The 55,059-nt window shown below is 70.7% G+C and carries 49 protein-coding genes, 1 tRNA gene and 9 pseudogenes (2 of these 59 running past the window's edge); 32 read left to right on the plus strand and 27 right to left on the minus strand.

Annotated elements, in window-relative coordinates; all coding sequences use genetic code 11:
• Both mshA and WBG99_RS19400 read left to right on the plus strand, forming a co-directional pair.
• Nucleotides 1–394 carry the end of a D-inositol-3-phosphate glycosyltransferase gene (gene mshA, locus WBG99_RS19395; RefSeq protein ID WP_338897505.1) on the plus strand. It extends 947 nt beyond the left edge of the window, so only the last 394 of its 1,341 coding nucleotides appear in the window; its start codon lies beyond the left edge, outside the window; its stop codon occupies nucleotides 392–394.
• 205 nt (nucleotides 395–599) lie between these two features.
• On the plus strand, nucleotides 600–1,133 hold the full coding sequence (locus WBG99_RS19400; RefSeq protein WP_338897506.1) for a YbjN domain-containing protein: 534 nt from the start codon (nucleotides 600–602) through the stop codon (nucleotides 1,131–1,133).
• On the opposite strand, the pseudogene WBG99_RS19405 reads toward WBG99_RS19400, so the two are convergent.
• Nucleotides 1,060–1,272 (minus strand): annotated as a pseudogene (locus WBG99_RS19405) (hypothetical protein); the annotation flags it as partial. The gene WBG99_RS19400 and the pseudogene WBG99_RS19405 sit on opposite strands and share 74 nt — an antisense overlap.
• A 129-nt stretch (nucleotides 1,273–1,401) precedes the next feature.
• On the minus strand, nucleotides 1,402–2,733 hold the full coding sequence (locus WBG99_RS19410; RefSeq protein WP_338897507.1) for an MFS transporter: 1,332 nt from the start codon (nucleotides 2,731–2,733) through the stop codon (nucleotides 1,402–1,404).
• 208 nt (nucleotides 2,734–2,941) lie between these two features.
• Between WBG99_RS19410 and WBG99_RS19415 the strand changes: the two genes are divergently transcribed.
• Nucleotides 2,942–3,703: a phosphoglyceromutase gene (locus WBG99_RS19415; protein ID WP_338897508.1), complete on the plus strand. Its 762-nt coding sequence runs from the start codon at nucleotides 2,942–2,944 to the stop codon at nucleotides 3,701–3,703.
• A 79-nt stretch (nucleotides 3,704–3,782) separates the two neighbouring features.
• On the opposite strand, the gene WBG99_RS19420 is transcribed toward WBG99_RS19415, so the two are convergent.
• Nucleotides 3,783–3,989 carry a hypothetical protein gene (locus WBG99_RS19420; RefSeq protein WP_338897509.1) on the minus strand — a complete coding sequence of 69 codons (207 nt, stop codon included), beginning with the start codon at nucleotides 3,987–3,989 and terminating at the stop codon, nucleotides 3,783–3,785.
• Between the two features lie 617 nt (nucleotides 3,990–4,606).
• On the opposite strand from WBG99_RS19420, the gene WBG99_RS19425 reads away from it, so the two are divergent.
• A complete protein-coding gene (locus tag WBG99_RS19425; protein WP_338900403.1) occupies nucleotides 4,607–5,170 on the plus strand; it encodes a transposase in 564 nt (187 codons plus the stop codon).
• On the opposite strand, the gene WBG99_RS19430 is transcribed toward WBG99_RS19425, so the two are convergent.
• Nucleotides 5,167–6,114 (minus strand): CU044_5270 family protein, encoded by a 948-nt coding sequence (locus tag WBG99_RS19430; protein ID WP_338897510.1) that lies wholly within the window; start codon nucleotides 6,112–6,114, stop codon nucleotides 5,167–5,169. The genes WBG99_RS19425 and WBG99_RS19430 overlap by 4 nt on opposite strands.
• Nucleotide 6,115: 1 nt before the next feature.
• Entirely contained in the window at nucleotides 6,116–6,748 is a 633-nt protein-coding gene (locus WBG99_RS19435) for an RNA polymerase sigma factor (RefSeq protein WP_338897511.1), read from the minus strand.
• A 414-nt stretch (nucleotides 6,749–7,162) separates the two neighbouring features.
• On the opposite strand from WBG99_RS19435, the gene WBG99_RS19440 reads away from it, so the two are divergent.
• The 4 genes and pseudogenes from WBG99_RS19440 to WBG99_RS19455 form a co-directional block, all read left to right on the plus strand.
• The gene (locus WBG99_RS19440) at nucleotides 7,163–7,960 is read left to right on the plus strand and encodes an IS5 family transposase (RefSeq protein ID WP_338897512.1); all 798 of its coding nucleotides are present in this window, start codon (nucleotides 7,163–7,165) and stop codon (nucleotides 7,958–7,960) included.
• Between the two features lie 158 nt (nucleotides 7,961–8,118).
• Nucleotides 8,119–9,741 (plus strand): serine protease, encoded by a 1,623-nt coding sequence (locus tag WBG99_RS19445; RefSeq protein WP_338897513.1) that lies wholly within the window; start codon nucleotides 8,119–8,121, stop codon nucleotides 9,739–9,741.
• Nucleotides 9,742–9,860: 119 nt separating this feature from the next.
• Nucleotides 9,861–9,971, plus strand: a pseudogene (locus tag WBG99_RS19450) (DNA-binding response regulator); the annotation flags it as partial.
• Nucleotides 9,972–9,980: 9 nt separating this feature from the next.
• Nucleotides 9,981–10,385: pseudogene (locus tag WBG99_RS19455) on the plus strand (ATP-binding protein); the annotation flags it as partial.
• 788 nt (nucleotides 10,386–11,173) lie between these two features.
• Here WBG99_RS19455 and WBG99_RS19460 read toward each other — a convergent pair.
• Both WBG99_RS19460 and WBG99_RS19465 read right to left on the minus strand, forming a co-directional pair.
• Nucleotides 11,174–12,268, minus strand: coding sequence for an NAD-dependent epimerase/dehydratase family protein (locus WBG99_RS19460; RefSeq protein WP_338897514.1), 1,095 nt, complete (start codon nucleotides 12,266–12,268; stop codon nucleotides 11,174–11,176).
• A 504-nt stretch (nucleotides 12,269–12,772) separates the two neighbouring features.
• A complete protein-coding gene (locus tag WBG99_RS19465; protein ID WP_338897515.1) occupies nucleotides 12,773–13,633 on the minus strand; it encodes a helix-turn-helix transcriptional regulator in 861 nt (286 codons plus the stop codon).
• Between the two features lie 337 nt (nucleotides 13,634–13,970).
• On the opposite strand from WBG99_RS19465, the gene WBG99_RS19470 reads away from it, so the two are divergent.
• The 4 genes and pseudogenes from WBG99_RS19470 (at nucleotide 13,971) to WBG99_RS19485 (ending at nucleotide 16,316) form a co-directional block, all read left to right on the plus strand.
• Nucleotides 13,971–14,915: an NADP-dependent oxidoreductase gene (locus WBG99_RS19470; protein WP_338897516.1), complete on the plus strand. Its 945-nt coding sequence runs from the start codon at nucleotides 13,971–13,973 to the stop codon at nucleotides 14,913–14,915.
• Nucleotides 14,916–14,950: 35 nt separating this feature from the next.
• Nucleotides 14,951–15,451, plus strand: a complete 501-nt coding sequence (locus WBG99_RS19475; protein WP_338897517.1) for a cupin domain-containing protein — start codon at nucleotides 14,951–14,953, stop codon at nucleotides 15,449–15,451.
• A gap of 52 nt (nucleotides 15,452–15,503) precedes the next feature.
• Nucleotides 15,504–15,593 (plus strand): annotated as a pseudogene (locus WBG99_RS19480) (IS5/IS1182 family transposase); the annotation flags it as partial.
• Between the two features lie 279 nt (nucleotides 15,594–15,872).
• On the plus strand, nucleotides 15,873–16,316 hold the full coding sequence (locus WBG99_RS19485) for a hypothetical protein (RefSeq protein ID WP_338897518.1): 444 nt from the start codon (nucleotides 15,873–15,875) through the stop codon (nucleotides 16,314–16,316).
• Nucleotides 16,317–16,411: 95 nt separating this feature from the next.
• On the opposite strand, the gene WBG99_RS19490 is transcribed toward WBG99_RS19485, so the two are convergent.
• Together WBG99_RS19490 and phoU are read right to left on the minus strand one after the other, a co-directional pair.
• Complete coding sequence (locus tag WBG99_RS19490; RefSeq protein WP_338897519.1) at nucleotides 16,412–16,573, minus strand: hypothetical protein; 162 nt, start codon at nucleotides 16,571–16,573, stop codon at nucleotides 16,412–16,414.
• A gap of 263 nt (nucleotides 16,574–16,836) precedes the next feature.
• Nucleotides 16,837–17,526: a phosphate signaling complex protein PhoU gene (gene phoU, locus WBG99_RS19495; protein ID WP_338897520.1), complete on the minus strand. Its 690-nt coding sequence runs from the start codon at nucleotides 17,524–17,526 to the stop codon at nucleotides 16,837–16,839.
• A 264-nt stretch (nucleotides 17,527–17,790) separates the two neighbouring features.
• On the opposite strand from phoU, the gene WBG99_RS19500 reads away from it, so the two are divergent.
• On the plus strand, nucleotides 17,791–19,047 hold the full coding sequence (locus WBG99_RS19500; RefSeq protein WP_338897521.1) for an ATP-binding protein: 1,257 nt from the start codon (nucleotides 17,791–17,793) through the stop codon (nucleotides 19,045–19,047).
• Nucleotides 19,044–19,724 carry a response regulator transcription factor gene (locus WBG99_RS19505; protein WP_086575133.1) on the plus strand — a complete coding sequence of 227 codons (681 nt, stop codon included), beginning with the start codon at nucleotides 19,044–19,046 and terminating at the stop codon, nucleotides 19,722–19,724. The genes WBG99_RS19500 and WBG99_RS19505 overlap by 4 nt, the downstream gene beginning before the upstream one ends.
• Nucleotides 19,725–19,875: 151 nt before the next feature.
• On the opposite strand, the gene WBG99_RS19510 is transcribed toward WBG99_RS19505, so the two are convergent.
• On the minus strand, nucleotides 19,876–20,553 hold the full coding sequence (locus WBG99_RS19510; RefSeq protein ID WP_338897522.1) for a copper chaperone PCu(A)C: 678 nt from the start codon (nucleotides 20,551–20,553) through the stop codon (nucleotides 19,876–19,878).
• Nucleotides 20,554–21,215: 662 nt separating this feature from the next.
• On the opposite strand from WBG99_RS19510, the gene WBG99_RS19515 reads away from it, so the two are divergent.
• The 6 genes and pseudogenes from WBG99_RS19515 to WBG99_RS19540 all read left to right on the plus strand — a co-directional run bounded on the left by WBG99_RS19515 (nucleotide 21,216) and on the right by WBG99_RS19540 (nucleotide 27,752).
• On the plus strand, nucleotides 21,216–21,698 hold the full coding sequence (locus WBG99_RS19515) for a CarD family transcriptional regulator (RefSeq protein ID WP_003953493.1): 483 nt from the start codon (nucleotides 21,216–21,218) through the stop codon (nucleotides 21,696–21,698).
• A 290-nt stretch (nucleotides 21,699–21,988) separates the two neighbouring features.
• Nucleotides 21,989–22,752: pseudogene (gene ispD, locus WBG99_RS19520) on the plus strand (2-C-methyl-D-erythritol 4-phosphate cytidylyltransferase).
• The gene (ispF, locus tag WBG99_RS19525; protein ID WP_338897523.1) at nucleotides 22,742–23,254 is read left to right on the plus strand and encodes a 2-C-methyl-D-erythritol 2,4-cyclodiphosphate synthase; all 513 of its coding nucleotides are present in this window, start codon (nucleotides 22,742–22,744) and stop codon (nucleotides 23,252–23,254) included. Before ispD ends, ispF begins: the two are co-directional and overlap by 11 nt.
• 239 nt (nucleotides 23,255–23,493) lie before the next feature.
• Nucleotides 23,494–24,897, plus strand: a complete 1,404-nt coding sequence (gene cysS, locus WBG99_RS19530; protein ID WP_338897524.1) for a cysteine--tRNA ligase — start codon at nucleotides 23,494–23,496, stop codon at nucleotides 24,895–24,897.
• Between the two features lie 87 nt (nucleotides 24,898–24,984).
• Nucleotides 24,985–25,926, plus strand: a complete 942-nt coding sequence (gene rlmB, locus WBG99_RS19535; protein WP_338897525.1) for a 23S rRNA (guanosine(2251)-2'-O)-methyltransferase RlmB — start codon at nucleotides 24,985–24,987, stop codon at nucleotides 25,924–25,926.
• Between the two features lie 104 nt (nucleotides 25,927–26,030).
• On the plus strand, nucleotides 26,031–27,752 hold the full coding sequence (locus WBG99_RS19540) for a DoxX family membrane protein (RefSeq protein ID WP_338897526.1): 1,722 nt from the start codon (nucleotides 26,031–26,033) through the stop codon (nucleotides 27,750–27,752).
• 127 nt (nucleotides 27,753–27,879) lie between these two features.
• On the opposite strand, the gene WBG99_RS19545 is transcribed toward WBG99_RS19540, so the two are convergent.
• The 3 genes from WBG99_RS19545 to ugpC all read right to left on the minus strand — a co-directional run bounded on the left by WBG99_RS19545 (nucleotide 27,880) and on the right by ugpC (nucleotide 30,618).
• Nucleotides 27,880–28,611: a nucleotidyltransferase family protein gene (locus WBG99_RS19545; RefSeq protein WP_338897527.1), complete on the minus strand. Its 732-nt coding sequence runs from the start codon at nucleotides 28,609–28,611 to the stop codon at nucleotides 27,880–27,882.
• A 180-nt stretch (nucleotides 28,612–28,791) separates the two neighbouring features.
• Nucleotides 28,792–29,241: a hypothetical protein gene (locus WBG99_RS19550; RefSeq protein ID WP_338897528.1), complete on the minus strand. Its 450-nt coding sequence runs from the start codon at nucleotides 29,239–29,241 to the stop codon at nucleotides 28,792–28,794.
• A gap of 240 nt (nucleotides 29,242–29,481) precedes the next feature.
• On the minus strand, nucleotides 29,482–30,618 hold the full coding sequence (ugpC, locus tag WBG99_RS19555) for a sn-glycerol-3-phosphate ABC transporter ATP-binding protein UgpC (RefSeq protein ID WP_338897529.1): 1,137 nt from the start codon (nucleotides 30,616–30,618) through the stop codon (nucleotides 29,482–29,484).
• 235 nt (nucleotides 30,619–30,853) lie between these two features.
• Here ugpC and WBG99_RS19560 point away from each other — a divergent pair.
• Nucleotides 30,854–30,927, plus strand: a tRNA-Thr gene (locus WBG99_RS19560).
• A gap of 549 nt (nucleotides 30,928–31,476) precedes the next feature.
• Here the strand turns inward: WBG99_RS19560 and WBG99_RS19565 are convergent.
• Entirely contained in the window at nucleotides 31,477–31,764 is a 288-nt protein-coding gene (locus WBG99_RS19565) for a hypothetical protein (protein WP_338897530.1), read from the minus strand.
• A 409-nt stretch (nucleotides 31,765–32,173) separates the two neighbouring features.
• Between WBG99_RS19565 and WBG99_RS19570 the strand changes: the two genes are divergently transcribed.
• On the plus strand, nucleotides 32,174–32,539 hold the full coding sequence (locus WBG99_RS19570) for a hypothetical protein (RefSeq protein WP_338897531.1): 366 nt from the start codon (nucleotides 32,174–32,176) through the stop codon (nucleotides 32,537–32,539).
• A 161-nt stretch (nucleotides 32,540–32,700) separates the two neighbouring features.
• On the opposite strand, the gene WBG99_RS19575 is transcribed toward WBG99_RS19570, so the two are convergent.
• Together WBG99_RS19575 and WBG99_RS19580 are read right to left on the minus strand one after the other, a co-directional pair.
• Nucleotides 32,701–33,579: an alpha/beta hydrolase gene (locus WBG99_RS19575; RefSeq protein ID WP_338897532.1), complete on the minus strand. Its 879-nt coding sequence runs from the start codon at nucleotides 33,577–33,579 to the stop codon at nucleotides 32,701–32,703.
• Between the two features lie 522 nt (nucleotides 33,580–34,101).
• Nucleotides 34,102–34,670 (minus strand): annotated as a pseudogene (locus WBG99_RS19580) (TetR/AcrR family transcriptional regulator).
• Between the two features lie 438 nt (nucleotides 34,671–35,108).
• Here WBG99_RS19580 and WBG99_RS19585 point away from each other — a divergent pair.
• Nucleotides 35,109–35,511 (plus strand): annotated as a pseudogene (locus WBG99_RS19585) (transposase); the annotation flags it as partial.
• A gap of 140 nt (nucleotides 35,512–35,651) precedes the next feature.
• Here the strand turns inward: WBG99_RS19585 and WBG99_RS19590 are convergent.
• The 3 genes and pseudogenes from WBG99_RS19590 to WBG99_RS19600 all read right to left on the minus strand — a co-directional run.
• Nucleotides 35,652–36,481, minus strand: a pseudogene (locus tag WBG99_RS19590) (FAD-dependent oxidoreductase); the annotation flags it as partial.
• A gap of 270 nt (nucleotides 36,482–36,751) precedes the next feature.
• The gene (locus WBG99_RS19595) at nucleotides 36,752–36,976 is read right to left on the minus strand and encodes a hypothetical protein (RefSeq protein WP_338900602.1); all 225 of its coding nucleotides are present in this window, start codon (nucleotides 36,974–36,976) and stop codon (nucleotides 36,752–36,754) included.
• 243 nt (nucleotides 36,977–37,219) lie between these two features.
• Nucleotides 37,220–38,455 carry an FAD-dependent oxidoreductase gene (locus WBG99_RS19600; RefSeq protein ID WP_338897533.1) on the minus strand — a complete coding sequence of 412 codons (1,236 nt, stop codon included), beginning with the start codon at nucleotides 38,453–38,455 and terminating at the stop codon, nucleotides 37,220–37,222.
• 170 nt (nucleotides 38,456–38,625) lie between these two features.
• On the opposite strand from WBG99_RS19600, the gene WBG99_RS19605 reads away from it, so the two are divergent.
• Entirely contained in the window at nucleotides 38,626–39,294 is a 669-nt protein-coding gene (locus tag WBG99_RS19605) for a pentapeptide repeat-containing protein (protein ID WP_338897534.1), read from the plus strand.
• 120 nt (nucleotides 39,295–39,414) lie between these two features.
• On the opposite strand, the gene WBG99_RS19610 is transcribed toward WBG99_RS19605, so the two are convergent.
• Nucleotides 39,415–39,915 (minus strand): hypothetical protein, encoded by a 501-nt coding sequence (locus WBG99_RS19610; protein ID WP_338897535.1) that lies wholly within the window; start codon nucleotides 39,913–39,915, stop codon nucleotides 39,415–39,417.
• Nucleotides 39,916–39,921: 6 nt separating this feature from the next.
• Between WBG99_RS19610 and WBG99_RS19615 the strand changes: the two genes are divergently transcribed.
• Together WBG99_RS19615 and WBG99_RS19620 are read left to right on the plus strand one after the other, a co-directional pair.
• Nucleotides 39,922–41,418: a M1 family metallopeptidase gene (locus tag WBG99_RS19615; RefSeq protein ID WP_338897536.1), complete on the plus strand. Its 1,497-nt coding sequence runs from the start codon at nucleotides 39,922–39,924 to the stop codon at nucleotides 41,416–41,418.
• A gap of 176 nt (nucleotides 41,419–41,594) precedes the next feature.
• Nucleotides 41,595–41,747, plus strand: a pseudogene (locus WBG99_RS19620) (transposase); the annotation flags it as partial.
• A gap of 179 nt (nucleotides 41,748–41,926) precedes the next feature.
• On the opposite strand, the gene WBG99_RS19625 reads toward WBG99_RS19620, so the two are convergent.
• Entirely contained in the window at nucleotides 41,927–42,502 is a 576-nt protein-coding gene (locus tag WBG99_RS19625; protein WP_338897537.1) for a TerD family protein, read from the minus strand.
• 200 nt (nucleotides 42,503–42,702) lie between these two features.
• Here WBG99_RS19625 and arfB point away from each other — a divergent pair, with 200 nt between their 5' ends.
• Nucleotides 42,703–43,170 (plus strand): alternative ribosome rescue aminoacyl-tRNA hydrolase ArfB, encoded by a 468-nt coding sequence (gene arfB / locus WBG99_RS19630; RefSeq protein ID WP_338897538.1) that lies wholly within the window; start codon nucleotides 42,703–42,705, stop codon nucleotides 43,168–43,170.
• An 85-nt stretch (nucleotides 43,171–43,255) separates the two neighbouring features.
• Here arfB and WBG99_RS19635 read toward each other — a convergent pair whose 3' ends face one another.
• Entirely contained in the window at nucleotides 43,256–43,747 is a 492-nt protein-coding gene (locus WBG99_RS19635) for a flavin reductase family protein (protein ID WP_338900404.1), read from the minus strand.
• Between the two features lie 654 nt (nucleotides 43,748–44,401).
• Between WBG99_RS19635 and cdgB the strand changes: the two genes are divergently transcribed.
• Both cdgB and WBG99_RS19645 read left to right on the plus strand, forming a co-directional pair.
• Nucleotides 44,402–46,156 (plus strand): diguanylate cyclase CdgB, encoded by a 1,755-nt coding sequence (gene cdgB, locus WBG99_RS19640; RefSeq protein ID WP_338897539.1) that lies wholly within the window; start codon nucleotides 44,402–44,404, stop codon nucleotides 46,154–46,156.
• Between the two features lie 213 nt (nucleotides 46,157–46,369).
• Nucleotides 46,370–47,338 carry a CBM35 domain-containing protein gene (locus tag WBG99_RS19645; protein WP_338897540.1) on the plus strand — a complete coding sequence of 323 codons (969 nt, stop codon included), beginning with the start codon at nucleotides 46,370–46,372 and terminating at the stop codon, nucleotides 47,336–47,338.
• Nucleotides 47,339–47,364: 26 nt separating this feature from the next.
• On the opposite strand, the gene WBG99_RS19650 is transcribed toward WBG99_RS19645, so the two are convergent.
• From WBG99_RS19650 to WBG99_RS19660, 3 genes are read right to left on the minus strand one after another with little or no spacing between them, the layout of a single operon-like run.
• The gene (locus WBG99_RS19650) at nucleotides 47,365–47,550 is read right to left on the minus strand and encodes a hypothetical protein (protein ID WP_338900603.1); all 186 of its coding nucleotides are present in this window, start codon (nucleotides 47,548–47,550) and stop codon (nucleotides 47,365–47,367) included.
• A 22-nt stretch (nucleotides 47,551–47,572) separates the two neighbouring features.
• Nucleotides 47,573–48,841, minus strand: coding sequence for an N-acetylglucosamine-6-phosphate deacetylase (gene nagA, locus WBG99_RS19655; protein WP_338897541.1), 1,269 nt, complete (start codon nucleotides 48,839–48,841; stop codon nucleotides 47,573–47,575).
• A complete protein-coding gene (locus tag WBG99_RS19660) occupies nucleotides 48,841–49,827 on the minus strand; it encodes an ROK family protein (protein ID WP_338897542.1) in 987 nt (328 codons plus the stop codon). Before WBG99_RS19660 ends, nagA begins: the two co-directional genes overlap by 1 nt.
• A 206-nt stretch (nucleotides 49,828–50,033) precedes the next feature.
• Here WBG99_RS19660 and WBG99_RS19665 point away from each other — a divergent pair, with 206 nt between their 5' ends.
• The 3 genes from WBG99_RS19665 (at nucleotide 50,034) to otsB (ending at nucleotide 52,464) form a co-directional block, all read left to right on the plus strand.
• A complete protein-coding gene (locus WBG99_RS19665; RefSeq protein ID WP_338897543.1) occupies nucleotides 50,034–51,284 on the plus strand; it encodes an extracellular solute-binding protein in 1,251 nt (416 codons plus the stop codon).
• 75 nt (nucleotides 51,285–51,359) lie between these two features.
• Complete coding sequence (locus WBG99_RS19670; protein WP_338897544.1) at nucleotides 51,360–51,587, plus strand: DUF3263 domain-containing protein; 228 nt, start codon at nucleotides 51,360–51,362, stop codon at nucleotides 51,585–51,587.
• A 16-nt stretch (nucleotides 51,588–51,603) separates the two neighbouring features.
• Complete coding sequence (gene otsB, locus WBG99_RS19675) at nucleotides 51,604–52,464, plus strand: trehalose-phosphatase (RefSeq protein ID WP_338897545.1); 861 nt, start codon at nucleotides 51,604–51,606, stop codon at nucleotides 52,462–52,464.
• Nucleotides 52,465–52,493: 29 nt separating this feature from the next.
• Here otsB and WBG99_RS19680 read toward each other — a convergent pair whose 3' ends face one another.
• Together WBG99_RS19680 and WBG99_RS19685 are read right to left on the minus strand one after the other, a co-directional pair.
• Entirely contained in the window at nucleotides 52,494–53,906 is a 1,413-nt protein-coding gene (locus WBG99_RS19680; protein ID WP_338897546.1) for a trehalose-6-phosphate synthase, read from the minus strand.
• A 286-nt stretch (nucleotides 53,907–54,192) separates the two neighbouring features.
• A protein-coding gene (locus tag WBG99_RS19685; protein ID WP_338897547.1) for a glucosyl-3-phosphoglycerate synthase crosses the window boundary here: on the minus strand, nucleotides 54,193–55,059 show its 3' portion. 78 nt of this gene lie beyond the right edge of the window; the window shows 867 of its 945 coding nt (coding positions 79–945); its start codon lies off the right edge, out of view; it ends in the stop codon at nucleotides 54,193–54,195.

Here is a 55,059-nt window from a genome sequence, read left to right on the forward strand (position 1 = left end):
GTTCCGGCCGCCGGTCGGGCAGGAGCAGCTCGCGGACTGGTTCCGGGCGGCGTCCGTGCTGGTCATGCCGTCGTACAGCGAATCCTTCGGGCTCGTCGCCATCGAGGCGCAGGCAGCCGGCACGCCGGTGCTGGCGGCCTCGGTCGGCGGCCTCCCGGTCGCCGTGCGGGACGGGCACACGGGCTTCCTGGTCCAGGGCCACGATCCCGTCGCCTACGCGCGCGTGCTGGGCGATTTCGCCGACAACCCCGACCTCCCCGCCCGCATGGGCACGGCCGCCGCCCGCCACGCCGAGTCCTTCGGCTGGGACAGGGCCGCCGCCACCACCGCGGACGTGTACACGGAGGCCACGCACGACTACCGCCGCAACGGGGCGTGGGCCCATCACGGCTGAGTCGCCCCTCGCGCGACTGTCGCGGTGACGGGGGTGCGGGCCCCTCACGGCCGTGCCGCGCGACTGCCGCCGCGACGAGGGTGCGCGCCCATCCACGTGTGCCGTACGGCATACGCCATACGGCACACGGCTGTCGGTGCAGCGGGGTGCGGGCTCACCGCCGGTGAGCCGTCGGCCCGCTCGTACCGGCGGGTACGCTCGCCCCATGGCTGACGCAGCGTCGATCATCGAGCAGGTCCTCACCGAGGCCGAGCTGGCGTGGGAGAGCCCGGGGCCCGGGAACTACGTCGTGAAACTCCCCGGCACCCGCAAACTCTCGACGACCGTCTCACTGATCGTCGGCAGGCACTCGCTCTCCCTCAACGCCTTCGTGATCCGCCACCCCGACGAGAACGAGGCGGGTGTCCACCGCTGGCTCCTGGAACGCAACCTCAAGCTGTACGGCGTGAGTTACGCCGTCGACCGGCTCGGCGACGTCTACGTCACGGCCCGGCTGCCGCTCTCCGCCATCACCCCCGACGGGATCGACGGCCTCCTCGGCCAGGTTCTGGAAGCGGCCGACGGCGCCTTCAACACCCTCCTCGAACTGGGCTTCGCCTCCGCGATCCGCAAGGAGTACGCCTGGCGCGTGTCCCGCGGGGAGTCGACTCGCAACCTGGACGCGTTCAGCCACCTGACGCGCGAACCTGCCGGCCCGTCCGACGCCGCCCGCCCGGTCGCTGACAGCGACCCGGGGTGACCCCCGCCCACGGCGTGAAGCGCCGGGCCGGATGAGGCTGGTCGTAGAACCCGGCCGCCACCGCCACCGCCGCCACCTCACCGGGCCGCACCTCTTCCAACAGCAGCCGCCTGGCCCGATCCACCCAACGGGACATCAGCAGATCCGCAGCCGAAGGGCGACCGTACGACCGGGCCGTGGCCGCTGCCCCGGCGACACCCCCGGAAGCGGCTTGCGCAGATGCCCCCGCAACCGCTCCCCGGCAAGCGCCGGCCGGCTCCGAGGAGCTTCAGCCCGAACTCGTACGGGCCTTCTCCGCTGAGGGTGTGCTGACCAGAGGCCCTTGGCCAGGCCGCTCAACGGCGGTGGTCTCCTTCTCCGCCACGGTGGTCTCCTCCGTCACGACGGTGGCCTGCCCCCCGGGCATCCCCCGCATCAACGCCCAGTATCCCGCCCCCGCCACGGTCCCGATCACGGCGCACGCCCCCCACAGCCACTCCTCGCCCCACCGGTCGATGACGACGCCGGACATGAGCGGTGCGACGAGGGCGGCGACGGACCACGACATCGTGTACATGCCCTGGTAGCGCCCGCGCCCCTGGACGGGAGAGAGGCGGACGACGACGCCGGTCTGGGTGGGCGCGTTGACGATCTCCGCGAGGGTCCAGACGCACACGGTGAGCGCGAAGACCCCGATCGACCCGGCGAACGCCGTGAGGCCGAAGCCGTAGCCGGCGAGCATCGAGGAGATGACCAGGAGCCGTCCCGGGTCCCGGTGCTCGATGAAACGGGTGACCGGGATCTGCAGGGCGACGATCAGCACCCCGTTGACGGCGATGGCGAGACCGTAGTCCGCCGGTGTGAATCCCGCCTCGCCCATCGCGACGGGCAGCCCCACGGACCCCTGCTGGAAGATCAGCGCGACGAGGAAGGACAACCCGACGACGCCCATGAACCGCCCGTCACGCACGACGGTGCCCAGCCCGGCCTCGTCCGCACCGTCGGCCTTCTCCGCCGCCGTACGCTCCGGCCGCGACTCCGGCAGCTTCACGAAGACCAGGATCGCGCAGGCCAGCGTCATCCCCGCCTCGATCAGGAACCCGGCGAGATAACTGACCTCGGCGATGAACCCGGCGGCCATGGCGGAGATCGCGAAACCGAGGTTGATGGCCCAGTAGTTGAGGGAGAAGGCGCGGACGCGGTCCTCGGGCCGCACGATGTCCGCCATCATCGCCTGTACGGCCGGCCGGGAGGCGTTACTGGCGGCGCCGACGAGGAAGGCGACCGCGGCGATCGCGACGGGATCCTGTACGAAGCCGAGCAGCGCGACCGACACCGCCGTCGAGGCCTGCGCGACGAGCAGCGTGGGCCGCCGCCCGAGCCTGTCGGCCATGACCCCGCCTGCGAGCGAGGAGACGACCCCGCCGAGACCGTGCAGCGACGCCACGAGCCCGGCGTACGAGGCGGAGTACCCGCGGTCCAGAGTCAGATACAGCGCCATGAACGTGGCGACGAACGCGCCCAGCCGGTTCACGAGCGTGCTGGTCCACAGCCACCAGAACTCACGGGGCAGCCCTGACACCGATTCCCGGACGGCACGTCTGGCGGCGACGAGTGGCATGGAGGTCTCCCACGGACGTAAGTGGCTAAGGCGGTGAACACAACTTACGAACCCCGTCGGATCCCGGACCACCCAATTAACAACCCCAGTCGACTGTCAGCGCGTAGGCCGCCCGCAGTTCGACTTGGCCCGCCCCGCCGGCCTGTCCGCCTGTCCGCCTGTCGGCCGGGCGGGCGACGGTTCCCGGCCGTCGATTACGCTCGGAGCCATGGCCGACGCACCGTACAAGCTGATCCTCCTCCGCCACGGCGAGAGCGAGTGGAACGAGAAGAACCTGTTCACCGGCTGGGTGGACGTCAATCTCACGCCGAAGGGAGAGAAGGAGGCGACGCGCGGCGGTGAGCTGCTGAAGGACGCCGGCCTGCTCCCGGACGTGCTCCACACCTCCCTCCAGAGGCGCGCCATCCGCACCGCGCAACTGGCCCTCGAATCCGCCGACCGCCACTGGATCCCGGTCCACCGCAGCTGGCGCCTGAACGAGCGCCACTACGGCGCCCTCCAGGGCAAGGACAAGGCGCAGACCCTCGCGGAGTTCGGCGAGGAGCAGTTCATGCTGTGGCGCCGCTCGTACGACACCCCGCCGCCCCCGCTCTCGGACGACTCGGAGTTCTCCCAGTCCTCGGACCCGCGCTACGCGACCATCCCCCCGGAGCTCCGCCCCCGCACGGAGTGCCTCAAGGACGTCGTCACCCGCATGCTCCCCTACTGGTACGACGGCATCGTCCCCGACCTCCTCACCGGCCGCACGGTCCTCGTCGCCGCCCACGGCAACTCCCTCCGCGCCCTCGTCAAGCACCTCGACAACGTCTCCGACACGGACATCGCCGGCCTCAACATCCCGACCGGCATCCCCCTGTCGTACGAGCTGGACGCCGACTTCAAGCCACTGAACCCCGGCGGCACCTACCTCGACCCCGAGGCCGCCGCAGCCGCCATCGAGGCGGTCAAGAACCAGGGCAAGAAGAAGTAACGCAACACCGGTAAGCCCCCGACCTGCTGTTTCTTGGCAGGTCGGGGGTTACCGGTGGGGCTGGGCCGTCTGTGGGCCGTCAGTTGCGACGACGCCAGCGGCGGACCCGGATGTCGAGGACGATCAGCAGCGCCACGGGGATGGCGGCCCCGGCGGGAGCGTCGGACCAGAGGGCGAATGCGCCGCCGGCCGTGCCGATGAGTGCGATCGGCAGATCGCGGGGGTGGATGTCGACGGTCAGGCCGACGCGTGGGACCATGAGGCCCTCCAGCTGTGCTCGGTTCACTTGGCAAGGTGATTTCTGGGACGCGGCAATGGAGACGAATGCCGCCCCTGATCGGGCGGCATTCGTATGCCCGCTGAAACTTTCCCACAGCCTCACGCGCCAGCCAAACGCGCAGCTAAAGGCCGCTCTGTTCGCTTGCGTAGACGGACTGTCCACGACGGTAGGCAGTCAGAGCACTCCAGGAATACTCGGAGACTTTGAAGACTCTCCAATCTTTCCAGAAGTCTCCCCGTCGCCCTGCGCCGCTTCGTGCTGGATCCACGGTGCCCGCGCCGCCTGCTGATGCTGACCTGCGTCACCGCGCGCCGTCTCGTTCTCCACACGTTTCTACACGGCATGCTGGCGGAGGTTCGGTGCCTTGTGGACCGGTCGTCAGGTCTGGTTTCCCGGTTTGCTCAGCCGGTTTCCCAAATCCGTTCTGCTAAATCCGTTTGGCCAAGTCGGTTTGGCCTAGCCGATTTGAACCTTGATTTGGAATCTAGATTTGGGACTGCGAAACGGATCTCAAATGTGAGGATCCAAATCGGACACCGTTTGGGGTCGACTGTTGAAAGCTAGCTAGTACTGCAGCCGGAGATCTTGTGACGGAGCCTGTGTGGCGTCGTTGACCGGGCATGATGTTGGGTGTGACGGCTGAGCAGATAGCCGGGTGGGATGCTGAATCGTCCGCGTTGACTGGTTCGTTGGGATACTTGTTCAACCGGCCGGAGCCTCGGGTGGTGTTCGCGCAGTTCATCGAGGGGCTGCTGGCGGAGCTGCCGAAGAAGAACGGCTGGACACTGTCGGAGCGTGCCGGGCATGTGACCGCGGACCGGATGCAGTGGCTGCTCAACGGGTCGGTGTGGGACGCCGGCCGGCTGCGTGACGCGGTCCGCGATTACGTCATCACGCACCTGGGCGACCAGGACGCCTCACTCGTCATCGATGACACCCAGGCTCAGAAGAAGGGCACCAAGTCGGTCGGGGTGGCCTTCCAGCACTGTGGGCTGACCGGCGATGTCCGCAACTGCCTGCCTCTCCGCCTCTGCGCAGCGGCTGGCCGCTCAGCGCCGCCGGGCCGGCACGCCGAAAGGCTCACGAGCACTGGGCCACTTCCGCCAGGCGGTGTTGCGCCCCGGTACGGCCTTGGGCTCGGGCGGCGGGCGGGGCGGCCCGTGGGCCGCCCCGCCCGGCCGGTTTAGGGCTTCTCGCCGTCCCGGTCGACGAGGGACTGGGTCGTCTTCATCTCGCAGAATGTGACCTCGCCCTTCTTGTGCGAGGGCCCAGCCGACGAGCCGTCCTCGTACTTCTCCTCGTAGTCGCGCACCGCGACCGACTGGTTCCCCTGGTACTGGAAGGTGTCGGGGTCGAGGAGGTACTCCCGGCGCTGAACGGCCTTGCTGCCCAGGTCCGGGTATATGGCGATGGCGTCATGCCCCATGGGGTCCTTCACCAGGTGCGGGACCACCTCGATCCCGGGGTCCGCGGCCAGGGCCCGGTACAGCTTGGCCATCCCCTGCGGATGCACGGGATAGGCCTCGTCGAGGGTCGCCAGGAGCGCGAAGGTCTCGAGCTGCTCACCCGTCAAGCCGGTGTCCTTGCCCATGGGGAACATGTCCGCCGCCTGCTTCCGGATCTCGGCGGGGTCGTCCGGCAGCGAGGCGAGCAGGCGATACAGCCGCCGCTGCGAGGGCTCGTTGTCGCCGTCCTTGTCGTCCTCCCTCACGGGGCTGTCGTACTGGACCCACTCCTCGCTCACCTCGGGCTTGGCATCGGGCGCCGCGTCCGACGCTCCGTATTGGCACTGCGCGGTCTTCAGGTAGACCCACTGGCCGTCGCGCGGATGCAGATCCGGCTGCTGCGACACCACTTCCGCCGCCTGCTCCAGGAGTGCCGTCGCGGACGTCAGGTCGGGGCTGGCAGGCTGCACGCCGCGCTCGGGTCCATCGCCACCGACGAGCATGGTCACCAGCACCGCGATGGTGATCACCGTCGCGGCGACCCCCGCAGCCGTCACGCGCCAGTCCAGCCGCATCCTGCGGGCAGAGCCCTGCTGCGCTGCTCCCAGCAGCTTCTGGCGGCCGGGAACCAGCCGCGCCCGGTCCGGCGTCGGCGCATCGGCGCGCAGCTCGTGCATCTTGGTCATGTCATCCATGGGTTACCGCCCCGTTGTGGTCGCTTACGAGGGTGGGGTCGGCGCCGAGCGCCGTACGCATCTTGCGCCGCGCCCGGCTCAGCCGGGAGCGGACCGTGCCGACCGGCACCCCGAGGGCGTCGGCACACTCCTGGTAAGTGAAGTCCGCCCAGGCGACCAGCAGCAGCACATGCCGGTCCTTCCCGGGCAAGGCGGCGATCGCCCCGGCCAGCGCCTGCTGCGAGGCCTCGGCCGTCACCCGCTCGTCGGCCCGTTCCGACCAGGACTCGGCCACCGGGTCGACGCCGGTACGGGCCAGCGCCCGCAGCGCCCGCACTTCGGAGCGGCGGTGGCTGCCGATGAGGTTGCCGGCGATGCCGTAGAGCCACGGCCGGGCACTGGCGCGCGCGACGTCGTAGCGGGCGCGGTTGCGGAAGGCGATGAGGAAGGTCTGCGCCGTGATGTCGTCGGCGTGACTGTCGCCCAGCCGGCGCATCACATACCGGTGGATCTCGGTGGCGTGTCTGTCGTAAAGCCTGGCGAATATCTCCGGCCGCTCCAGGGATTCCTGGATGACCAGCGCGTCGTCGGTGGGTGGATCCCCCACGAGGCCCTCGCTTCTTCGTGCAATAGGAGTGGAGTGCATTCCACCCCCTGTTGTCCGAAGCGGCCAGGAGGGTTCACGCGCAGGTATTGAACCGCCCGCACGGAGATGCGCCAGTTCGTGTGCCCGGACAGCCCACCAGTTCTCGCCGCCAGAATCCGTGACAGCGGCGCTCCACTCTGGAGGCTTGGGACATGGTCATGCTCAGAAGTACTCACCCCGCGCCAACACCAGGCCCTACCGAGAGGGGCGGGCACTCTGGATGGAGACACGACAACGTCGCAGGTCACCATGGTCCTTGGATTGAGAGCACTCAGTAGTTGTTGTCTTTTCGATCTTGAGGGATGCGCGTCGAACGGGAGTCCCGATCGGGTGATCGTGGGGCGCTTGGCGCATACGGACAGGGCCTCCTGAACAGCTCGTTGGTGTCGAATCACCGAGCAGCAGGAGGCCGTGATGCAGCAGTCTTCCGTGCCGACGGCCGGGCAGTCCAGCTCGGTCACCTGGGAGTGTGACTGCCTGGCTCACCGGTTCGGAAACGCCGCCGACAACGGGTTGCGGCAGCCGCGCTACCCGACGGACATGACGGACGCGGAGTGGGCGGCCGTCCGGCCGCTACTGCCGGTGCCGGGCTGGATGCGCGGTCGCGGCGGCCGGCCGGAGGCGTACTGCCACCGGGCTGCACTCGATGCGATCCGCTACCTCGTCGACAACGGCATCAAGTGGCGGGCGATGCCGGCCGACTTCCCGCCGTGGGACCGGGTATACGCGTTCTTCCGCCGCTGGCGCGACCATGGCCTGGTCAAGGAGTTCCACGACCGGCTGCGTGGGCAGGCCCGCGAGAAGGCGGGCCGCAACGCGGAGCCGACAGCCGCAGTGATCGACTCGCAGTCGGTGAAGGCGGACGCTGTTGTCGGTGCGGACAGTCGCGGGTTCGACGGCGGGAAGCTGGTCAACGGGCGCAAACGGCACGTCGTGGTCGACACTCTCGGCCTGCTGCTCGGGGTGATGGTCACCGCCGCGGACACCGGCGACCGCGCCGCCGCCCGGGTGCTGCTTGAGCAGGTGGCCGACGCGCATCACTGCCTCGCCGCCGCCTGGCTCGCGACTACGCACGGCGCAGGCGGGCCCGGCCACTTGGCGGAGATGTCGTCCCCTGGCCTCCGCCTCCCCGTCACGCTCCGACAGACAACGGCAGCGGGCGGATTCCCATCCGTGTCCACGGCATCATCTGGCCTGTCCCGGACCCGCTGATACACAACTGAGCGGCTGCCGTGCCGCGCCTGATACGCGGGAGAGACCTTCCGGAGGGCCGCAGGGTCCAGGCTCGCTGCCGGACGGGACGGCCGACTGCTGTCCCCCGCACAGCCCGCCTGAGCGATGGCCGGCGGCAGACGCAAGGGGAGCCACACATGCACACCTCGACAGGCCGAAGGGTGGCCGCCGCCCTGACGACGGGGATCGCGCTGACCGCGGCCCTTGTAGCACCCTTACCGGCGCAGGCCGTCATGGGTGGCACCGAGTCCACCCGGGCCTACTCGTTCATGGGCTCGTTCCAGCCGTCCTACCCTGCTCCGCCACGCCCGGACAAGCACGGCTGTGGGGTGGAGGTCCTCGCGCCGCAATGGGTCCTGACCGCCAGCCACTGTGCCGGCAGGAACCCGACCAACGCGAAGGCGGGTGTCCCGCGCGGCTGGAAGGTCCGGGTCGGGTCACTGGACACCACCTCCGGCGGCGAGGTCGCCGAGGGCGACCACTACTACCGGCTGGCAACCAGTCGCGACGAGGGAGGTTTCTGGGGCCGCGACCTCGCGTTGATGCACCTGCGGACCCCGGTTCGAGCCAAGCCGGTGCGGATCGCCTCGACCACACCGCCGGACAACACGCCCGTCCGCATCATGGGTTGGGGTATGACCTGCGACGACACCAGCAACGCGGCGTGTTTCCCCAAGCGGCTGCGGGAGGCCGACACCGTGGTGCAGCCGATCTCGATGTGTCCGTCAGCCGCGCCCAGCGGAGAGTTGTGCATCGGTAGCCGCGACGGCGGAATCGCCGCGTCGAACATGGACTCCGGTGGGCCTGCGCTGGTCCGCGACGGCGACCAGTGGACCGTGGCCGGTGTGGTCAGTGGCCCCGACGAAAGCGGCAAGACGCTGTACTCCGATGTCACCAAGCACGCCGACTGGATCAACGGCATCATCACGGGCACCAACGTGCCCCCCGATGATCTGATCCCGGACATGGAAGGCTCGGTGGACCTGAGCGGCTGTGCGGGCTCAGTGGTCCGCACCCCCGCCTCCCGGCCGCAGGACCCGGCGCTGTTGCTGACCAACGGTCACTGTGTGCAAGGACAGTGGCCCGCGCCCGGAACTGCGACAGTGGACCAGCCGGCCGACCGCGAGGTGCCTGTCGCCGACCGTCAGGGCTATCCGCGAACCACCGCCCGTGCGAAACGGCTCGTGTACGCGACGATGACCGGCACCGACATCGCGCTCTACCGCCTGGACAAGACCTACGCGCGGTTGAAGGCCGAAGGCGCGAAAGTCTTCCACCTCACCTCCACCCCCGTGCGCGCAGGCGACCCACTGACCATGGCGTCCGTCGGCACCCGCTACACATGCACCGCCGAGGCCGTAGTCCCACACCTGCGGGAGGGCGGCTACCAGCTGAACAACTCAATCCGCTACACCACCAGCGACGACTGCGCCCCCTGGCACGGCGACTCCGGTTCGGCGCTGCTGGCCCCCGACGGCACCACGGTCGTGGGAATCCACAACACCCACAACGACGACGGCGAACAATGCACCGACAACAACCCCTGCGAAGTGGGCCCGAACGGGGAAGTAACCTCCCAGCAGGGTCGTAGCTATGGCCAGCAGGTTCACATGATCACCGACTGCCTGGCCAAGGGATCGAAACTGGACCTGTCCCGCCGAGGCTGCACCCTCACCGGTGCCACGCCCCGTCCCGACCACCGCGACGACCTCCCCGGTGACCAGGACCGGCGCAGCAGCCCCCAGACCCGCGAACCCTGACCCGATCAGCACCACGGGCGAACCCGGCCCGGGCGTAGGCGCGGTGGAGGAAGGATTCGGCAGGGCGGGGTGCCCCGTCGCATGATGGACCTCCAGCACCCTACGTCCGATGGGGAGAGATGTCGGTTCCAGTGGCCGGGGGAAGCGCCCTGGTGCCGGTGGCGATCCTGCTCGTGGAGGACGACGAAGTGATCCGCAGATCGCTCACCTTGGCGCTGGAGCGCTACGGCTAACTCGGGCCCGTTCCGCTCGCCAAGGCGGTCAGGCAGTCACTGGCCCGCACCGGGCTGCAGACACAGCTCACCACAGCCGGCGCCGTGTCCGCCGAGACCGACCCGCGCCGACTTGACAGGATCGTCGCCAACCTGGTCGTCAACGCCCACCGGCACGGTCGCGCCCCCGTCGAGGTCGAGGTGGCGGGGACCTGTGTGACGGTACGGGACCACGGCCCGGGCTTCCCCCACGACCTGCTCGCCCACGGGCCCCAGCGGTTCCGCACCGGGGCGTCGGAACGCGGCCGGGGCCACGGCCTCGGGCTGACCATCGCGCTCGGCCAGGCCCAGGTCATCGGGGCGTCGCTGTCCTTCGCCAACGCGCCTGACGGTGGGGCCGTCGCCACGCTTCGCCTGCCGGCGGTCGACTGACGCGTCACGGAACGCCACGATGACGGCGGCTGCGGTCAGGTGAGGCCGGGGTAGGGCTGCTGGTCGCGGTGCCCGGTCGGCTACTGGTTCCCGGTGAAGCTGCCGGCGTCGACCTCGGTGAGGACATCGAGCTTGACCAGGCGTTTCAGCTTGGCGCGGGTGCCTTCGATTCCGGACGCCTCTGATCACCCGAACTGGCGGAAGGTCCGCGCCGGGCAGCCGGGGGACTGACCGGTCTTTCCTGTGCCCAGAGGCAGCGGCTTGAGGCAACTACTTCGGCGGACGGCAATCATTCTCGACTCCGCGGCAACTGCTTGAGCAGCCCGTTCCTCACGGGCACCCCCCACGTAAGTACAGACTGGGAAAACACACATGACTGAACTGCACGGCCACGGCAAGGCGCGGCACCGCAGAAAGAAGACGGGCCCTGCGCGGCTGGGTCCGCCAGGCCGAGGCCGATGGCGGTGAGCGTGACGACCGGCTCACCACCGCCGAGCGCGAGGAACTCAAGCAACTCCGTAGGGAGAACGCCGAGTTGAAGCGGGGACAGGTCCCCTACTCCGCCCTCGACTACCTACCGCCCGCCGGGTACGAACGCGACTGGTGGCGACAACAGGAAGCCCCCCGCAGTCCGCCTGAAACAAGATCGCTGGACCTACGAAATTCGGGCAGTTCACCCAGCTCGGGCCGCCCCGCGACGCCCACACCACACAGACGCATCCCCGACGACGAGCAGGAGCACACCCATGCTCATCCCCCCTTCTTCTGTTGCGGTCCGCGCCATCCTCTCAGTGTGATCCGCCGGGTCCTCCCCTGGTCCTCCGCCGCTGCTGTCGCTGCTCGCGCCACGACCGGTAGTGGTGGAGCAGCGTCTCCTCGATCGGGCGGTAGGTGAGCCCGAGTTCATCGACGCTTCTGCGGTTGTCGACGCGGAAGCGGATGCCGAGGTGCTTGCGGATGTAGTCCTGGCTGAGGCCGAAGGCCGGTCCCAGGACGCGGAGGGGCCAGTGCGGGAGGGCGGTGCGGGGGAGGCGGAGGTTCTGGGGATGGTGCGTGCGCAGGATCGTCGACATCTGGTGGAACGACGTCATCTCCTGTGCCGCGACGAGGTAACGCCCGTGTGCCTCGGGTCGTTCCGCCGCCGCGATGTGGGCCGCCGCCACGTCCCGTACGTCGGCCGTCGTGAAGCTGAAGTCGGGGGCGCCGTAGAAGAAGTAGCCCTTGAACAACTCGTCCAGGAGGAACAGGCTGCCGGATTCCGAGGCGGGGGTGAGCGAAGGGCCCAGGATCAGGCCGGGGTTGACGGAGACCATGCTCCAGCGGTCCTGCGCGGCCGCCGCGTCCCAGGCCGCCCGTTCCGCCACGGTCTTGGCGTGGTGGTACGGGTTGTTCTCCACCGTGCTCGTGGTGTTGAAGTACTTCTCCGACAGGATCCGGTCGTCCATCTGCAGGACGTCGACGTAGTCGCCGAAGATCGCACCCACCGTGGAGGTGAGGACGAGCCGCTCGACGGTCTCCGTGCGGTCGATGCCGGCGAGCACGTTGCGCGTGCCGTGGAGCGCCGGTTCCAGCATGTCCCGGCGGCCGTCCTTGATCTTCTCCGGCATCAGGAAGGGCGAGGCCACATGGAAGACCACGGAGCAGCCCTTCATCGCCTCGTCGAAGGAGCCGTCCGCGAGCAGATCCGCCTCGAAGAGGTCGAGGCGGCCGGGGTACGCCTCTCGCATCGCCCACAGCGGCTCCAGCTTCGCGGCGTTCGCCGTGCTGCGCACGGTGGTGCGCACCCGGTAGCCGCGCTCCAGCAACTGCCGTACCAGATGGGCGGCGACAAAGCCGCTGCCACCCGTCACCAGGACCGTACTGCCAGCCGGGTTTTCACTCATGCGCGCACTCCTCGGGGGACGAACTCGGGGTCTGCCATGATCCCATCTTGGCCCGCGCCGGGCCCCAACCACCCTGTGCCTAAAAGGAGTTCGTGCACGCTCGCGGCGAGGGCACGGCTGGAGGAGGACGATGCCTTCCCGGGCCGCGGGCGGGTGGGAGGCCGGACGCCCTGCGGCGCGCTCGACCGGGGCCCGTTCTGGGACGCCCCCGCCGGGTGACTCCCGCGGCGCGCTCCTCGCCCCGGCGCGGCGCGGTCATCCATGGACGGGCTGGTCGTTCTCCGCCGGGTGGGGCAGCGGGGAGGCGCTGGACGCCACGCTGGTGGAACCCGAGCTGGTGGTGGAAGTCGGCGTCGATGCCGATGATCACGCGGATGAGTCGGCGTCTGGCACGGCCACGGGCCGCCGGCCGGCACTGATGGGTAGCCGCGTGGTCACCGGAGCACGTGGTGGATAGCACCGCGGTCTTCCCGGCGCTGCTCCGCGCGGCGGCCGGGTGAGGCGTTACGTCAGGCGGCGTGCGAATTGCGCTGGTGTAGCGTGGTATTGCTTCTTGAAAGCGCGGATGAAGTGGCTGCTGTCGGTGAAATGCCAGAGTGCGGCGGCCTCGGAGATGCTGAGCTGTGATCCGGAGGCGGTGAGCGCCTCGGCCGCTTCCTCCAGGCGTCGGCGGCGGATGTAGGCGCTGAACGACTCGTCCAGACTCGCGAAGGCCCGCTGCAAGGTGCGTACTGATACGTGCAGTTGCGCGGCTACCGCGGACGGCGACAAGTCGGCGTCGGTGAGCCGGGCATCGGCGAGGTCCTTGGCCGCTTGTGCCAGCGCCGGGGTGAAGGTGGGCTCGCGGTCGTCGAAATGGTCGAGCATCAGCCCTTTGGTGAGTTCGAGCAGGGCGTTGCGGGACGAGTGCGCCCCCGCCGGGCTGAGGTCGCTCACGGTCCGCTGCACCATGCTGGTGTGTGCCATGAGGATCTGCGCTGCGGGCGAGGTGGCCTGACCGGTGCGCGGTTTCCCGGCGACCAGGGGCCGCAGGGCGTCGCCGGGGAATATTAGGATGCGGGTGCCGATCACGGGGGTGGTGTGGAAGTGATTCTCCGTCACGACGTGGTGCATGAAGTAGGTGCCGGCCGAAACGTACGCGTCACCGCCCTGATCGTGCGGGTCCTGCAGGGCCACCGCGCCGCGCAGCCCGACGTACAACCTGATCTGATCGTGCTCGTACGTCCCGACTGCCCGGGTGCTCACGGATGAGGATGCCCAGAGCTCGTTGACGGCGGTGTCTTCCAGGGCCACCGAGCGCATCGTTCCCTGGAAGCCGTCGACCGTGGAAGCGCTGAATTCCGGCAGAGGGTACAGGTCGCCCATACGGTCGTTCCAGGTGTCGATGAACGGCTCCCATGTTCCCCGACCGGTGCCGGTGGAGTCGGCGTCGACGGCGAACGTGCCCACCTTGCCGCCCGGGCCACGGAAACGCGGCCTGCTCGTCATGTGCCCTCCGCCCCGATGAGGATGTCGCCGGCATCCCATTCCGTGTCGCGAAGGTACACCCGCTCTACGTACGCCTGTTCCTACGCTTGGTGGCGCTTCGACCTCCCAGACGATCTACCGCCTGCCGGCCGTGCTCGGCGCCGCAGCCACGGTGTCTTGCCTTCGCGCGCGGCGCAAGGCGACCGCGACCCCGCGGGCGAAAGTGAGAAGAACTATGAAGGCAGTGCGCTTCCACCAGTACGGCGACCCCGACGTCCTGCGTTACGAGGACGTGGAGCAGCCGGTTCCCAGCGCCGGGCAGGTGCGGGTCCGTGTTGCGGCGACGTCGTTCAACCCCGTCGACGCCAGCATCCGCGCCGGGTTCATGCAGGGACCGATCCCTGTGACGCTGCCGCACACACCCGGCATCGACGTCGCCGGCACGGTCGACGCGCTCGGCGGGGGCGTGACCGGCATCCAGGTCGGGGACCAGGTCATCGGCTTCCTGCCGATGGCGGGCCCCGGCGCCGCCGCGGAGTATGTCCTGGCACCGGCCGAGGCCCTGACGCCGGCGCCCAAGAGCGTCGCGCTGTCCGACGCGGCCGCGCTGCCGCTGGTGGGCCTGACCGCGTGGCAGGCACTGTTCGAGCACGCCAAGCTGACCGCCGGGCAGCGCGTGCTGATCAACGGCGCGGGCGGAGCGGTCGGCGGCTACGCCGTGCAGTTGGCCCAGCAGGCCGGCGCCTACGTGATCGCCACGGCCGGCCCGCACAGCAGTCGGCGCGTCACGGCCGCGGGCGCGGACGAGGTCATCGACCACACGACCGTCGACGTCGTCACGGCGGTGAGCCAGCCGGTCGACATCGTGCTCAACCTCGCGTCGGTTCAACCGGCACAGCTGGATGCGCTTCCCGGTCTGATCCGCCCCGGCGGTGTCCTGGTGAACACCACCGTGTGGATGCCCGCGCCCACCGACGAGGAGCGCGGCGTACGGGGCATCGACCTGTTCGTCCGCAGCGACGCGGAGCAACTGTCGCACCTGGCGGAACTGATCGACGGCGGCGAGCTGCGCGTCGAGGTCGCCCGGCGGGTGCCGCTGGCCGAGCTGCCGGCCCTGCACGCCGACGCCGCCGCGGGCGTACTGCCCAGCGGCAAGGTCGTCGTCACGCCCGGCGCCTGACGCCCCCCGACCCACCCGTGAAGGAGACGACTCCGATGATCCCCGACGACGATCCGTCCCGCTCGCTGACCGTGGCGAACCCCGACGACCCCGGCACGACGTACATCTCACTGGTGGGCAATACCTACGGCATGCTGGTCACCGGCGAGCAGACCAACGGCCGATACTGCCTGATCGACATGCATGTCCCCGACGGCGGCGGCCCGCCGCCGCACCGGCACGCCTTCGAGGAGATGTTCACCATCCTCGAAGGCGAGATCGAGTTCACCTTCCGCGGCGAAAAGCACACCGTACAGGCCGGGTCCACGATCAACATCCCGGCCAACGCACCGCACAACTTCCGCAACGCTTCGGGCGCGCCGGCCCGCATGCTGTGCATGTGCACCCCCGCCGGCCAGGACGAGTACTTCATGCGCATCGGCGATATCGTCGCGGGCAAGGATGCGCCGCCGCCGCAGCTGTCGGAGAGCGAGCTCGCGGAACGCCGCCGCCGCGCGGCTGAGTTGGCCTCGACCTACCGAAGCGAGTTCCTGTAGCTCGCAGGCCCGGCAAGCTCGGCACCGGTCTGCCGTGGGCAGACTCGCCCTGACCTCGGAGACCGTCAAGTGCACCGACGGTATGACAGGGTTCGTGGTGCTCCCCAGACGCTGGGCGGCAGAGCGCACGTTCGCATGGTTGATGAACTCCCGCGTCTGGCCCGGGACTGTGCGGCACCATGGACAGTGCGATCGACAGGATGCGAAATGCGGGTCCGCAGGATGTGCCCGTCATACAGCGTCAACTCGTAGGTGACGTGATGCGTACCGGTACGCCCACGAGCGTCCCGGACCGCAGGTCGGGGCGCCTCATGACCGCGTGCTCCATCTTCGACGGTGCCGCGGGGGCAACGACCGGGTGGCACGCTTCCCGAAGTCGGTAGGCCCGGCATCGAGCCGCCGCGCGCTAGCGTCGCCCGTCATGCGCATGGCGATGGTGGGGACGTGGGCGGCCGTGGTGATGGTCGTGATGGGGCTTGTGGTCGTGGGGGTTCCCGTGGGGTACTTCCTCTTCGTGTACGGGTGCGGGCGGGAGGAGGAGCGGTTGGGGGAGGCGTTGGCCGGGGACCCCGTCCTGGGCGAGGGGGTGGAGGGGGTCAGGGCCGAGGAGTCGTATCAGGGGTGCGACGACGACGATCTGTTCGTGGTCGCCGGGAAGTCGTACCGGTACGGCGGGGACAGGAAGAGCGTTCTCGCGCACTACCGGGAGGCCGCGCCGGCCCACGGGTGGCGGTACCGGACGAATGACTGCTTCACCAAGTCGATCGACGGGGCCGTGGCGAGTCTGACCCTCCACGGGCCGGCCGACGGTTCCCTGCAGGTCGAGATCGTCGCCGTCCGCGAGGACCCCGAGCCCTGGTGCTGAGCCCGCACCCCTTCTGACATGAGTGAAGGGGGCCCGCCACCCGTGACGGGCCCCCTTCTCCTACGTTCCCACGTACGAAAGCGACCGCGTGCCGGTCAGCCGCACTGGCACGGGTTGCCGGACTGGCACCCGCAGGCGCATCCCGAGCCGCAGCCGCAGGCGCCGACGAGGGGCAGGGTTTTGATGTCGGCGGGGTACTGGGTGTCCCGGACCCGCGTCGGGTCGGGCGTGCCGGGGCTGGCGGGGGAATCGGCCATGGTCCCTCCTCGAAGGCTGGTGCCTGTGCCCATTGGATGCCCGATTGCATGCCAGTTCAGCCGGGCGCATCAACGGCGCACGGAGGCGTCCACACGCCTCGCCGCAACCCCCCGGAGCCGGAACACCGGGCGTCGCGACCCGAAGCGCCGGGGCACCCAAGCGTGGGGCACCAAGCAGCGCCGGAGCACCACACGCCGGGCACCAGCAGCGCCGGAACCCCGGGCGAGGGATACACCAAATGCCAGAACGCCCCGCCCGAGCCCTACGCCCCCTCCACCCCCGTCACCGGCTGGATGTCGGCCTGCAGCTCGTCCGCGTGTTCGCCTGTCACCAGGTACACGACGCGCTTGGCGACGGACACCGCGTGGTCGGCGAAGCGCTCGTAGTAGCGGCCGAGGAGGGTGACGTCGACGGCGGTCTCGATGCCGTGCTTCCAGCGGTCGTCCATGAGGTGCTGGAACAGGGTGCGGTGCAGGAGGTCCATCGCGTCGTCGTCCTGCTCCAGCTGGAGCGCCAGGTCGACGTCCTTGGTGATGATGACCTCGGCCGCCTTGGCCATCAGGCGCTGCGCGAGCTGGCCCATCTCCAGGATCGTGGCATGCAGGTCACGCGGGACCGCGCGCTCGGGGAAGCGCAGCCGGGTGAGCTTGGCCACGTGCTGGGCGAGGTCGCCGGACCGCTCCAGGTCGGCGGACATGCGCAGCGAGGTCACGACGATACGCAGATCCGTGGCCACCGGCTGCTGCCTGGCCAGCAGGGCTATCGCACGGGCCTCCAGGTCGTGCTGCAGGTCATCGACCTTCTTGTCCGCCTCGATCACGCTCTCGGCCAGCTTCAGGTCGGCGTCGAGCATCGCCGTCGTGGCGCGTCCGATCGCCGACCCCACCAGTCGGGCCATCTCGACCAGGCCCTCACCGATCGAGTCAAGTTCCTCGTGGTACGCGTCCCGCATCAGGGTGTCCCTCTCTTACGTACGTCTGCTCGTGGGTATCAGAAAAGCCGTGCCGGAAGCCGTTCCGCCAGGCCGGGGCAGCCGAAGGAACGGCGACCGGAAGCCCGCACGAACCCCACGCTCCCATGTTCCGTCCCGTACGCGTCCTTTTCCGCCATCCCAAATGAACCATCCCTGGCTCCTGGGTGAACTCTGGGCGACGAGTGTTCGAGGTCGCCCTCCGACCGCTGTGGGGATGTCCGACCTCGTGCCTAACCTGGAAGCATGGACGTGAACGCGGCGGTCGCCGCAGCGGCGGCGATCGCCGGAGTGCTCACCGGCGTCATCGCCATGCTGGCGTTCCGCATCAGCGAGCGCGAACAGAAGCGTCCCACCCGCACCTCCCTGCACACGGACGCGGTGCTCCCGCCCGGCGTCGACACCGTGCTGTCCGTGCTCCGCTCCTCCGCCGTCGTCCTCGACGAGGCCGACGCCGTCGTCAAGGCCAGCTCCGCCGCGTACGCCCTCGGGCTGGTCCGCGGCGGGAAGCTCGCCGTCGAGCCGATGCGCAAGATGACCCGCGAGACCCGCCGGGACGGCGAGATACGGCAGGTCGAGCTGGACCTGCCCCGGCGCGGCGCGGGCCGCGGCGAGGCGCTCGCCGTCTCCGCGCGCGTCGCACCCCTCGGCTCCCGGCTCGTGCTGCTCCTCGTCGAGGACCTCACCGAGGCCCGCCGCATAGAGGCCGTACGCCGTGACTTCGTCGCCAACGTCAGCCATGAGCTGAAGACACCCGTCGGCGCGCTCTCCCTCCTGTCGGAGGCCGTGATGGACGCGAGCGACGACCCCGAGGCGGTGGAACGCTTCGCCGGGCGGATGCAGATCGAGGCCACCCGGCTCACCAACCTCGTGCAGGAGCTCATCGACCTCTCCCGCGTGCAGAACGACGACCCGCTGGAGGACGCCGAGCCCGTACGGGTGGACGAGCTGGTCGCCGAGGCCGTCGACCGGTGCCGCCACCAGGCCGGCACCAAGCAGATCACCATGGCCGCCGGAGGCGCCGCCGAGCTGCGCGTCTGGGGCCACCGAGGACAGCTCGCCGCCGCCCTCGGCAACCTCGTCGAGAACGCCGTCAACTACTCCCCGGCCCGCACCCGCGTCGGCATAGCCGCGCGCCGCGTGACCGCGCCCGGCGGGGACCTCATCGAGATCGCCGTGACCGATCAGGGCATCGGCATCTCGGACAAGGACAAGGAGCGCATCTTCGAGCGCTTCTACCGTGTGGACCCGGCCCGCTCCCGCCAGACCGGCGGCACGGGACTCGGTCTCGCGATCGTCAAGCACGTGGCCGCCTCGCACCGCGGGGAGGTCACGGTGTGGAGCTCCGAGGGTCAGGGCTCCACGTTCACCCTCAGGCTGCCGGAGGCGGGCGCGTCCCGTGACCGTGCGGCCCAGCACCCGGACCTCGACGACGAGGACGGACAGCCTCACACCGACTCATCCCCGTATGAACCGCTTCCCGCCCCGGAGGTCCTTCCGTGACCCGAGTGCTCGTCGTCGAGGACGAGGAGTCCTTCTCCGACGCCCTGTCCTACATGCTCCGCAAAGAGGGCTTCGAGGTCGCCATCGCGGCCACCGGGCCCGACGGTCTCGACGAGTTCGAGCGCAACGGAGCCGACCTGGTCCTCCTCGACCTGATGCTGCCCGGCCTGCCGGGCACCGAGGTCTGCCGCCAGCTGCGCGGCCGTTCCAACGTCCCGGTGATCATGGTGACCGCCAAGGACAGCGAGATCGACAAGGTCGTGGGCCTGGAAATAGGCGCCGACGACTATGTCACCAAGCCCTTCTCCTCCCGTGAGCTCGTCGCCCGTATCCGGGCCGTACTGCGCCGCCGCGGCGAGCCCGAGGAGGTCACCCCGGCCGCGCTGGAGGCCGGCCCCGTCCGCATGGACGTCGACCGCCACGTGGTCACGGTCTCGGGCGCCAAGGTCGACCTCCCCCTCAAGGAGTTCGACCTGCTCGAAATGCTGCTGCGCAACGCGGGCCGCGTACTGACCCGCATGCAGCTCATCGACCGCGTCTGGGGCGCCGACTACGTCGGCGACACCAAGACCCTCGACGTCCACGTCAAACGCCTCCGCGCCAAGATCGAGCCTGATCCGGGCGCGCCGAGATATCTGGTGACGGTGCGGGGCCTCGGCTACAAGTTCGAGCCGTAGAGCGACGACCGCGCGTTCGCCGTACGGCCAGGTGGCCGTACGGCGGTCATGTGCCCGCCGTACGGCCACGCGCTCCTCGTAGGACGAAGGGCGGCACCCCCTCCCAGGGGTGCCGCCCTTCGGTCATGTGTGGCGTACGCCCGTACGGGCCTCAGTGGCCGGAGCCCTCCTGGGCGTCCGACGTCGAGGTGGACGGGGAGGCCGTGGAGCCGGCGGCGGTGCCCTCCTCCTCGGTGGCGCCCTCGCCGGCGGACGGCGAGCCGGAGGCCTCCTCGGACGGGGAGGCGCCGGTGCCGGGGGCCTCGGGGACGTCGGTCGGACCCCACTTCTCGAAGTAGTGCTCGGCGGGAACGACGAAGGCGCGCAGGCCGACCTCGCCGGTCTCGCTGAAGTCGAAGGTGACCTGCTGGGCGTTGCCGTCCTTGACCGCCTCGGTGACGTCCGCCAGAACCGCGGAGGCGTTGTTCTCGCCGCCGAGAATCACGGAGCCGCCGGCCGGGACGACCACCTTGCCGCCCTTGCCCTCGCCCTCGGCGGGCGTGATCTCGGCGGTGCCGGCGCCCTCCACGGTGACGGACTCCAGGGTCTGGTCGGTCGTGGAGCCGTTGAACAGGGTCGCGGAGACCACGGCGGGGCCCTTGGCCGCGGTGCCCGGCTGGGTGATCACGATGGCGTTCTGGATCTTGATGTCCCCGACGGTGGTGGCCGCGTTGTCCGGCCTGACCTGGAGCGTCTGGGCGTTGTTGCCGGCGCTGCACGCGGCGAGCGAGGCGATCGAGAACGCGAGGGCGGCGGCGGCGAGGGCGCCGCGTCGAAGGCTGCTGCTCACGGCGGCGGCAACTCCTTGTTGGGCGGTACGTGGGCGGTACATGGGTGGTACGTGATCGGTAGCGGGGCTCAGGTTACCGAGCCGTTCCGCCGCCTCCGCACCCGACCCTCCCCAAGTGCCCGGTCGGCAGGTCACCGGAAGCAATTGGCCCACGCATCACCCACGCCCTCGTCCGGCATTCACATATCCGCCATGGATACCGCCGCCGATCCGTTCGTCGCCGTCCCGGATTTCGGGTAAGGACCGGTGAGGAATGGAGAGCGCCACGGAAAATCGATCATCCGGTAGAAGGCGGCAGAAGGCTGCAGAACACGGTCCGGTAACGGCGGAACATCGCCGGGCGATCGAACCCCTTGATCAATTCCGGATTCGTCTCGTACCCGGCTCCGCGCACTGAACGGAGTAGCGGAAGTCGCACACTTGGAGTCGGACAAAGCGGGACGTTCGGACGGTGGGGAGGCCCTCCGAATGCGTGTACCGTACGCGTTTCTCTCCGCCCGGAGAGCCGCTCCCACCTGCGAATACCCCCTTCCGTTCGGCCTCCGCAGCACGTTCCTGTCGCTGTTGTCAAGCCCCGAGATGTGCCCTGACCTGCGAAAACGCCATTCAGAACCCGCCGTTTCCGTGTTACCCTGGATAGCCACGGAAGGGGTACCTGTCACATGACGTTCAAGGTTGGCGACACCGTGGTCTATCCCCATCACGGGGCCGCGCTGATCGAGGCTATCGAAACTCGCCAGATCAAAGGCGTGGACAAGACCTACTTGGTGCTCAAGGTCGCCCAGGGCGACCTGACGGTGCGTGTGCCGGCGGACAATGCGGAGTTCGTCGGGGTACGTGACGTGGTCGGTCAGGACGGCCTGGACCGGGTCTTCGAGGTGCTGCGCGCGCCGTATGCCGAGGAGCCCACGAACTGGTCGCGTCGCTACAAGGCGAACCTGGAGAAGCTTGCCTCCGGTGATGTCATCAAGGTCGCGGAAGTCGTGCGTGACCTGTGGCGTCGGGAGCGCGAGCGCGGACTGTCCGCCGGTGAGAAGCGCATGCTCGCCAAAGCCCGCCAGATTCTGGTGAGCGAGCTCGCCCTCGCGGAGAACACCAACGAGGACAAGGCCGAGGCCCTGCTCGACGAGGTTCTCGCGTCCTGAACTGACTTCTGAGACAGGCAGCCAGCCCGCTCAGCCGTTCAGCGCACTGAAATGCCGCGGTGCCCGATGACGTAACTCCTGTCGCCGGGCGCTGCGGCATGTCCGTACCCGGATGTGCCGTACGCCTGAAGGGGCCCCCGATACTTGGCGTCCCCGGTACTCGTACTTGGCGTGCCGGGCCCGGGCAGCTGGCTCGACCAGATGTCACGGAAGGGTCCGGTCAAGGTGTCGCGCCCGGCACGCTGTGGCCATACCCACCTAGGCCGAGCACACAAACCTGACAGGAACCGATGTCTGACGATTCGCGCCCTTCGCCTTCCGGAGCCGGTACGGGAAGCCGTACCGCCGCGGTGATTCCGGCCGCCGGCCGAGGCGTACGCCTCGGTCCGGGCGCCCCCAAAGCGCTCCGCGCGCTGAACGGCACCCCGATGCTGATCCACGCGGTGCGGGCCATGGCCGCGTCCCGTGCCGTCTCCCTGGTGATCGTCGTGGCGCCGCCCGACGGCGCCGCCGAGGTCAGGACGTTGCTCGACGCGCACGTGCTGCCCGAGCGGACCGACTTCCTCGTCGTCCCCGGGGGGAATCCCGCCAGGAGTCGGTGAGGCACGGCCTTGACGCGCTCCCGCCCGGCTACGACATCGTCCTCGTCCACGACGCGGCCCGTCCGCTCGTGCCCGTCGACACCGTCGACGCCGTCATCGAGGCCGTACGGGACGGGGCGCCGGCCGTGGTGCCCGCGCTGCCGCTCGCCGACACCGTCAAGGAGGTCGAGCCGGCGGACCCGCCCGGCGCGCCGGAGCCCGTCGTCGCCACGCCGGAGCGGGCGCGGCTGCGGGGGGTGCAGACGCCGCAGGGGTTCGACCGGGAGACCCTGGTCCGGGCGCACGGGAGGGTCACCGGGGAGGTGACCGACGACGCGAGCATGGTGGAGCGGCTCGGGCTGGGGGTCGTGGTCGTGCCCGGGCACGAGGAGGCGTTCAAGGTGACACGGCCGCTGGACCTGGTGCTCGCGGAGGCGGTCCTGGCGCGCAGGAGGCTGAACGATGGGTTCTGAGACGGCACCGGTGCCGGGTCCCGTGGTGTTGCCGCGGGTCGGGATCGGTACGGACATCCACGCCTTCGAGGAGGGGCGGGAGCTGTGGTGTGCCGGGCTGAAGTGGGAGGGGGAGGGGCCGGGGCTGGCCGGGCACTCCGACGCGGACGTCGTCGCGCACGCCGCCTGCAACGCGCTGTTCTCCGCCGCCGGGCTCGGTGACCTCGGGCAGCACTTCGGGACCGGGCGCCCCGAGTGGTCCGGTGCGTCGGGGGTGACCTTGCTCGCCGAGGCCGCGCGGATCGTGCGGGCGGCCGGGTTCGTCATCGGCAACGTGGCCGTGCAGGTCGTCGGGGATCGGCCGAAGATCGGCAAGCGGCGGGACGAGGCGCAGAAGGTTCTTTCGGAGTGCGTGGGGGCGCCGGTCTCGGTGTCCGGGGCGACCACGGACGGGCTGGGGTTCCCGGGGCGGGGCGAGGGGTTGATGGCGGTCGCCACGGCGCTCGTCGTGCGGATCGGCTGACTTCGGGGTTCTCCCGCCCCCGCCACCCCTGCCCGTCCCGTCCCAGGGAGCGGCGCCCCCTGGCCCCGGCCCGCGTGGGTTGTCCGGGCGCGGGATCGTCGTGAGGGGCGCGTAGTTCCCCACGCCCCTTCGGGGCCTGTGGCCCTTCAGGAGGCCGGCCGGCGGGCACACGTCACGAATCCGTCGTCCTCGGGGTGAAGGGCTCGGGGCATCGCCGATGGCCCACTACCCTGGGAGGCGTGACTATTCGCCTGTACGACACCAGCGCCCGGCAGATCCGTGACTTCGCCCCGCTCACGCCGGGTTGTGTCTCGATCTACCTGTGTGGCGCCACGGTGCAGGCGGCCCCGCACATCGGGCACATCCGGTCGGGGCTCAACTTCGACATCATGCGCCGGTGGTTCGAGTACCGCGGGTACGACGTGACGTTCGTCCGGAACGTCACGGACATCGACGACAAGATCATCACGAAGGCGGCCGACCAGGGCCGCCCGTGGTGGTCGATCGGGTACGAGAACGAGCGCGCCTTCAACGACGGCTACACCGCGCTCGGTTGCCTGCCGCCGACCTACGAGCCGCGTGCCACCGGGCATGTGACCGAGATGGTCGAGATGATGCGCGGGCTGATCGAGCGCGGACACGCGTACGAGGCGGACGGCAACGTCTACTTCGACGTGCGGTCCTTCCCCGGGTACCTGCGGCTGTCCAACCAGGAACTCGACAACCTCCTCCAGCCCTCCGGGGAGGGCGAGACCGGCAAGCGCGACCCGCGTGACTTCGCCATGTGGAAGTCGGCGAAGCCGGGCGAGCCGAGCTGGGAGACGCCGTGGGGCCGTGGACGCCCGGGGTGGCACCTGGAGTGCTCGGCCATGGCGCACAAGTACCTGGGCTCCGCCTTCGACATCCACGGCGGCGGACTCGACCTGATCTTCCCGCACCACGAGAACGAGATCGCGCAGGCCAAGGCGTACGGCGACGAGTTCGCCACGTACTGGGTGCACAACGCCTGGGTCACCATGAGCGGCGAGAAGATGTCCAAGTCGCTCGGCAACTCGGTGCTCGTGAGCGAGATGGTCAAGCACTGGCGGCCCATCGTGCTCCGGTACTACCTGGGCACCCCGCACTACCGCTCGATGATCGAGTACAGCGAGGACGCCCTGCGCGAGGCCGAGTCGGCGTTCGCCCGTATCGAGGGCTTCGTGCAGCGGGTCGTCGAGCTGGCGGGCGGGGCCGGGGAACCCTCGGCCGAGGTGCCGCCGGCCTTCGCCGAGGCGATGGACGACGACCTGGGCGTGCCACAGGCGCTCGCCGTCGTGCACACCACGGTCCGGCAGGGCAACAGCGCGCTGGCCGCCGACGACAAGGAAGCGGCCGTGGGGCGGCTCGCCGAGGTGCGGGCCATGCTCGGCGTGCTCGGCCTCGACCCGCTGGAGGCGTGCTGGGCCGGTGCCGACGGCGACCGGGGCGACGACCTGCACGGAGTCGTCGACAGCCTCGTCGGGCTGGTCCTCCGGCAGCGCGAGGCCGCCCGTAGCCGCAAGGACTGGGCCACCGCGGACGCCATCCGCGACCAGCTCAACCAGTCGGGTCTGGTCATCGAGGACGGCCCGCAGGGGCCGCGCTGGACGCTGGGTCCGCGCTGAGCCTTTCTTGATCGATTGTGCCGCCCGGCCATCCGGGCGGCACACTGCATTACGTACACACGCACGCTTCACACAGACGGGTAGGTCATGGCCGCTAACAACCGCCGCATGTCCGGCAAGAAGGGCGCGCAGGTCGGCAGTGGCGGCCAGCGGCGCAAGGGGCTGGAAGGCAGGGGCCCGACGCCCCCCGCCGAGATGCGCAAGAAGCACAAGGCGAACCGCATCGCGAACGCCAAGGCGAAGCAGGCCGCGCGTCGCCCCGTGGCGCGGGGCCGGGGCGGCAAGGGCACGTCCGAGATGGTCGTGGGCCGCAACCCGGTCGTCGAGGCGCTGCGCGAGGGCGTGCCCGCGTCGACGCTCTACGTCCAGCAGTTCATCGACAACGACGAGCGGGTGCGCGAGGCGCTGCAGCTCGCCGCCGAGCGCGGCGGCATCAACCTCATGGAGGCGCCGCGGCCCGAGCTGGACCGGATGACCAACGGGCTCAACCACCAGGGCCTCGTCCTCCAGGTCCCGCCGTACGAGTACGCGCACCCCGAGGACCTGGTCGCCGCCGCGTTCGACGAGGGCGAGGACCCGCTGATCGTCGCCCTCGACGGGGTGACCGACCCGCGCAACCTCGGCGCCGTCGTCCGGTCCGTCTCCGCGTTCGGCGGCCACGGCGTCGTCGTGCCCGAGCGGCGCGCGGCCGGCATGACCGCCGGTGCCTGGAAGACGTCCGCCGGTACGGCCGCCCGTACGCCCGTCGCCCGCTGCACCAACCTCACGCGCACGCTGGAGGCGTACAAGAAGGCCGGTGTCGCCGTGGTCGGTCTCGCCGCCGACGGCGAGGTGGAGGTCGGCGAACTGAAGGCCCTGGAGGGCCCGGTCGTCATCGTCGTCGGCAGCGAGGGCAAGGGCCTGTCCCGCCTCGTCGGCGAGACCTGCGACTTCCGGGTGCGGATTCCGATGCCGGGTGGGGCGGAGTCCCTGAACGCGGGTGTCGCGGCGGGAGTTGTGCTGTACGAGGCGGCTCGGCGGCGGGTGTAGAACTGGTCCTGGCCGGGGTTTTGGGGTGTGCTGGATCACCTTGACGGGGTCCGGACAGATCGGGGCGGTCAAAGCAGTGTCCTAACGACAGGTCACTCGGTTAGATGAGCGTGGACACCAGAACACCCCGCACACCCACGGGGGACCGTTCGTCGGGATTCGACTCGGGGTTCGACGACGCTCCCGCGCTGAGCATGGTGAAGGTGCCGAGCGATCCGGCGCAGGTCATCGTCAACCACGCGAGCTTCCGCGTGCAGTTGGGCGCCTCCACGCGGGCGTCCCCGCGCATCGCACGGCACTTGAGCGCCACCGAGGACACCGCGCGCATCCCGCTCGCGGGTACGGCGGGCCGTGTGCCCGCCGCCGGGCGCCGTCGCTCGCCGGTCGTCTGGAGCGGGAAGTCCGCGCCGGACGACACCGGAGCCCACCGGCTCCTCCAGGCGGCACGCGGCGCGGGCGTCGGCCCCCCCGAACCGTTGAGCGACACCGGCTCGACGCAGGTCATCCCCCGCCTCGACGGCCCGGCGAGCGGCGGCTACGACACCGGAAGCGGGCGTTACGGCGCCGACTTGACCGTCGAGACCGTGGAGACGCCCGTCGTCGGCAGCCAGCGCACGCACGGCGACCATGCCCCCGACGGCACCCGCATGCTCCCCACCATGCGTGGCGTCGGCAGTGCGTACGACGAACCGGAGTACGACCAGCGGCGGTACGGCCATGACGCCTACGCCGACGGCGAGTTCGCCGAGCCGTACGAGGACGGCGAGGACGGCGAGGACGAGCGGCGCGAGCGCCGGACCGGCAACGAGCCCGTCCGGCACGCCTATTACCCCGGCCGCCGGATGAACCTGGGCGTCGTACTGCTGCCGCTGCGCGTCTTCCTCGGCTTCATCTCCATCTACGCCGGCATGGGCAAGCTCTGCGACCCGCACTACTTCGACGGTGGCGAGCGCGGCTCCATGGTGAAGTGGCTGAACACGCTGCATCCGTGGGAAGTCGCCGAGCCGCTGCGGCAGTTCGCCCTCGAACATCCCGTCGGCTCGGGGCTCGTCATCGCCTTCGCCCAGGTCGTCGTCGGCGTGCTGACCGTCCTCGGACTCTGGCAGCGCCTCGCCGCCGGGATCGGCGCGCTGCTGTCGGCCGCGCTGCTGGTCACCGTCAGCTGGAAGACCGTCCCCGCCTACGAGACGCCCGACATCATCTACCTCGCCGCCTGGTCCCCGCTGATCATCGCGGGCGCACCGGTGTACTCCGCCGACGGACGGCTCGCGGGCAACGCCTGGCGCAGGCTCGGACCGCGCGCCCACATCTGGGACCTGCGGCGCCATGTGCTGCGGCGCGGTGCCCTCGTCACCGCGATCGCCGTCGGGCTGACACTGCTGATCGGGTCCCTGCTCGGCGGGGCCGTGCGGGACGCCGACCGGATCGTGGTTCCCGGGCCCGGCGAGGCGCCGCGCAACGAACTGCCGGGGTCGCCGCTGCCGGATGAGCCGGAGAACCGCCGAAAGGACAGCCCCTCCGCGTCCAACTCACCCACCGCCGGGGCCACTTCGGCGAGCCCGTCGCAGGCGGCCACGACGCCGGGGGCGACGCGGGACACCGGTGCGGTCACCGGACAGCCGAGCCAGACGCAGGGGACGGCCGGGCAGGCACCGCCACAGGAGTCCCCGCCGGTCGAGCAGGCGCCGAGTACGACGGCGGGTCCCAGCTCCACGGGAGGGGCCTCCGGTGGTCCGACCGGGGAGTCGGCCGGAGCCACCAGTGGTTCCGGCGGGGGGACCTCTTCCGGCGGGCAGCCCGGTCTGGTGGGGGGACTGCTCGGGTAGTCGCCGTCGGCCGCGCCGATACGTACGCAGACGGGCCCCGCGTGTGGATGGCGCGGGGCCCATTGCCGTGTGTGCTCAGAGGAGGGGGGAGGCGTCGTCGCTCGGCCCGAGCCCCGCATGACGCCCCTCAGCGGCTCAGGGCCGCCAGTTCCTTCGCCGCCTCCGTCAGGTCCTTCGCCGTGTCGATGGCTCGCCAGTACGCGCCCTGGGGGAGGGGGAAGCCCGCCAGGCGGCGTTCTCGGGCGAGGCGGGGGAAGGTGGTGCGTTCGTGGTCACCGCGTTCGGGGAGGAGGGCGGTGAACTCGGGGGAGAAGACGTAGACGCCGGCGTTGACCTCGTACGTCGTCGGCGGGGCCTCGATGAAGTCGGTGACGCGGCCGAAGCCGTCCGTCTTCACGGCGCCCCAGGGGATGCGGGGGCGGGCGAGGGCGAGCGTGGCGAGGGCGTCGCGCTCGGTGTGGAAGTCCGCCATGTCGCGGAGCGAGAAACGCGTCCAGATGTCGCCGTTGGTGGCGTACCAGGGGCGGTCGGGGTGGGGGAGGTGGGCGGCGGCGTACTTGAGGCCTCCGCCTCGCCCCAGAGGTTCCGTCTCCACGACCGTGGCCACGCGGACCGGGAGGTCGGTCGAGTCCAGCCACTGCTGCAGCACGTCGGCGAGATGGCCGCAGGAGACGACGACGTCGGTCACGCCCTCCTCGGCGAGCCAGGCGAGCTGATGGCCGATGATCGGCGTGCCCGTACCGGGGATCTCGACCATGGGCTTGGGCCGGTCGTCGGTGTACGGACGCAGCCGGGAGCCCTGCCCACCGGCGAGGACCACGGCTTGAACGGGGCGCGACGCGGCGTTCGGATCGGTCATGGCCGAACTGTACGCCGCGCCCCGTGCGCGGGAGCACGGCCCTGGGACGGGTGTACGGGGAGGAAGCGGCTCGGTATGCGGGGTGCGAGCCCTGGGGAGCCCTGGGGAGCGCCAGGCGGCCTCACGGCCCTGTCGGGGACCTGGGGGCCCGTTCGGGCTCCCTCGGCTGCGGCGGGTGGCTCAGCTGTACTGGGCGGCGACTCCCGTGGCGAAGGACGTGTCGCAGACCGGGCGGGCGTAGGACTGGGCGCGGGTGGGGCCGTAGGCGCGGACCGCGGCGCGGCCGAGGGCGCGGGCGATGGAGGTGCAGTGCTTCGCCAGTGCCGGGCGGCCGTTCACGGCCTGCTGGAGGTGGGTGAGAGCGACGCCCGGGTCCTCCTCATGGAGCTCCACGAGGAGTTTGTCGCGCAGCACCTGGTGCGGGGCGCGGGTCTTGGCGCGCTGGGAGACCTCCGAGGCGGCGAGCACCGAGTCCGCCGGGTCGGAGCCCGACCAGTTGACCCGGGTGACCGCGAGGGTGCCGGAGAGGACCAGGACGACGGGCAGGACGAGGGCGAGGGAGCGGCCGATCCGACGAGCGGGGCCGCGGCCGTGCCGTGTCCGTTGGGTGTGGGTGTGGGTGTGCTTCACGCGAGTGAGGGTAGCGCGGGGTAGTGGCAGGGCGACATCAGGTCACCGGTACGGGGGATGCCCGAGCGCCGTCTTCCGGGTGGTGGGTTGACGTACTGTGGTCGAAATGGGGTGATTTGCCAGGGTGATTGGCGGCCACGAAGAAGGCCCCGCAGGGTGCCTGCGGGGCCTTCTTCGTCAACCTGGGTGATTTGTCCCGGGTCGGTGGCTCGGTGAACGGCCGTGTCCGGGCCGGGTGGTTCAGTCGGAGAGACGCTCGCCCGTGGAGGTCGAGAACACGTGGTTCTCACCCGGACGGGGCACGACGTGCAGCGTGGCGCCCTTGTCCGGGACCTGGCGGCCGTTGACGCGGACCACGAGGTCCTTGGTCTCGCCGCCGACCTCGGCGGTGCCGTAGACGTAGCCGTCGGCGCCGAGCTCCTCCACGACGTTGACGGAGACGGCGAGACCGGCCGGGGCGTCCTCGGCGTCCTTCGACAGGGCCGCGGCGCTGGTGCCGTCGAACTCGACGATGTCGAAGTGCTCGGGACGGACACCGACGGTGACGGTGGTGTCACCCCGGTCGGAGGCGGCCTTCAGGGCGTCACGGCTGACCGGGACGACGCTGTTGCCGAACTTCACACCGCCGTCGGTGATCGGGACCTCGACCAGGTTCATGGCCGGGGAGCCGATGAAGCCGGCGACGAAGAGGTTGGCCGGGCGGTCGTACATGTTGCGCGGGGAGTCGACCTGCTGGAGCAGGCCGTCCTTGAGGACCGCCACACGGTCGCCCATCGTCATGGCCTCGACCTGGTCGTGGGTGACGTAGACGGTGGTGATGCCGAGGCGGCGCTGGAGCGACGCGATCTGCGTACGGGTCGAGACACGGAGCTTGGCGTCGAGGTTCGACAGCGGCTCGTCCATGAGGAACACCTGCGGCTCACGCACGATGGCGCGCCCCATGGCGACACGCTGGCGCTGACCACCGGAGAGGGCCTTCGGCTTGCGGTCCAGGTACTCGGAGAGGTCGAGGATCTTCGCGGCCTCCTCGACCTTCTGCCGGATCTCCGCCTTGTTGACGCCGGCGATCTTGAGCGCGAAGCCCATGTTGTCGGCGACGGACATGTGCGGGTACAGCGCGTAGTTCTGGAACACCATGGCGATGTCCCGGTCCTTCGGCGGCAGGTGCGTGACGTCGCGGTCACCGATGCGGATGGCGCCGCCGTTCACGTCCTCCAGGCCCGCGAGCATGCGGAGGGAGGTGGACTTGCCGCAACCGGACGGGCCGACCAGAACGAGGAACTCGCCGTCCTCGATCTCGATGTCGAGCGCGTCTACGGCGGGCTTGGTGGAACCCGGGTAGATCCGGGTCGCCTTGTCGAACGAGACTGTGGCCATGGGTCGTAGGCCCCCTTCACCGGCAGGAACGTGCCGGACGATCCGTTGTAAAGGTGGTGATCCACCACGGATGATGTTGTGGTGGTGTAGTCCACGGGAGTGGATTGGGTCAGGACGGTACCCCCCGTTCACCTGGTCTGTCAGTACCCGGACCCCTGTGAACTTCGCGGAAATTTCCGACGAGCACGGGCGGCGACGTGGGTACACTGCACGGGCGCCCCCGCACGGGGGCCACGCCTCCTTAGCTCAGATGGCCAGAGCAACGCACTTGTAATGCGTAGGTCGTCGGTTCGAATCCGACAGGGGGCTCCGCCGAAGGCCAGGTCACGTAGTTCGTGACCTGGCCTTTTGTGTTGCTCGGGGCGTGACGCGTCACACGGCTGGGGTACCGTGGGATGGCTTGCGTGAGCGGAGCGGGCCGGTGCCTATTTCCTGGGCTTCTTCCGCTTGGCCTTCTTCTTGGCCCTGGCCTCGGCCTTCGCCTTGTCCTTGGCCTTCTTCGCGGCCTTGCGGGCCTCCTCCGCCTCGGTCTTCCGCTGAAGCGGGACCAGCTTGGCGGTGGCCTCGGCGGCGTTCTTGCCGACGTGAGGGAGGATGCCTAATGGTGACGTCGGGTATTGGAACTGTCGGAATGCCTCTGGAGCGAGGGTCCTCTGAGCCCGGATCCACCGGTGAATCTCGCGCGGGTGCGATCTCTCGTCGAGGAGCGTCGGCCGTGTGAGGCGGGGGTGTGAGGGTGCGCGGTATCCGCCGTGCGCGGGTCGCGGCCTGTCCGGTGCTTTCGGGGTCGGGGGTGCGGTGGTGGCGGTGTCGCCCAGGGCCGGTGTGGCCGTCGGTTTGTTCGGTGTGCGGGGCCCCTCAGCCTGGTGCGGGTGGGCGATGGGTGACCTCGAACAGGCCCTGGTAGGCGCCGTGCCAGGGCCAGTTGGCGGGCAGGTGGGCGGTCAGCTTGATGCGCGCGGTGCGGGCCAGGCGGGCGGGGACGTGGACGAGTGCGTATTCCGGCTGGCCTCGATCCACGGGGTGCTCGATGTCGAGACGGCCCTTGCCGCGGCCGACACTGCCGCGCGGCTCCGCGACCGCATGGCCGCCGGTGAGAAGATCTCCGGACCGGCGGCCCGTCGCGCTGTCACCGGCGCGACCCAAGCCCCGCACTTCGAGGGCCGCATCGTCCCCTCCACGTTCGCGAGGAAGGCAGCCGCCTATCTCGCCCGGGACGGCATTGTCCTGTTCGACAACCCCGACGCCCTCCTGATCTGCGCATTCAAGCGCGAGACGGCATTGTGTGAACCGGCAGCGAACGCGACCACGCCGAATGTGCTCGACTGCCGGGCAGGCTGCGGAACATGGCCCGCACCGACACTCACGCCAGTCGACTGCGTGATCGCGCCGACGAGATCGACCAGCTCGCCGCGCACGCACCCATGCACATCGGCAACCGGCTGCGGGCCAACGCCGCCCGACTCCGCCAGGCCGCCGTCACCCACGCCGCCACCGCCGAGGTCCTGAGACGACCGAGCAACCCACCGACGAGCGCACGCGCATCCGCGAGGCCATGGACCGCCTCCTGGCGGGGCAGGCCACCGCTTCCAACGGGAGTCTCACCATCGCGGCCCTCGCCGTCGAGGCCGACGTCCACCGCATGGCCCTGATGAAGCGGCACGCGGATCTGAAGAACGAATTCTACGAGCGGGTACGCACCGAAGCGCAGCAGGTCCCCGAGGCGGAGCGCCGACTACGCGAGTCCGTGGTCAAGCTCAAGGAGACCGTCTCGAACCAGCGAAGGGAGATCAAGGAACTGCGGGAGCTGGTCACCCGGCTCAGCCTCGCCGCTGCGGTCCTCACCGACCAGCAGAGCCAGTCGGCGCCCCGCTCGCAGGTCCCAGACAACGTCGTTGCCTTCCGTCCGTCCGAGGAATGACGCTGCGGGCCCGCTCGGCGGCGATGCCCAGGTGGCACCAGGCGCATCAAGCCAGAGCCCTGATCAGCCACTATCGCCGACGATGCGACCCACTGCCACATGATCTCGGCGGCGCTCCGGTCATGCACCGTTCCTTGGCTTGCCAGGACGTCGGGCAGCGGTCACGCCGCCGCGTTCAACAGATCGGCGAGGATGCCGGGCCGTTCCAGAGCGATGAAGTGGCCCGCTCCCGGCACCTGCGTGAAATCGGCGTCAGGCAGCAGCTCCTTGTCGGCTTGCCGGTCCGAGGGTCGGGACCAGTCGTTCTCCCCGTAGACGAGGTGGACGGGTGCCTTGACCTCGGGGTAGCGCGAGCGGGCGGCGATGAGACTGGGCAGGCTCTGGTACACGGCCCTGGCGACGGTCGGGTAGCCGGGGCGGCGGCCCACCTGGAGGAGTTCGTCGACGTAGTCCGCCCGCAGCGCGGTCTTGTCGACCAGCCCGCCCTGCAGGATCCTGCGGAAGGCGGCCTTGGGCTCCACCCCGGCGACCACCGGGCCTACCCCCGGAGTGAGAACACCGCCGACCACCACACGGGCGAGAAGACTGGACCGGGCGATCCCACCGGGGAAGTCGTACGTGTTCACCGCGACGACGCGCCGGACCCGCTCGGGCAGGTCGGCCGCGGTGGTCAGGGCGAGCACCGCCCCCATGGACTCCCCGACCAGGGTCACGTCGTGGAGGTCGAGTTCGGTCAGGAGCCGCTTGACGCCCGCGCGCATGGCCGGCTCGTCGTACGACGCACCGGGCACGATCTCGGAGTATCCCATCCCCGGCAGGTCGAGGGCGTACACGGTGTACTGGTCCGCGATCAGGGGGATGAGGGAGCGGAAGTGCTCGGCCTGGGTGCGCACAGTGTGCAGCAGGACCACGGGGGCACCGGTGCCCGCCTTGAGGTAGCGCAGGGTTCCCTCGTTGCTGCGATGTCCTGTGCGCGGGGCGATGGTGTGGCTGGTGGTTCCCGGGATGTGCATCGTGGGACGTGGCTCTGGGCTGGGCATCTCGCTGGCTTCCCTTTGTGTGAACTGCTGCGGACGGGTGATTCGGATAGGGCCCGCCCGAAGGGGGCGTGACCACGGACCAGCTCCTGAATTCATTGAGAAACCGACCGGTTTCCATCATCGTAAACCGATCGGTTTCCGAGCGCAAGACTGAGGTTGCCATCCGCAGCAACAGGGTCAGCGCACAGGAGAGACGCGAGAGTGCCATCCGCACAGCGGTCGCCGATTCCGCACTCAAGGGCTACTACGGCACGTCTAAACGCTCCAGCTGCAGGTGTAGGGCTACGCCGCCGAGGCCAAGAGTGATGCGGCCAAGCGGTCCGAGCCGGCTGGATGAGGCCCTGGGGAGCTGCGTACCTGCTGTTGGGCGCTGATGTCGACGAGACGACGGCCTTCCTGGCGCGCGGCACGCCCGTCAGCACCCTTACGGCCACCGGGCTCCCCTCGATTGCAGGGAATCAGGGGTGGGAGCCATCGGTCTGGGGAGGGCACGGTCGCGGCGCCTGCTCGAAAGGGGATGCGTCAGTGCATGCCTGCCGCATCGAGCAGGGTGGTCACGGTGGGCGTGACGAGCCCTGTCAGATTGTCGGCTCCGATCCCCGCGCGGGCGCTGGCGCCGTCGAAGACCAGGCTGAGCTGCCGGGCCAGCAGGTCGGGATGGCTTGCCCCGCCCCGTTCGGCCTCGGCACGGAAGAAGGCGGTCAGATTCTCTTTCACCCGGTGGGCCACCTGGCTTGCAGGGTGGCTCTGGTCTTTGAGCTCGATCTGAGCAGCCAGGTACCGACAGCCTTGGAAGTCGGGCGCACCCGCCTGCTCCTCCAGCTGGTCGAAGACGTGCAGGATCCGCTCGCGGGGTGAACGGCCGTCGTCCGCCGCCGGCAGGAGCCCGGCCGCGAAGGCAGAGGTGCGTTCCCCAGGCTCGCCGCCAGCAGTTCGTCCTTGCTCTCGAACAGCTGGTACAGGGAACGCTTCGACACCCCCGCCGCCTTGCACAGCGCCTCGACGCCGATGCCGACACCGTCTCGGTAGGTGAGCGTGGCCGCCGCCTCCAGCAGCCGCTCTCTGGTACTTGGCTTCACTTCGGTGGTCATGCCGCGAGGTTAACTCGATGTGGATAAAATGAAAACCGATCGGTTTACAGCGCCTTGCCGGGGCGATCTCACGCCGCCCACGGGCCGGGCGGGCATGTGAGTACGGTTCCGCTACGCCGGGACGGCGGTGTTCTCGGCTTCGTCCGGGCGGGGACGCGGTGCAGCCCTGGCGGCCGCCCGTCACCCCCGAAGCCGGAGGGTGCGGCCGCGATGAGGCCGACGGCCATCCTGACCCAGCCCCTGGCCAGGCCCGCGCCCACTGGGCGCCGTTGTAGAGGATATCTGCCGCAGCGGCTTCGAACTCTGAGAGGGCGTTGCGTGACTTGATGTTGGTTTCGCGATTTGAGTGGGGGGGATATCGGCTGGTTACGGCCCTCTGTCAGCCGCGCGCGAAGGGTCGTGGCCGACCTACCCGTGCCGGGCCTCGCAGGCCGGGACTTGGTGTGTCCCACGCGCGGCTGCCGGCAGCCCTTCCGCGAGCAGATGCCCGGAGTGTCTGAGCGTCACCAGCGACGCACGGCCCGTCTGACCAGGTAAGTCAAGGCTGTGGTGAAGGAGTTAGCGGGCCGGGCGGGATCTCGTTTGCTGGCGATACTCGCGGCGGGCCTGCTCGCCACACGGCCCTGCGCGCCCTGCTGCGCATCCCGCTGCCCACCGGGCGGACGCCCCGCGTGATCGGCGTCGACGACTTCGCTCTGCGCTGGCGGCACCGCTATGCCACCGGGTGATCGACGCCGAGACCAATGAGCGGATCGACGTGCTGCCCGACCGCACCGCCGACACGCTGGAAGCTTGGCTGCGCGAGCATCCGGGCGTCGAGGTCGTGTGCCGTGACGGCGCCGTCACGTCCCTGGCGAGCGCGAAGAAACGCTCGACGCGGGCGCGGTTGCTGGGAAGGCGTCCTCCAGGGCGTCCACGGCGCCGGCCCAGTCGGCGGGCAGGGTCAAGCTCTCCGCCGCCCAGGCGCCTGCCGCGGCTGGGTCACTTGGCGCTCCGAATCCGGGTGTAGCGGCCGCCGTGCGGCCAGAACGCGCCCGAGGCGGGCATCTTCTTCATGCGGGCGAAGGTCGGCCACGGCGCGGCGGTGACCGTCTCCTTGTACTTTGCGGCTCGCTTGCCGGTCAGCACGATCCGGCGCGGGCTGTCGTCGGGGTGGGTGAACTGCACGACGGCGTCGTTCCGGCCCAGACTGACAGGTGTGTGGTAGTAGCCGAAACGGAAGGGCTTGGGCTCCTTGCTGGCCAGCACCCGCAGGATCGAGAGGGCCGCGTGCACGCCGGTGGGCATACCCCCCGACAGGTCCCGTGCATCACGCCGTAGCCCTGACGGATCGCCGCCGCATCGCCCACGGCATAGACGTCCGGGTGGAAGACCGAGCACAGCGCGCTGTCGGTGACCACACGGCCGCGCTCGTCGACGGTCAGGCCCGCGGCGGCCGCCAGCGGCGAGACACGGGTGCCGCTGGTCCACAGCACCGCGCCCGCCGGGATGCTGGAGCCGTCCGCGAGCTCGACACTGTCCGGCAGCACCTTGGCCACCTCGACGCCGCTGCGCACCCGCACGTCGAGCCGGGCGAGCGCCGCGTCCATGTAGGCCTTGGCCTTCGGGTGCATGCTCACGCCCGGCTCCTGCCGGCCCAGCAGCACCACCTCGAGCTCCGGGTGCCGCTCGGCGATCTCCGCGGCGGCCTCGACGCCGGTGAGGCCGCTGCCGCCGACCACGACGGTCCCACCGTCGAGCCGGGTCAGCCGGTCGGCGAGGATGGCGGCGTCCTCCGGGCTGTTGAGGGTGTAGGCGTGGTCGTCCACGCCGGCGCCCACGATCGGCTCCGGAGTCAACCCTCGAAGGACTTCTGGAGCCGACCGCTTAGCCGTACGGCATGCTCGCTGGCCGAGGGTGCGGTCTGAATCATTCCCGTACCCCGGGGCATCAGGTGATCACCTTGCTCTCGGCCGACGAAGGGATTTTCTATGGCTCAGCCGAAGGCGGACGACCACCCCGAGCCCCTGGTCTGTCAACCGAACGTTTTACAGTCCCTGAGCGGACTGGGCGGCACCAGGGTGGACCAGCCATCAAGTCGATCAAGGTCGGATGCCTCTGATCAGGGAATACTGGACTCTGCGGCACTGCCCGGCACCAGCCGGGATGATCATGCAGGCCCTTGTAATGCGTAGGTCGTCGGTTCGGTCGTGGTCCAGGAGCCGGACCGCCCCGTCGCCGTCCCACACACGCAGGGCCACCGGCTCGCCCTCTCCCTCGTAGAACCCCTCCAGGGTGGCGGCCAGCTCGTCCGGGACATCGATCACGCGGGCGGCACTACGCGCGCGTCTTCCGGGAATTCCCCGTGCGCCCCAGCGGCGACGGCGCTACGCACCGGGCCCGCACCGAGCTCGGGGTCCTCGGCCTTCTCGTACGTGAGGTTGTCGGCAGGGGCCGAACGTGTGCGGGCGGACGGCGTGCATGACGGGTTCCACCGCAGGTGTCGTCGAGCGCACTCGCCTGCTGAGGGCGGGTCGTTCGTTCTCGCGTGGTGAGCCCAGCCTCTGACCTCAAGCATGTTTGAGGTCGAGCGTGTCCTTCGGTCTTCTGCCCAGCGCCAGCGAAACGGCAGCGAGGGCGCTGTTGAACGACACCTCCGACAGCACGCCCGGCGCCGCGACCTGGTCGCCCGCGAGGTACACGCCGTCGCCCCGGTCCACGGCCGGGCGGTCGCGCCAGCTGGTGCCGGGCGGATCGACCGCCCCCGTACGGCCGCTCGCGGTCGCCTCGTGCTGCCAGGTGACCCGGTCCCGCCAGCCGGGGAAGGCCAGGTCCAACAGGCGCTCGGCCCGGGTGACGCCATCCGCCCGCGACTCCTGCGGGCCGATCGGGAACTGCCCCTGGATCAGCTGTTCGCCCACCGGGGCCAGCGTGCGGTCCTGCGCGGTGAACCGCTCGATCCAGCCGGGCGCGTCCAGGTCGGAGACCGCGAACGCGTCACCGCGCCGGGTGCGGACGGCGAGGTCGACGAGTGCGGTAGGCCGCTCGGCCAGGTCAGCGAGTCGTCCCTCAACAGGCGGCGGGCGGCGTGGGAGGGATGTGGCCACGATGACCGGGCCGTGGGCGCGCCCGTCGGTGTCGAGGCTGTCCACCCGGCTCAGGGCCTCCATGCGCACGCCCAGGTTCCAGGCGCGGGCCGCCATCCGGTCGACGACGCTCGCCCAGCCGCCGCGCGGGTAGTGCGCCTCCGGGGGCAGCTTCGTGGCCCGCCGCAGCCGTTCCTGCACGAACGCGGCTGACAGGGAGCCCGGGTCGTGGTGGTACAGCGCCACCGCCGCGTAGTGGGCGGCGGCGCGTGCGGCTTCCTCGCCCGCCTGCTCCGTCGCCCAGGTGAGGAAGTCGGCGTCGATGGGCGCCCGTTGGCCCGTACGGCGTGGGCGGAGGAGCCTGAGCATCCCGAACGGCGGGGTCCGGCGCAGGGCGCCCCTGTGGTGCAGGCGCAGCCGGGCCGCCTCCAGGGGCGGGAGAGGCGCGAGCGGAGCGATCAGGTTCCGCTGCGTGAGCCAGGTCCAGTGCGGGCCGCCGCTGTACAGAGCGTGCGGTCCCTCGTTCGTCCGGTACGGCCCCTCCGCGGTCCGGGCCCGGCCTCCGAGCGTGTGGTGCGCCTCGTACACGGTGACCTTCGCGCCCGCCTCGGCGGCGGTGATCGCCGCGGTGAGTCCGGCGAAACCGCCGCCGATGACGGTGAGGGGGGTGGTGGTGCGGGCGTGGTGGAGGGGGCGGTGGTGGGTGGGGGTGCGGCGCATGGGCGGGGCTCCCTCGGGTCGGATTCGCCTGTCGGTGAGTACGACGGGGGAGGGCGCCCGGATGTGACATGGGCCGGCGGTGGGTCCTGGTGTCGGGTCGTGGTGGCGGGGTTTCGTGGGTGATGCCGCAGGTCCGGAGGACTGTCAGTGGTGGGGTGCACGATGGGGTCATGGTGAGGGCGAGGTCGGTGGTGAAGGTGGCGCGGCGGCCGGAGGTGCGGTTGCCGGCGCTGGAGGCGTACGCGGGCGGCGGGCTGGAGCCCGACGGGGACTACGACGGGCTGGAGTTCCGGGAGGAGGACTTCGCCGGGCAGGACGGTGGGGGCGCCCGGTTCATGGACTGCGCGTTGACGGGCTGCGCGCTGGATGGGACCCGGCTGCACCGGGCCCGTGTTCTCGACTCCGTGCTCATCGGGATACGGGGGGTCGGTACGGATCTCGGTGAGGCGACGTTTCGGGACGTCGAGGTGGTGGATGCGCGGCTGGGCGGGGTGCAGTTGCACGGGGCCGTGCTGGAGAGGGTGCTCGTTCGCGGCGGGAAGATGGACTGTCTGAATCTGCGTGAGGCTCGGCTCAAGGATGTGGTGTTCGAGGACTGTGTTCTCGTCGAGCCGGATTTCGGGGGTGCGCGGTTGGAGCGGGTGGCGTTTGTGGGGTGTGCCGTGAAGGGGGCGGATCTCAGCGGGGTGAGCCTGGCGGATGTGGATCTGCGGGAGGCGGTGTCGGTGGAGATCGCGCGGGGGGTGGATCGGTTGTCGGGGGCGGTGATCAGCGCGGCGCAGTTGATGGATCTGGCGCCGGTGTTGGCGGGGGAGATGGGGATTCGCGTGGAGGGATGAGGGGGTGGGGGCGCGGGGGTCTCAGCCCTCGCGCCCCCACCCCCACCCGCCCTCTCCTCCAGGGGCTGTTCCCCCTCGACCCCGTTGTGCGCCTTGGCGCGCCCGTGCCTTCGTGGTGGGCTAGGGCAGGCGGGGGAAGCGGGACTGGAGGGTCCAGATAACGGGGTTCTCTGCCAGGGGTTCGTGTAGGTCGCAGAGGTCGGCGATCAGGTCGTGCAGGAAGTCCCTCGCCTCGCGGCGGAGTTCGGTGTGGGAGAAGGTCAGCGGGGGGTCTTCCGGCGCCATCCAGTCCGCCTCGACGTCGACCCAGCCGAAGCGGCGCTCGAAGAGCATGCGGTCGGTGGACTCGGTGAAGTCGAGTTCCGCGTGCTGGGGCCGGGAGGCGCGGGAGCCCGCCGGGTCCTGGTCCAGTCGTTCCACGATGTCGCACAGCGCCCACGCGAAGTCCAGCACCGGCACCCACCCCCAGGCTGTGGACAGCTCCCGGTCCGCCTTGCTGTCGGCGAGGTAGACGTCGCCGCAGAACAGGTCGTGCCGCAGCGCGTACACGTCCGCGCGGCGGTAGTCGGTCTGCGGCGGGTCGGGGAAGCGGTTGGAGAGGGCGTAGCCGATGTCGAGCACGTAGGGATGGTGTCATGTCCCCATAGGATCTCCGGCGTGTCCCGATCCGCACCGGTTGTCCCGGCCGCCGCCCTGCTCACGCTCGCCCTGGCCCTCACCCTCACTCTCGTCTCGTGCACCGAGGGCGCCGACGTCGGCAGCCGCGGCTCCGCCGGCCTGGGGGACCCGTACTTCCCGAAGCTCGGCAACGGCGGCTACGACGTCACCCACTACGGCCTGACGCTCCAGTACGAACCCCCTTCCGGCATCGGGAACGACGACCGGTTGCGCGGCACCGCCGTCGTCACCGCGCGGGCCACCCGGGCCCTCGACGCCTTCAACCTCGATCTGAAGGGGATGGACGTCGAGTCGGTCGCCGTCGGGGACGCGGCGGCACGTTGGAGCAGGGCGGGGCAGGAGCTGACCGTCACGCCGGCGCACGGGATCGACGAAGGGGAGAGGTTCCGCACGACGGTGCGCTACGCGGGCGCCCCGGAGACGATCACCGACCCGGACGGCTCCCGGGAGGGCTGGCTGCCGACCGCCGACGGCGTCCTCGCGCTCGGTGAACCGACGGGCTCGATGACGTGGTTCCCCGGCAACCACCACCCCTCCGACAAGGCGGCCTACGACATCACGGTCACCGTCCCGGAGCCTCTGCGGGCGGTCTCCAACGGGGAGTTGCGGAGCGAGTCCGCCAAGAACGGCCGTACGACCTACGCCTGGCACACCGCCGAACCGATGGCGAGCTATGTGGCCACGCTCGCGATCGGCACCTACGAGATCCGGCACTCCGGCGGGGGCGGGACGGCGGGCTCGGACGGACTGCCGGTGTACGTCGCCGTCGACCCCACGCAGGCCGAGAAGAGCCGAGCGGTGCTCGGCCGTATCCCGGAGGTGATCGAGTGGGCCGAGGCCGGTTTCGGCCCGTATCCCTTCTCCTCCACCGGCGCGATCGTCGACCGGCCGGAGGACGTGGCGTACGCGCTGGAGACCCAGAACCGCCCTGTCTTCCCCGGCGCCCCCGACATCCTGCTCCTCGTCCATGAACTGGCCCACCAGTGGTACGGCGACTCCGTCACCCCGAAGACCTGGCGCGACATGTGGCTCAACGAGGGCTTCGCCACGTACGCCGAGTGGCTGTGGCAGGAGGACCACGGCGGCCACACCGCCCAGGAGATCTTCGACGCCCTGTACGCGGGTGACTACTACGAGGACGCCGCCTCGAACGCGGCCGTGTGGGACTTCCCGCCCGCGAAGCCGCCGAGCGCGGCCCGCATCTCCGACAGCCCGGTGTACCAGCGGGGCGCCATGGTCCTCCACAAGATCCGCGAGGCCGTCGGCGACGACGCCTTCCTCGGCCTGCTGCGGGGTTGGGCCACGGACCGTCGCCATGGCAACGCGGATACGGCCGACTTCACGGCGTACGCCGAGAGGTACGCGCAGAAGACGGCCCCGGACGCCGACCTGACACCGGTCTGGGGCGACTGGCTGTACGGGGAGGGCAAGCCGCCGGAGGCCTGAGACGGCCACCCCGCCGACGAGTGCTCCGACGCGCCCGTTCAGCCGGCCTGCGCCTGTCTGCGCCTCCGACTTCTCGAACTCCGTGAGCAGGCGGGTTGGTTGGGGCGGCCAGGGGCCGGTCTCCCGTCGACTCGACGAGTTCCCGGCGGGTCCACCGGCGCCGGCCCAGGATGAGGCGAACCTACGCCTGCACCGCGTGCGGAGCCGGGTCCCCCGGGGACAAGAACTCCGCCCGCGTGATGCTCGTCCGGGCCGGTCTCAACCCGGCTGGTGATCGTGCGAGAGCTGCCGGACCGCCGGTCCACAGCCGACGTGAGCCAATCCTCCCTCCCTTCGGGGAGGGGAGGATTCAATCGGGCGACGTATCGCGGGTGGGGGAGGGCGGGATGCGGAGACGGAGCGAGCCCCCGTCCCGGTGCGGGGCGGGGGCTCGATCAGGACGCGGTCCGCTGTGGACGTCCGCCGGGACGTCGATCGCCGGCCTCGGTCGTGGACGTCGGACGTGACGTCAGACGCTGACGCCGAAGTCCTGGGCGATGCCGACGAGGCCCGAGGCGTAACCCTGGCCGACGGCGCGGAACTTCCACTCGGCGCCGTTGCGGTACAGCTCGCCGAAGACCATGGCGGTCTCGGTGGCGGCGTCCTCGGAGAGGTCGTAGCGCGCGATCTCGGCGCCGCCCGCCTGGTTGACGATGCGGATGTAGGCGTTGCGGACCTGGCCGAAGTTCTGCGAGCGGTTCTCGGCGTCGTAGATGGAGACCGGGAAGACGATCTTGTCGACGTCGGCCGGGAGGCCCGCCAGGTTGACGTTGATCGCCTCGTCGTCGCCGGCGCCCTCGCCCGTGCGGTTGTCGCCGGTGTGGACGATGGTCTGGTCCGGGGTCTGCTTGTTGTTGAAGAAGACGAAGTGGCCGTCCGAGTAGACCTTGCCCTCCGGGTTGACCGCGATCGCGGACGCGTCGAGGTCGAAGTCCGTGCCGGTCGTGGTGCGGACGTCCCAGCCGAGGCCCACGGTGACGGCGGTCAGGCCCGGAGCCTCCTTGGTGAGCGAGACGTTGCCACCCTTGGACAGGCTTACAGCCATGGTTGGGAGTCCTTCCCTCGTTTGCTTACATGCCCTACGTGTCCTACGAGCTTCGTGCCGTTGACGAAGCTACCTGCACCTGTATGAACGTAGAGAGGGGCGCCAGAGGTTCCAGCGGTTTTTACTTTCTTTACCGAGCATCACCGGGTGCGGGTGAAAAGCGCGTGACGTGGACCGGACATCCGCGCGACCATGGGGGCATGTCCGGTCCTTCTCGGGGGCCTGGGGGCCCGTCCCCCAGAAGCCTCGGCATCAGCATTCGTGGCTCCGTCTCGCTTCCCGAGTCCGAGCTCATGTGGCGTTTCTCCCGCTCCTCCGGTCCCGGCGGACAGCACGTCAACACCAGCGACTCGCAGGTCGAGCTGAGGTTCGACCTCGCGAACACCGACGCACTGCCCGAGGTGTGGAAGGTGCGGGCGCTGGAGCGGCTCGCGGGGCGGCTCGTCGACGGCGTCGTCAGTGTGCGGGCCTCCGAGCACCGTTCCCAGTGGCGGAACCGGGAGACCGCGGCCGTACGGCTCGCCGCGCTCCTCGCGGAGGCGACCGCGCCGCCGCCCAGGCCGCGCCGGGCCACCCGGGTCCCGAGGGGGATCAACGAGCGGCGGCTGCGGGAGAAGAAGCAGCGGTCCGACACCAAGCGGGGGCGGTCGGGGCGCGACTGGGGCTGACCGCCCACGGGGACCTGTCGCGCCCACGCGGCGCAGCAGCACGGGGACACGGCCCCGCGCCCCTTTCCGAGCCGCCCCGGACTCCTCAGCCCAACTGCCTGTACCTGCCCCGGAAGTAGGCCAGCGGGCCGCCGTGCGTGCCCGGCGCCGTCGCGGCCAGGACGCGGCCGATGACGAGGGTGTGGTCGCCGGCGGTCACGCGTTGCTCGGTGCGGCATTCCAGGGTGGCCAGGGCGCCGCCGACCAGGGGAGCGCCGGTGGCCGCGCCGCGGGTGTACGGGATGTCGGCGAAGAGCAGGCGGTCACTGAGGCGGCCTTTCATGGCGAAACGGCCGGCGGTGGTGCGCTGGTGCTCGGAGAGGACGGAGACGGCCCACAGAGGCTGCTCGGCGAGGAGGTCGTCCATACGGGAGCCCTCGCGGAGGCTGACCATGACGAGGGGCGGGTCCAGCGACACGGACATGAAGGAGGTGGCCGTCATGCCGACGTCCTCGCCGCTCGGCCCCTCGGGATCCCCGGGGTCCAGCGGCGGCTCGCACGCCGTCACCAGGACCACCCCCGCCGCCAGCCGGGACATCGCGGCACGGAACTCGTCTTCACTCACCCCATCAGCATGCCCGCCGGGCGTGGACCCGGGCGCGGCCGGGGTCCCCGAGACGGCCGCGGAGGAAGGCGCGTGAGGGATCGCGGACGGGGTCGGGAGGGCAGGGGCGGAGCTGAGCGGACGGGTGGGCGCGGAGTCTTCGGCACGCTCGTACGCTGATCCCGACGCCCGACCCATCACATCGGGCCGACGCCCGCCCCATCACATCGGGCCGACGCCCGCCCACCACCCGGACCTGCGACCTGGGCCGACAGCCGAAGCCCGCCACGAGCGCGACCCGTCGGTGCTTCCGGCCCCGCTGCCCCTCTGCACGCCGCCTACACAGAGTTCTGGAACCTGTTCAGAAAGTGCACGGGGGAAACGCATAGTCTCCACTCAATTGCTCACGTTCTCCTGTGACTTGAGTCACAGGAGCCACATTTTGTTGACCCTGTGTACCGAGTGGGCTTCGCGCTGTGATTCAGTGGCGGGGACGCTGCAAGCTGTAAGCGGGAACGGTAAGCGGGAGTAAGCCCGCGAGTTACGCAGGTTACCTCGGTGCCATCGGCCTCGCCGGTGATACCGGACGACGGGACATGACGACGAGCCTGGAGCCTGGAGCTGCCACGAGATCTCGGGGGAGGGCGAATGGAATCCGAGTCGGAGCCTTACGTCCGTCTGACGACGCTGCGGCAGCTGCACCAGGTGATGGCGGACATGAACACCGCACGCAGCCTGGCCGACACGCTGCAGACCGTCGCCGACGGTGTGGTGGGCGGCCTCGGCTATGAGCTGGCCTGCGTGAACCTCGTCCGCCCCGACGGCGACCTGGTCGTCGCCGCCCTCTCCGGGAACTCCGCCGCCGAGGCCCTGATCAGCGGTCGCGTCGGCTCCCGCACCTCCTGGGACCGCCGGCTGGCCATGGGTGAGGCCTGGGGCGACCTGCGGTTCATACCGCACACCGAGGGCTGGGTCCTGGACGAGGACGACGTACCACAGTGGTACACCGACGGCCCCGCACCCCGCTTCGAGGACGAGTGGCACCCCTCCGACCGGCTGTTCGCGCCGATGTACACCCCGGGGGCGGGCGGTGCCTCCTGCGGTGAGCTGCTCGGCGTCCTCTCCGTGGACCGGCCGCGAAACGGTCGGCGACCGGGGGCGTGGGGTCGGGAAGCGCTCCAGATGTACGCCTTCCAGGCCGCCATCGCGATCAGCAACGCTCGGCTTCGCGCCAACATGCAGCGCGCGCTGGTCAGGCTCGAAAGGGAGCAGCAGGCGCTGCGCGCCAGCGAGGAATTCTTCCGGCAGGCCTTCGAGTACGCCCCCTCCGGCATGGCCATCGCCGAGATGGGCGGCGATCAGCACGGCCGGATCCTCCGGACGAACGACGCGCTGTGCCGGCTCCTCGGGCGGCCCGCCTCCGCCATGCGGCGGTACGCGTTCTCCGATCTCGTCCACCCCGAGGACATAGGCACGCTCCTCAGGACCTCCGCCGAGGGCGGGCGCGCGGAGCTGCGGCTCGGGCGGCGCGACGGTACGCACGTGTGGGTGTCGCTGCGCAACAGCGTGGTCGCGGACGCCGCCGACGGGCCGCGTTTTCTGCTCACCCACGTCGAGGACATCGAGGAGCGCAAGCGGCGCGAGCTCCAGCTCGCGCACCGGGCCTCGCACGACGCCCTCACCGGCCTGCCGAACTCCGCCGAGCTGCGCTCCCGCCTCTCCGCCCGACTCTGCCAGCGCCCCCAGTCCCTCCCGGCCGGCGCGGCGCCCGACTCGATGAACGCGGCCTTCGGGCAGTTCGGGGAGCAGAGCGAGTTCGGCGGGGAGTACGGGGAGGCCGGTGCCGCCGAGTCCCCGGCGCAGCTGCCGCACCCGTCGTTCGACGCGTACGAGGCCGCGGGCCACAGCGGGCACGCCTTCGACTTCCACGCGGCCGGAGGGCCGTACGGTGCCTTCGACCACCATGTGCACACCGTCGCGCCCGAGGACGGGCGGGACGACGGCACGAAGGGGCTCGCGGTGCTCTTCTGCGACCTCGACGGGTTCAAGTCGATCAACGACCGGTTCGGGCACAACGCGGGCGACTCCGTCCTCATCGAGGTGGCCCGGCGGCTCAGCCGGGGCGTGCGCGACGGTGACACCGTGGCCCGGCTCGGCGGTGACGAGTTCGTCGTCCTCGCCGACGGCCTCGGCCGGGCGGACGCCCAGGACCTCGCCGTACGCCTGCGCAACGAGATCATCCAGCCCATCCGGGTGGACGGCCGCGCGATGCGCGTCGGCGCCAGTTTCGGCATCGGATGGGCGCACTGCGGAATGACGGCGGACGAGGTGTTGAAATCAGCTGACGAGCGGATGTACGTCGAGAAACGATCTCGTCCCAGACAGCACCGGCGGGCCGGATAGCGGCCAGAGTGACACCTGCGACATTCGGAGAGAAACGCAGGTCAGAGGTGGCCTGCGACGGGAAGGCGCCTGGTGGGCGGTGCGTCGGCACGACGATGAGGCCTGAGTCACCCCTTTGGGCCAGCACGAGCGGGTAGGCTCGCTCTCCTGCACCCCCACGCACCAACCTGCCACCCGTACGCGTATGTACCGCACCGCTGAGGAGACCTAGGGATGACGCCCGGCAACAACGGCGCGAGCACGCCCGAGGACGACGACCCGTTCGGCTACCTCTACGCCGACGGGCAGGCCCGAGGAGCCCAACCGCCCACAGCGAGCTACGGCTACCCGAACGCGGTCAACCGGGTGCGACCGGTCGGCGAACGCCAGTACGGGCAGCAGACCCAGCAGGCCCCACAGGCCCCCACCGCGCAGTACGGGCAGGTCCCGCAGCAGCAGGGCGGCTACGGCCAGCCGAACGCGAACTACCAGGCCCCGGAGGCGTTCCCCGGCGGCCCCCAGGCGACTCGCCAGCAGACGCGCGGCAACGCCGGGGGCGGCGGTCGTGGCGGCGGCCCCAACACCAAGGGGCTGCTGATCGGCGCGATCGCCGTCGTGGCCGCCGTCGTGATCGGCATCAGTGTCGCCATCATCGTCGGCGACGACAGCGAGGACACGGCCGGCAACGACACGGGCGCCTCCACGACGCCCACGGCCGAGGAGAACACCGAGCCCAGCCCGTCGGCCAGCAAGTCCAAGGAGGCGGAGACCGCCGAACTCCCGAAGGCGGAGGCCAAGACGCTCCTCCTCGGGGGCAACGCGGCCATCGCGTCCGACATCTCCGGTGCCAAGTCGGACGGCGGGTTCTACGTCGGCAACTTCAACTCGGTCGGTTCGTCGGTGACGTGGAAGGCGGACGACGTCCCGGAGAGCGGCAAGTACACGCTGTACGTCATCTACGGCGTCCCGGGCAAGGACGCCGACGCCACTCTCACGGTCAACGGCACCGCTCAGGGCCGCGACCTCAACCTCGCCAACTTCGCGAAGGCCGCAGAGGGCGACTACGAGAAGGGCTGGACGAACACCTATGCGAACGTCCAGCTGAACAAGGGCAGCAACCAGATCAAGATCTCCTGCGAAGACGGAAATTCCTGCGACGTCAACTTCGACCAGCTGTACCTGAGAAAGGGATGGAAGAGCTGAGGCCCGCCCTCAGGCTCTGAGCCCGCTCACGCCGCCGTGACCTCCCCCGTCACCGCCACCTGCCCCACCAACTCCTCGTACATCTGACGGTCGAACTCGCCCGCCGCCGGTTTCGTCCAGGACACGATCGGCGACAGCTGTCGCGGAGGCTCGGTGATGTCAAGGGATCGGCGGTCGGCGCAGTCCCCCGGACGGGCCGCCGCGATGCTCACCGCATGCCACCAACCGGACGGGTCAGGTCAGTCGGGGATCCTTCACCCATTCGCCCTTCCGTAGCACGCCGGTCAGCCGGAAGTCCGCGTCGAGGAGTACGAGGTCGGCGTCCTTGCCCGGCTCGAGGGAGCCGACGCGGTCGTAGACGCCGAGGAGTTTCGCGGGGTTGGCGCAGAGGGCGGTGACGGCGTCCTCGACCGGGAGGCGGTCGACGGTGACGGCGCGCCGGAAGGCGCGGTCCAGGGTGAGGGTCGAGCCCGCGATGGAGCCGCCCTCCACCAGGCGGGCCACTCCGCCGGCGACCCGCACCTCCAGCGGGCCGAGCATGTAGCTGCCGTCGCCGTAGCCGGCCGCGTCCATGGCGTCGGTGATGAAGGCGACCCGGCCGGCGCCCGCGTGCCGGAACGCCAGCTGGAGGGCGGCGGGGTGCAGGTGCGTACCGTCGTTGATCAGCTCGACCGTGATCCGCTCGTCCTCCAGGAGCGCCGTGATCGGGCCGGGCTCGCGGTGGCCGAGCGGGGGCATCGCGTTGAACAGATGGGTCGCCACGGTCGCGCCCGCGTCGATGGCCTGGACCGTCTGCTCGTACGTGGCGTCCGTGTGCCCGATCGCCGCGATGACGCCGTGCTCGGCGAGGAGGCGTACGGAGTCGAGGCCGCCGGGGAGCTCGGTGGCGAGGGTGACCATCGCGGCCCGGCCGCGCGCCGCGTCGATCAGCCTGCGGACGTCCGCCGGGTCGGGGTCGCGGAGCAGTTCCCCGGAGTGCGCGCCCTTGCGGCACGGGGAGATGAACGGGCCCTCGAAGTGGATGCCGGCGATGTCGCCCTGCTCGGCCAGTTCGGACAGGAGGCCGGCGCGGTGGGCGAGGCCGTCCAGGTCGCCGGTGACGGTGGAGGCGACGAGGGTGGTGGTGCCGTGGAGGCGGTGGGTGTGGATGCCGCGGAGCACGTCCTCGACGGTGCCGGACGTGAAGGAGGCTCCGCCTCCGCCGTGGTTGTGGAGGTCGACGAAACCGGGGAGCACCCAGTGGTTTCGTACGTCGATCGCGGGGGCGTTCTCGGGGGCGCGCGCGGTGATTCTGCCGCCGTCGATGACCACTCGGCCGTTGTTGACGGTGCCGGTGGGCAGGACGACGTTGGCGCCTTCGAGGACGTAGGGGTGCGATGTGCTCGGCGGCTGCGGGTCTGCGGGGGCTGTTCGCGCCCGCGCGGCGGTCGTCGCGTGGTCGGCACTGCCCCGCGCCCCTGTGGGAGCGCTGTCGGACCCGGTGTCGGAAAGTGCGGGTGCCATCAGCTGGTTACCTCCGAAGGGCCCTTGGGGGGCGTGGTGGTGATGAGGTCCCAGGCCATCAGTCCGGCGCCCAGGCAGCCCGCCGTGTCTCCCAGCGCGGCCGGGACGATGGCGGGCACCTTCTGGAAGGTCACCCGGCGTTCGACGGCGGCCCGCAGGGGTGTGAACAGGGTTTCACCGGCCTCGGCGAGGCCGCCGCCGATGACGAGGGTGCGCGGGTCCAGCAGGGTGAGGGCGGTGACGAGGCCGTCGGCGAGGGCGTCGACGGCGTGCTGCCAGACGGCGCCCGCGCGGGGGTCGCCCGACTCGACGGCCTTGGCGCAGTCCGCCGCGTCGGCCTCGGGGTCGCCGGTCGCCTCCGCCCAGGCTTCGCCGACGGCCGCCGCCGAGGCGAACCGTTCCAGACAGCCCCGCTGCCCGCAGGGACAGGGCGCGCCCCGGGGCCGTACGACGATGTGGCCGATCTCGCCCGCGAAGCCGTGGGCGCCCGCCTCCACCCGGCCGTCGACGCCGATCGCGCCGGCGATCCCGGTGCCGAGCGCCACGAAGAGAAAGCGGTCGGCGCCCCGGCCCGCGCCCACGCGCCCCTCGGCGAGCCCGCCGGTGCGCACGTCGTGGCCGAGGGCGACCGGCAACCCGCCGAGGCGCTCGGCGAGCAGTGCGCGCAGCGGGACGTCGCGCCAGCCCAGGTTCGCGGCGTACACGGCGAGGCCCCGGTCGGAGTCGACGATGCCGGGGACGGCGACGCCGGCGGCGGACGCCGGCTCGCCGAAGCGCCGTTCGCCGTACGCGCGCAGCTCGGCCGCGAAGTCGAGGACGGACGCGACGACGGCGTCCGGGCCGCGCTCGCGCCCCGTGGCGCGGCGCGCCCGGTGCAACAGCGCGGGCCGGACGCCGGGCCCCCCTCCGGACGGCGTGCCGTCCGCCCCGACCAGTGCGGCCTTCATCCCGGTGCCGCCCACATCGAGGGCGATGACATGTCTCACGGGTGACAGTGTGACCCTTCCACCCGCAAGAGGTCTAGTCCATTAGAGTGGTGTAGACCTTATGAAGAAGTTCGAGAAATTCGAAAGTGACGGGCTTGGTCGCTGAGCCTGTGAACCAGGCTGTTGCGCGCGGGGCCCGTGCGACAGGTGGGACAGTACGAGTGCGACAGCGGCAGCGGCGGACGAAGAACGGCGTCAGGACCAACGTGACAGCGGCTCTGACCGCGCTGGGACTGATGGCGATGCTTGCGGGCTGCGGGGCCACGGAGGCCGACGGGCCGGGCGTCACCCTGAAACTGGTCGCCGCGGACTACGGCGCCTCCAGGGCGAACAGCTCCCAGAAGTACTGGGACGCGCTCGTTAAGGCGTACGAGAAGGACCACCCGGGCGTCGAGATCGACGTCAGCGTCCACTCCTGGAACGACGTCGACCGCAAGGTCAGGGAGATGGTCGCCACCGGTGAGGCGCCCGACATGGCGCAGATCGGCACCTACGCCGACTACGCCTCGGCCGGCAGGCTCTACGAGGTCGAGGACCTGCTCTCCATCCCCGTCCAGGCCGGCTTCCTCAGCCGGCTCGCCGACGCGGGCAAGGTGCGGCGGGTGTCGTACGGGATGCCGTTCGCCGCGTCCACACGCGTGCTCTTCTACAACAAGAAGCTCTTCGCCGAGGCGGGCGCCGACAGTGCCCCGCGCAGCTGGAACGAGCTGCGGGCCGCCGCCGAGGACCTCGACGCGGCCGGCGTCGAGACCCCCTACGCGCTGCCGCTCGGGCCCGAGGAGGCCCAGGCCGAGACCATGCAGTGGCTGCTCGGCGGCGGCGCCGGCTACACCGACGACGTCGGCACCTACCAGCTCGACTCCCCCGACAACGTCCGCACCTTCACCTGGCTCAAGGACGAACTCGTCGACAGGGGCCTCACGGGGCCCACCGCTCCCGCCGAGCTGAACCGCGCCGACGCGTTCCGGGCGTTCGCCCGGGGCGAGGTCGGCATGCTCAACGGCCACCCCAGCCTGATGCGCATGGCCGCCGACCAGGGCGTCGAGTACGGCACGGCCGCCATGCCGGGCCGCGACGGGCGGGCCCGCGCCACCCTGGGGGTCACCGACTGGATGATGGCCTTCAGGCAGAACGGCCACGGTGAGGAGATCGGCGACTTCCTCGACTTCGTCTACAGCGACGAGAACGTGCTCGCCTTCTCCCGCGAGTACGACCTCCTGCCGGTGACCGCCTCCGCGTCGCAGGCCATGGCCCGGGACAAGGACGACGCGGATCTCGCGCCGTTCCTCGACGAGCTTCCCGGCGCCGTGCTGTACCCCGTCGGCAAGACGTCCTGGGCGGACGTCAGCGCGGCGGTCAAGGAGCGGATAGGCCGGGCGGTGCGGCGCGACGCGAAGCCGCGGGCGGTGCTTGAGCAGCTGCAGCAGACGGCGACCGTGGCGGATCGCGCGGAGTGAGGAGTGAGGCGCGCCCCCGAACGCCCCCGGGCCGGTCCGGGGCGGGTGTCACAGCCGTCCGTTACCGTTCTCCGCATGGACGAGCTCGACGCGCGTGAACAGGCCATCCTCGCGCTGGAGCGGCAGGGGTGGCCGGGGCCGGGCGCGAAGGAGCGGGCCGTGCGGGAGCGGCTGGGCCTCGCCCCCGTGCGCTACTACCAGCTGCTCAACGCCCTGCTGGACGACGAACGGGCCCTCGCCCACGACCCGGTGACGGTGAACCGGCTGCGGCGCGTGCGGGAGGGGCGGCGCGCCGAGAGATGACGCTAGGGTCTCAGCCATGGGCAGCCACAAGGACGCAGAGAACCCCAAGGCCACCTTGCCGACACCCGTGACCCCGGCCGGACGGGACGCGCTGGACGCGATCCTCGCCCGCCCCGGCCGTACGGTGATCGCGCTCGACTTCGACGGCACGCTCGCCCCGATCGTGCCCGACCCCGAACAGGCCCGCGCCCACCCCGACGCGGTCGCCGCGGTCGCCGCGCTCGCCCCCAAGGTCGCCTCCGTCGCCGTGGTGACCGGCCGCCCGGCCGCGGTCGCCGTCCGCCACGGCGGCTTCGCCGGCATCCCCGGCCTGGAACACCTCGTCGTCCTCGGCCACTACGGCGCCGAACGCTGGGACGCCGTCACCGGCACGGTCAGCGCCCCCGCCCCGCACCCCGGCGTCGCCGCCGTCCGCGCCGAACTCCCCGGCTTCCTGGAGGGCGTCGACGCCCGGCGGGGCACCTGGATCGAGGAGAAGGGCCGGGCGCTCGCCGTCCACACCCGCCGCGCCACCGACCCGCAGGCCGCCTTCGAGGCGCTGCGGTCCCCCCTCACCGACCTCGCCACCCGCCACGGCCTCATCGTCGAACCCGGCCGCTTGGTCCTCGAACTCCGCCCCCCGGGCATGGACAAGGGCGTCGCCCTCCGCACCTACCTGGAGGAGACCGCCGCCGAGTCCGTCCTCTACGCCGGCGACGACCTCGGCGACCTCCCCGCCTACGCCGCCCTGGAAGAACTCCGCACCGAGGGCACCCCGGCCCTGCTGGTGTGCAGCGGCAGCCCGGAGGTCACGGAACTCTCCAAGAGAGCGGACGTGGTCGTCGACGGCCCGGCAGGGGTCGTACACCTGCTGGCGGCGATCGCCGAGCACTTGTAAGCGGGGCCGGCCCCGGCTTCAGCCGCTCTTCACCCCTCCAACGCCCGCAACTGGTCCAGGAACCACCGGGTCGGCGGCAACGCCGTAGCCGCCGCGGCCAACCGCTTCGTACGCTCGGCCCGCTCGTCCACCGGCACACTCAACGCCTCGTGCAGCGCCTCCGCCGTACCGACCACGTCATACGGATTCACCACCACCGCATCGTCACCGAGCTCCTCGAACGCCCCGGCCTCCCGCGACAGCACCAGCACGCACCCCTCGTCGGAGACCACCGGCACCTCCTTGGCGACGAGGTTCATGCCGTCCCGGATGGGGTTGACGAGCGCCACGTCCGCCAGCCGGTACGCCGCCAGCGACCGCGCGAAGTCGTCCTTCAGGTGGAGGATGACCGGGGTCCAGCCCGGCGTCCCGTACCGCTCGTTGATCTCGTCCGCGACCCGCTCGACCTCGGTCATGTAGTCCCGGTACACGGCGAGGTCCTGCCGCGACGGGTAGGCGAAGGCGACGTGCACGACGCGCTCGCGCCAGGACGGCCGGTCGTCGAGGAGCTGCCGGTAGGCGAGCAGGCCCCGCACGATGTTCTTGGACAGCTCCGTGCGGTCGACGCGGACGATCGCGCGGCGCGGGGAGCCGTCGGGAGCCGTCCCGATCTGCTCCCGCAGCGCGGCCATGCGCTCGTCGACGTCCGTCTCGTGGGCGCGGGCGCGCAGGAAGTCCGCGTCGGCGCCCAGGCCGTGCACGCCGATTCGGGTGCCGGACGGGACGCCGGGGCCCAGGACGGCGTGACAGCAGTCGGTGAACGCGTCCGCCCACCGCCGCGTGAGGAACGCGGCCCGGTCGGCACCGAGGATGCCGCTGAGCACCTGCGCGGCGATGTCGTCGGGGAGCAGCCGGAAGTAGTCGACGGGCGCCCACGGGGTGTGCGAGAAGTGGCCGATCCGCAGATCGGGGCGGAGTTCGCGGAGCATCCGGGGCACGAGTGTCAGGTGGTAGTCCTGGACGAGCACGGCCGCGCCGTCCGCCGCCTCCTGCGCGAGCGCCTCGGCGAAGGCCCGGTTGTACGTCTCGTACGAGGCCCACTGGCGCCGGAACTCCGCGTCGAAGGCGGGCTCCAGCGGGGTCTGGTAGAGCATGTGGTGCACGAACCACAGCACGGAGTTGGCCACGCCGTTGTACGCGTCGGCGTGCACGTCGGCAGGGATGTCCAGCATGCGTACGCCGGGCTCGGCCACACCTCGGCGTACGGCCTCGCGGTCGCCGTCGCCCAGTGCGGAGCACACCCAGACGGCGCCGGACTCCTGGTCGATCGCGGAGAGTCCGGACACCAGGCCGCCGCCGCCGCGCCTGGAGGTGAGGTCGCCGGTCTTCTCGTCCAGCGTGTACGTGACGGGGCCCCGGTTGGAGGCGACCAGCACCTGGGCCGCGCCGTGCGTTGATGCCATACGGCTCAACCTAGCCCGGAGGTTCGGTGGTCAAACGTGCGGTTCGGCCGTATACAGGAGCGCCCGTGCGGCTGGGGGTGCGCGGGGGACGGCGGTTGCGGGTGATGCGTGGCTGCTCGCGCAGTTCCCCGCGCCCATGAGAGGCACGGGTGCCGCGGGCTGGGAAGCCCGGGGCGCAGCCCCTGCTTCTCAGGGGCGCGGGGCCGTGCCACCGTGCGGCTCCGCCATGTGGGCGCGACCAGCCACGACGGACCCGCACCCGCCGTCCCCAGCCGCACCCCCCTGATCACGCGGCCTTTCGCTCCACGTACTCCGCGATCTCCGCCATCGGCGGCCTCTCCTCCAGGTCCACCGAGTGCGTCCGCGGCTCGAAGCCCTCCTCGCCCCGTTCGAACTGGGTCAGCACCGGACGGATCAGGTGGCCCCGGGCCAGCCGGAGTTGCGCGGTGCGGTAGATGGCGGCGGACATGCGGCCCAGGGCCTGGCCGTCCTGGTGGCGGTGTTTGCGGACGCCCACGTCGACCTGGGCGAGGGCGTCGAGCCCGACGAGGTGGAGGGCGTCGACGAGCATGCCCAGCTCGACGCCGTAGCCGACCGGGAAGGGGAGCTGTTCCAACAGGGAGCGGCGGGCCGCGTACTCGCCGCCGAGCGGCTGGACGAAGCCGGCCAGCCGGGGCCAGTGCATGTTGAGCAGGGGGCGGGCCATGAGTTCCGTCACCCGGCCGCCCTGGCCGGCCGCCGACCCCAACGGGCGGTCGTACATCGCCTTGACGAGGTCGACGCCGGGGTCGGTGAGCAGGGGGCCGACGATGCCGGAGACGAAGTCGGACGAGAACTCCCTGAGGTCCGCGTCGACGAAGCAGACGATGTCGCCCGTCGTCGCCAGCAGCGACCGCCACAGGACCTCGCCCTTGCCGGGCACGGTGGGGAGGCGGGGCAGGATCTCGTCGCGGTGGACGACCCTCGCACCGGCCGCCGCGGCGACCTCGGACGTGCGGTCGGTCGAGCCGGAGTCGACGACCACGATCTCGTCGACGAGCGGGACCCGGCGCATGAGGTCGTGGCGGATGACGGCGACGATGTCGCCGACCGTCTCCTCCTCGTCGAGGGCGGGCAGAACGACGCTGACCGTCTGGCCGCCGGCGCGTTTCGC

This window comes from Streptomyces sp. TG1A-60 (assembly GCF_037201975.1).
Lineage (GTDB): Bacteria > Actinomycetota > Actinomycetes > Streptomycetales > Streptomycetaceae > Streptomyces.

Excerpts from the sequence above, each read along its gene's own strand:
- nagA (WP_338897541.1), bottom strand. The coding sequence starts at position 48,841 with ATGGCACCCGCACTTTCCGACACCGGGTCCGACAGCGCTCCCACAGGG.
- WBG99_RS19545 (WP_338897527.1), bottom strand. The coding sequence starts at position 28,611 with ATGACCGATCCGAACGCCGCGTCGCGCCCCGTTCAAGCCGTGGTCCTC.
- WBG99_RS19430 (WP_338897510.1), bottom strand. The coding sequence starts at position 6,114 with ATGACCAAGATGCACGAGCTGCGCGCCGATGCGCCGACGCCGGACCGG.
- rlmB (WP_338897525.1), top strand. The coding sequence starts at position 24,985 with ATGGCCGCTAACAACCGCCGCATGTCCGGCAAGAAGGGCGCGCAGGTC.
- WBG99_RS19475 (WP_338897517.1), top strand. The coding sequence starts at position 14,951 with ATGATCCCCGACGACGATCCGTCCCGCTCGCTGACCGTGGCGAACCCC.
- WBG99_RS19615 (WP_338897536.1), top strand. The coding sequence starts at position 39,922 with ATGGTGTCATGTCCCCATAGGATCTCCGGCGTGTCCCGATCCGCACCG.
- phoU (WP_338897520.1), bottom strand. The coding sequence starts at position 17,526 with ATGCGGGACGCGTACCACGAGGAACTTGACTCGATCGGTGAGGGCCTG.
- WBG99_RS19680 (WP_338897546.1), bottom strand. The coding sequence starts at position 53,906 with ATGGCATCAACGCACGGCGCGGCCCAGGTGCTGGTCGCCTCCAACCGG.
- WBG99_RS19625 (WP_338897537.1), bottom strand. The coding sequence starts at position 42,502 with ATGGCTGTAAGCCTGTCCAAGGGTGGCAACGTCTCGCTCACCAAGGAG.
- WBG99_RS19490 (WP_338897519.1), bottom strand. The coding sequence starts at position 16,573 with ATGGCCGATTCCCCCGCCAGCCCCGGCACGCCCGACCCGACGCGGGTC.
- WBG99_RS19670 (WP_338897544.1), top strand. The coding sequence starts at position 51,360 with ATGGACGAGCTCGACGCGCGTGAACAGGCCATCCTCGCGCTGGAGCGG.
- WBG99_RS19445 (WP_338897513.1), top strand. The coding sequence starts at position 8,119 with ATGCACACCTCGACAGGCCGAAGGGTGGCCGCCGCCCTGACGACGGGG.
- ugpC (WP_338897529.1), bottom strand. The coding sequence starts at position 30,618 with ATGGCCACAGTCTCGTTCGACAAGGCGACCCGGATCTACCCGGGTTCC.
- ispF (WP_338897523.1), top strand. The coding sequence starts at position 22,742 with ATGGGTTCTGAGACGGCACCGGTGCCGGGTCCCGTGGTGTTGCCGCGG.
- WBG99_RS19410 (WP_338897507.1), bottom strand. The coding sequence starts at position 2,733 with ATGCCACTCGTCGCCGCCAGACGTGCCGTCCGGGAATCGGTGTCAGGG.
- WBG99_RS19435 (WP_338897511.1), bottom strand. The coding sequence starts at position 6,748 with ATGCACTCCACTCCTATTGCACGAAGAAGCGAGGGCCTCGTGGGGGAT.
- WBG99_RS19515 (WP_003953493.1), top strand. The coding sequence starts at position 21,216 with ATGACGTTCAAGGTTGGCGACACCGTGGTCTATCCCCATCACGGGGCC.
- WBG99_RS19600 (WP_338897533.1), bottom strand. The coding sequence starts at position 38,455 with ATGCGCCGCACCCCCACCCACCACCGCCCCCTCCACCACGCCCGCACC.
- WBG99_RS19500 (WP_338897521.1), top strand. The coding sequence starts at position 17,791 with ATGGACGTGAACGCGGCGGTCGCCGCAGCGGCGGCGATCGCCGGAGTG.
- WBG99_RS19400 (WP_338897506.1), top strand. The coding sequence starts at position 600 with ATGGCTGACGCAGCGTCGATCATCGAGCAGGTCCTCACCGAGGCCGAG.
- WBG99_RS19540 (WP_338897526.1), top strand. The coding sequence starts at position 26,031 with ATGAGCGTGGACACCAGAACACCCCGCACACCCACGGGGGACCGTTCG.
- WBG99_RS19440 (WP_338897512.1), top strand. The coding sequence starts at position 7,163 with ATGCAGCAGTCTTCCGTGCCGACGGCCGGGCAGTCCAGCTCGGTCACC.
- cdgB (WP_338897539.1), top strand. The coding sequence starts at position 44,402 with ATGGAATCCGAGTCGGAGCCTTACGTCCGTCTGACGACGCTGCGGCAG.
- WBG99_RS19605 (WP_338897534.1), top strand. The coding sequence starts at position 38,626 with ATGGTGAGGGCGAGGTCGGTGGTGAAGGTGGCGCGGCGGCCGGAGGTG.
- WBG99_RS19635 (WP_338900404.1), bottom strand. The coding sequence starts at position 43,747 with ATGTCCCGGCTGGCGGCGGGGGTGGTCCTGGTGACGGCGTGCGAGCCG.
- WBG99_RS19575 (WP_338897532.1), bottom strand. The coding sequence starts at position 33,579 with ATGCCCAGCCCAGAGCCACGTCCCACGATGCACATCCCGGGAACCACC.
- WBG99_RS19460 (WP_338897514.1), bottom strand. The coding sequence starts at position 12,268 with ATGAGTGAAAACCCGGCTGGCAGTACGGTCCTGGTGACGGGTGGCAGC.
- WBG99_RS19570 (WP_338897531.1), top strand. The coding sequence starts at position 32,174 with ATGGACCGCCTCCTGGCGGGGCAGGCCACCGCTTCCAACGGGAGTCTC.
- WBG99_RS19415 (WP_338897508.1), top strand. The coding sequence starts at position 2,942 with ATGGCCGACGCACCGTACAAGCTGATCCTCCTCCGCCACGGCGAGAGC.
- WBG99_RS19470 (WP_338897516.1), top strand. The coding sequence starts at position 13,971 with ATGAAGGCAGTGCGCTTCCACCAGTACGGCGACCCCGACGTCCTGCGT.
- WBG99_RS19425 (WP_338900403.1), top strand. The coding sequence starts at position 4,607 with ATGTTGGGTGTGACGGCTGAGCAGATAGCCGGGTGGGATGCTGAATCG.
- arfB (WP_338897538.1), top strand. The coding sequence starts at position 42,703 with ATGTCCGGTCCTTCTCGGGGGCCTGGGGGCCCGTCCCCCAGAAGCCTC.
- otsB (WP_338897545.1), top strand. The coding sequence starts at position 51,604 with ATGGGCAGCCACAAGGACGCAGAGAACCCCAAGGCCACCTTGCCGACA.
- WBG99_RS19465 (WP_338897515.1), bottom strand. The coding sequence starts at position 13,633 with ATGGGCGACCTGTACCCTCTGCCGGAATTCAGCGCTTCCACGGTCGAC.
- WBG99_RS19485 (WP_338897518.1), top strand. The coding sequence starts at position 15,873 with ATGCGCATGGCGATGGTGGGGACGTGGGCGGCCGTGGTGATGGTCGTG.
- WBG99_RS19645 (WP_338897540.1), top strand. The coding sequence starts at position 46,370 with ATGACGCCCGGCAACAACGGCGCGAGCACGCCCGAGGACGACGACCCG.